46 protein-coding genes and 3 pseudogenes (2 of these 49 cut by a window edge) are annotated in these 57,671 nt (G+C 65.9%); 41 read left to right on the forward strand and 8 right to left on the reverse strand.

The window, feature by feature from the left end:
* Positions 1-1,846: the 3' portion of a MobH family relaxase gene (gene mobH, locus FLG15_RS11270; protein WP_150146162.1), read on the forward strand. 41 nt of this gene lie to the left of the window's left edge; the window shows 1,846 of its 1,887 coding nt (coding positions 42-1,887); its start codon lies off the left edge, out of view; its stop codon occupies positions 1,844-1,846.
* A 27-nt stretch (positions 1,847-1,873) separates the two neighbouring features.
* Here the strand turns inward: mobH and FLG15_RS11275 are convergent, their stop codons facing one another.
* The 5 genes from FLG15_RS11275 to FLG15_RS11295 form a co-directional block, all read right to left on the reverse strand.
* On the reverse strand, positions 1,874-8,662 hold the full coding sequence (locus FLG15_RS11275; RefSeq protein ID WP_209228161.1) for a putative Ig domain-containing protein: 6,789 nt from the start codon (positions 8,660-8,662) through the stop codon (positions 1,874-1,876).
* 4 nt (positions 8,663-8,666) lie between these two features.
* A complete protein-coding gene (locus FLG15_RS11280) occupies positions 8,667-9,620 on the reverse strand; it encodes a hypothetical protein (RefSeq protein ID WP_150146165.1) in 954 nt (317 codons plus the stop codon).
* Between the two features lie 78 nt (positions 9,621-9,698).
* Positions 9,699-10,328 carry a hypothetical protein gene (locus FLG15_RS11285; protein WP_150146168.1) on the reverse strand — a complete coding sequence of 210 codons (630 nt, stop codon included), beginning with the start codon at positions 10,326-10,328 and terminating at the stop codon, positions 9,699-9,701.
* Between the two features lie 92 nt (positions 10,329-10,420).
* Positions 10,421-11,986, reverse strand: a complete 1,566-nt coding sequence (locus tag FLG15_RS11290; RefSeq protein WP_244665531.1) for an HlyD family type I secretion periplasmic adaptor subunit — start codon at positions 11,984-11,986, stop codon at positions 10,421-10,423.
* Positions 11,983-14,271, reverse strand: coding sequence for a type I secretion system permease/ATPase (locus FLG15_RS11295; RefSeq protein WP_150146171.1), 2,289 nt, complete (start codon positions 14,269-14,271; stop codon positions 11,983-11,985). Before FLG15_RS11295 ends, FLG15_RS11290 begins: the two co-directional genes overlap by 4 nt.
* Before the next feature lie 1,386 nt (positions 14,272-15,657).
* Between FLG15_RS11295 and FLG15_RS11300 the strand changes: the two genes are divergently transcribed.
* From FLG15_RS11300 to FLG15_RS11350, 11 genes are all read left to right on the forward strand, one after another.
* On the forward strand, positions 15,658-15,885 hold the full coding sequence (locus tag FLG15_RS11300; RefSeq protein ID WP_150146174.1) for an AlpA family transcriptional regulator: 228 nt from the start codon (positions 15,658-15,660) through the stop codon (positions 15,883-15,885).
* Positions 15,882-16,766, forward strand: a complete 885-nt coding sequence (locus tag FLG15_RS11305; RefSeq protein WP_150146177.1) for a ParA family protein — start codon at positions 15,882-15,884, stop codon at positions 16,764-16,766. The genes FLG15_RS11300 and FLG15_RS11305 overlap by 4 nt, the downstream gene beginning before the upstream one ends.
* Complete coding sequence (locus FLG15_RS11310) at positions 16,750-16,980, forward strand: hypothetical protein (RefSeq protein WP_150146181.1); 231 nt, start codon at positions 16,750-16,752, stop codon at positions 16,978-16,980. The genes FLG15_RS11305 and FLG15_RS11310 overlap by 17 nt, the downstream gene beginning before the upstream one ends.
* Complete coding sequence (locus FLG15_RS11315) at positions 16,980-18,656, forward strand: ParB family protein (protein ID WP_150146183.1); 1,677 nt, start codon at positions 16,980-16,982, stop codon at positions 18,654-18,656. Before FLG15_RS11310 ends, FLG15_RS11315 begins: the two co-directional genes overlap by 1 nt.
* Positions 18,653-19,213 (forward strand): DUF2857 domain-containing protein, encoded by a 561-nt coding sequence (locus FLG15_RS11320; RefSeq protein ID WP_150146187.1) that lies wholly within the window; start codon positions 18,653-18,655, stop codon positions 19,211-19,213. Before FLG15_RS11315 ends, FLG15_RS11320 begins: the two co-directional genes overlap by 4 nt.
* Positions 19,214-19,217: 4 nt before the next feature.
* Positions 19,218-20,447, forward strand: coding sequence for an STY4528 family pathogenicity island replication protein (locus tag FLG15_RS11325; protein WP_150146190.1), 1,230 nt, complete (start codon positions 19,218-19,220; stop codon positions 20,445-20,447).
* A 313-nt stretch (positions 20,448-20,760) separates the two neighbouring features.
* Complete coding sequence (locus tag FLG15_RS11330; protein ID WP_209228162.1) at positions 20,761-21,612, forward strand: PFL_4669 family integrating conjugative element protein; 852 nt, start codon at positions 20,761-20,763, stop codon at positions 21,610-21,612.
* Positions 21,609-22,145 carry a DUF3158 family protein gene (locus tag FLG15_RS11335; protein WP_150146192.1) on the forward strand — a complete coding sequence of 179 codons (537 nt, stop codon included), beginning with the start codon at positions 21,609-21,611 and terminating at the stop codon, positions 22,143-22,145. The genes FLG15_RS11330 and FLG15_RS11335 overlap by 4 nt, the downstream gene beginning before the upstream one ends.
* A 94-nt stretch (positions 22,146-22,239) precedes the next feature.
* Positions 22,240-22,626, forward strand: coding sequence for a single-stranded DNA-binding protein (locus tag FLG15_RS11340; protein ID WP_150146197.1), 387 nt, complete (start codon positions 22,240-22,242; stop codon positions 22,624-22,626).
* Between the two features lie 173 nt (positions 22,627-22,799).
* A complete protein-coding gene (locus tag FLG15_RS11345) occupies positions 22,800-24,842 on the forward strand; it encodes a DNA topoisomerase III (protein WP_150146200.1) in 2,043 nt (680 codons plus the stop codon).
* A 499-nt stretch (positions 24,843-25,341) separates the two neighbouring features.
* Positions 25,342-26,805: a DNA cytosine methyltransferase gene (locus tag FLG15_RS11350; protein ID WP_150146203.1), complete on the forward strand. Its 1,464-nt coding sequence runs from the start codon at positions 25,342-25,344 to the stop codon at positions 26,803-26,805.
* Between the two features lie 378 nt (positions 26,806-27,183).
* Here FLG15_RS11350 and FLG15_RS11355 read toward each other — a convergent pair whose 3' ends face one another.
* Positions 27,184-28,581, reverse strand: coding sequence for a hypothetical protein (locus FLG15_RS11355; RefSeq protein ID WP_150146206.1), 1,398 nt, complete (start codon positions 28,579-28,581; stop codon positions 27,184-27,186).
* Positions 28,582-29,041: 460 nt separating this feature from the next.
* On the opposite strand from FLG15_RS11355, the gene FLG15_RS11360 reads away from it, so the two are divergent.
* The 22 genes and pseudogenes from FLG15_RS11360 (at position 29,042) to FLG15_RS23460 (ending at position 48,982) form a co-directional block, all read left to right on the forward strand.
* On the forward strand, positions 29,042-30,613 hold the full coding sequence (locus FLG15_RS11360) for an ATP-binding protein (protein ID WP_150146209.1): 1,572 nt from the start codon (positions 29,042-29,044) through the stop codon (positions 30,611-30,613).
* A 335-nt stretch (positions 30,614-30,948) separates the two neighbouring features.
* The gene (locus FLG15_RS11365; protein WP_150146212.1) at positions 30,949-31,161 is read left to right on the forward strand and encodes a hypothetical protein; all 213 of its coding nucleotides are present in this window, start codon (positions 30,949-30,951) and stop codon (positions 31,159-31,161) included.
* A gap of 19 nt (positions 31,162-31,180) precedes the next feature.
* A complete protein-coding gene (locus FLG15_RS11370) occupies positions 31,181-31,573 on the forward strand; it encodes a hypothetical protein (protein WP_150146214.1) in 393 nt (130 codons plus the stop codon).
* A gap of 327 nt (positions 31,574-31,900) precedes the next feature.
* Entirely contained in the window at positions 31,901-32,677 is a 777-nt protein-coding gene (locus FLG15_RS11375) for a GTPase (protein WP_150146217.1), read from the forward strand.
* 55 nt (positions 32,678-32,732) lie between these two features.
* A complete protein-coding gene (locus FLG15_RS11380) occupies positions 32,733-33,098 on the forward strand; it encodes a DUF3085 domain-containing protein (RefSeq protein ID WP_150146220.1) in 366 nt (121 codons plus the stop codon).
* A gap of 405 nt (positions 33,099-33,503) precedes the next feature.
* The gene (locus FLG15_RS11385) at positions 33,504-34,418 is read left to right on the forward strand and encodes a DUF3577 domain-containing protein (RefSeq protein ID WP_150146222.1); all 915 of its coding nucleotides are present in this window, start codon (positions 33,504-33,506) and stop codon (positions 34,416-34,418) included.
* Positions 34,419-34,477: 59 nt separating this feature from the next.
* A complete protein-coding gene (locus FLG15_RS11390; protein WP_150146225.1) occupies positions 34,478-35,176 on the forward strand; it encodes a DUF3275 family protein in 699 nt (232 codons plus the stop codon).
* Positions 35,177-35,277: 101 nt separating this feature from the next.
* Positions 35,278-35,622: a hypothetical protein gene (locus FLG15_RS11395; protein WP_150146228.1), complete on the forward strand. Its 345-nt coding sequence runs from the start codon at positions 35,278-35,280 to the stop codon at positions 35,620-35,622.
* Positions 35,623-35,728: 106 nt separating this feature from the next.
* Entirely contained in the window at positions 35,729-36,136 is a 408-nt protein-coding gene (locus tag FLG15_RS11400; protein ID WP_150146231.1) for a hypothetical protein, read from the forward strand.
* 14 nt (positions 36,137-36,150) lie between these two features.
* Positions 36,151-36,411 (forward strand): hypothetical protein, encoded by a 261-nt coding sequence (locus tag FLG15_RS11405; protein WP_150146233.1) that lies wholly within the window; start codon positions 36,151-36,153, stop codon positions 36,409-36,411.
* A 78-nt stretch (positions 36,412-36,489) separates the two neighbouring features.
* The gene (locus tag FLG15_RS11410) at positions 36,490-37,143 is read left to right on the forward strand and encodes a hypothetical protein (protein WP_150146236.1); all 654 of its coding nucleotides are present in this window, start codon (positions 36,490-36,492) and stop codon (positions 37,141-37,143) included.
* 64 nt (positions 37,144-37,207) lie between these two features.
* Positions 37,208-38,317: a DUF6094 domain-containing protein gene (locus tag FLG15_RS11415; RefSeq protein ID WP_150146239.1), complete on the forward strand. Its 1,110-nt coding sequence runs from the start codon at positions 37,208-37,210 to the stop codon at positions 38,315-38,317.
* A 168-nt stretch (positions 38,318-38,485) separates the two neighbouring features.
* Positions 38,486-40,759, forward strand: a complete 2,274-nt coding sequence (locus FLG15_RS11420; protein ID WP_150146243.1) for a helicase-related protein — start codon at positions 38,486-38,488, stop codon at positions 40,757-40,759.
* A gap of 130 nt (positions 40,760-40,889) precedes the next feature.
* Complete coding sequence (locus FLG15_RS11425; protein ID WP_150146246.1) at positions 40,890-41,468, forward strand: hypothetical protein; 579 nt, start codon at positions 40,890-40,892, stop codon at positions 41,466-41,468.
* 68 nt (positions 41,469-41,536) lie between these two features.
* On the forward strand, positions 41,537-41,860 hold the full coding sequence (locus FLG15_RS11430; protein WP_150146249.1) for a hypothetical protein: 324 nt from the start codon (positions 41,537-41,539) through the stop codon (positions 41,858-41,860).
* Between the two features lie 492 nt (positions 41,861-42,352).
* Positions 42,353-42,982 (forward strand): imm11 family protein, encoded by a 630-nt coding sequence (locus FLG15_RS11440; protein ID WP_150146255.1) that lies wholly within the window; start codon positions 42,353-42,355, stop codon positions 42,980-42,982.
* Between the two features lie 37 nt (positions 42,983-43,019).
* Positions 43,020-43,208: pseudogene (locus FLG15_RS23760) on the forward strand (hypothetical protein); the annotation flags it as partial.
* Between the two features lie 96 nt (positions 43,209-43,304).
* Positions 43,305-45,732 (forward strand): annotated as a pseudogene (locus tag FLG15_RS23450) (hypothetical protein); the annotation flags it as partial.
* 599 nt (positions 45,733-46,331) lie between these two features.
* A pseudogene (locus FLG15_RS23455) lies at positions 46,332-46,988 on the forward strand (hypothetical protein); the annotation flags it as partial.
* Positions 46,918-47,664: a hypothetical protein gene (locus FLG15_RS11450; protein WP_150147661.1), complete on the forward strand. Its 747-nt coding sequence runs from the start codon at positions 46,918-46,920 to the stop codon at positions 47,662-47,664. The pseudogene FLG15_RS23455 and the gene FLG15_RS11450, both read left to right, overlap by 71 nt.
* Positions 47,665-47,821: 157 nt before the next feature.
* Positions 47,822-48,442: a hypothetical protein gene (locus FLG15_RS11455; RefSeq protein ID WP_150146261.1), complete on the forward strand. Its 621-nt coding sequence runs from the start codon at positions 47,822-47,824 to the stop codon at positions 48,440-48,442.
* A 198-nt stretch (positions 48,443-48,640) separates the two neighbouring features.
* Complete coding sequence (locus tag FLG15_RS23460) at positions 48,641-48,982, forward strand: hypothetical protein (RefSeq protein ID WP_209228170.1); 342 nt, start codon at positions 48,641-48,643, stop codon at positions 48,980-48,982.
* A 100-nt stretch (positions 48,983-49,082) separates the two neighbouring features.
* On the opposite strand, the gene FLG15_RS11465 is transcribed toward FLG15_RS23460, so the two are convergent.
* Positions 49,083-49,598, reverse strand: a complete 516-nt coding sequence (locus FLG15_RS11465; RefSeq protein WP_150146267.1) for a GIY-YIG nuclease family protein — start codon at positions 49,596-49,598, stop codon at positions 49,083-49,085.
* Positions 49,599-49,834: 236 nt separating this feature from the next.
* On the opposite strand from FLG15_RS11465, the gene pilL2 reads away from it, so the two are divergent.
* Genes pilL2 through FLG15_RS11500 form a run of 7 tightly spaced genes read left to right on the forward strand, consistent with a single transcriptional unit; the run spans position 49,835 to position 55,945 of the window.
* Complete coding sequence (gene pilL2, locus FLG15_RS11470) at positions 49,835-50,437, forward strand: PFGI-1 class ICE element type IV pilus protein PilL2 (RefSeq protein ID WP_150146270.1); 603 nt, start codon at positions 49,835-49,837, stop codon at positions 50,435-50,437.
* Positions 50,434-51,084 carry a hypothetical protein gene (locus tag FLG15_RS11475; protein ID WP_244665530.1) on the forward strand — a complete coding sequence of 217 codons (651 nt, stop codon included), beginning with the start codon at positions 50,434-50,436 and terminating at the stop codon, positions 51,082-51,084. The genes pilL2 and FLG15_RS11475 overlap by 4 nt, the downstream gene beginning before the upstream one ends.
* A 6-nt stretch (positions 51,085-51,090) precedes the next feature.
* Positions 51,091-51,849 carry a TIGR03759 family integrating conjugative element protein gene (locus tag FLG15_RS11480; RefSeq protein ID WP_150146273.1) on the forward strand — a complete coding sequence of 253 codons (759 nt, stop codon included), beginning with the start codon at positions 51,091-51,093 and terminating at the stop codon, positions 51,847-51,849.
* Positions 51,834-52,445, forward strand: coding sequence for a lysozyme family protein (locus FLG15_RS11485; protein ID WP_150146276.1), 612 nt, complete (start codon positions 51,834-51,836; stop codon positions 52,443-52,445). Before FLG15_RS11480 ends, FLG15_RS11485 begins: the two co-directional genes overlap by 16 nt.
* On the forward strand, positions 52,442-53,014 hold the full coding sequence (locus FLG15_RS11490; protein ID WP_150146279.1) for an integrating conjugative element protein: 573 nt from the start codon (positions 52,442-52,444) through the stop codon (positions 53,012-53,014). Before FLG15_RS11485 ends, FLG15_RS11490 begins: the two co-directional genes overlap by 4 nt.
* A gap of 1 nt (position 53,015) precedes the next feature.
* The gene (gene traD, locus FLG15_RS11495) at positions 53,016-55,199 is read left to right on the forward strand and encodes a type IV conjugative transfer system coupling protein TraD (protein ID WP_150146282.1); all 2,184 of its coding nucleotides are present in this window, start codon (positions 53,016-53,018) and stop codon (positions 55,197-55,199) included.
* On the forward strand, positions 55,196-55,945 hold the full coding sequence (locus FLG15_RS11500) for a TIGR03747 family integrating conjugative element membrane protein (RefSeq protein WP_150146285.1): 750 nt from the start codon (positions 55,196-55,198) through the stop codon (positions 55,943-55,945). Before traD ends, FLG15_RS11500 begins: the two co-directional genes overlap by 4 nt.
* Positions 55,946-56,249: 304 nt before the next feature.
* Here the strand turns inward: FLG15_RS11500 and FLG15_RS11505 are convergent, their stop codons facing one another.
* Positions 56,250-57,671, reverse strand: the 3' portion of a protein-coding gene (locus FLG15_RS11505) for a DUF3732 domain-containing protein (RefSeq protein WP_150146288.1). The gene runs 684 nt beyond the window's last position; 1,422 of the gene's 2,106 nt are visible here — the last part of the coding sequence; the start codon falls outside the window, past its right edge — the gene reads right to left on this strand; it ends in the stop codon at positions 56,250-56,252.

The following is a 57,671-nucleotide window of genomic DNA, read 5'->3' on the forward strand; positions in this document are numbered from 1 at the left end:
GGCGCCCACAGCCGACACGACGACCCGCTCCTCAGAGACGGGGGCGGGCCGTGGCTCCGCTCCGGGCTGGAGGACGCCGCTCTCGGCCTCCGAATTGTTGGCGCCCGCGCGCCGGCAACAGCTCATCGAGCACATCTGGCAGCGCACGTCGCTGTCGCGAGCGCAGTTCGAGGCCCTGTACCTCGCCCCGATCCGGCGCTACGCCGAACTGGTGCAATTGTTTCCGGCGTCCGAGAGCCACCACCACGCACACCCGGGCGGCATGCTCGACCACGGGCTGGAGATCGTCGCCTACGCTCTCAAGCTGCGGCAGTCGCACCTCTTGCCGGCGGGTGCGACACCCGAATCGCAGGCCGCGCAGGCGGAGGCCTGGACCGCGGGCGTGGCCTATGCGGCGCTCCTGCACGACATCGGCAAGATCGCCGTCGACATCGACGTGGAGCAGGAGGACGGCAGCACCTGGCGCGCATGGCATGGGGTGCTGCGGCAACCCTATCGCTTCCGCTACCGCTCCGGACGCGAGTACCGGCTGCACGGCGCCTCGGGCGGCCTGCTGTATGCGCGGGTGCTGGACACGGGGATCCTGGATTGGTTGAGCGGCTTCCCCGACCTGTGGACTCCCTTGCTCTTCGTGCTGGCGGGACAGCACGAACACGCGGGCGTGCTCGGTGAGCTGGTCGTCCAGGCGGACCAGGCCTCGGTGGCGCAGTCGCTGGGCGGCGACCCCGTCAAGGCCCTGGCCGCGCCGCGTCATGCGCTGCAGCGAAAACTGCTGGACGGCCTGCGCTACCTGCTGCGCGAACAGCTGCAGCTCAACCAGCCCCAGGCTTCGGACGGATGGCTGACCCAGGATGCGCTGTGGCTCGTGAGCAAGACGGTCTCGGACAAGCTCAGGGCACACCTGCTCGGCCAGGGCATGGACGGCATTCCGTCAAGCAATACGGCGGTGTTCGATGTGCTGCAGGACCATGGCATCGCCCTGCCCACACCGGACGGCAAGGCCATCTGGCGGGCCTGTGTGGCGAGCGAAAGCGGATGGTCGAACACCTTCACCTTTCTGCGCCTATCGCCCGCGTTGATCTGGGATGCAGGAGAGCGTCCCGCACCGTTCGCGGGAACCGTGCAGGTGCTGCAGGACGCGGAGTCGGCTCCGCCATCACCGGCCACCCCGCCCCCCGACAGCGTCGAGGGCACCCAGGCCGATGCCACGCCAACGCCGTCTGCGCGACAGGATGGTGTCGACGCGCTGCTCTCATTGCTGCAGCCGGATTGGCCCGCTCCCCCCTCGGAACACCACGCTGACACCGCGCCTGCGGAAGTACCTGCGCCGCGGAATCCGCCACGCGAAACCGTGCAGGAGGAGGCCGCGACCGCGACGCGTCCGCGCTCCGGCGCTCCGTCCGGGCAGGACTTCATCGCATGGCTCAGGCAGGGCCTGCAGCAGCGCCGCCTCATCCTCAACGACGCGAAGGCACTGGTGCACACGGTGGCCGGTACCGCTTATCTCGTGAGCCCGGGCGTGTTCCAGCGCTACGCGCAGGAGCACCCGGCGGTCAGGGCGCTGGCGAAAGGCGAAGACCTTGCCGAGTGGCAATGGGTGCAGCGGCAATTCGAGCGGCTGCGCCTGCACCGCAAGCAGGACAACGGACTGAACATCTGGACCTGCGAGGTGGCGGGTCCCCGAAAAACCCGCCGTCTCCATGGCTATCTGCTGCGCGACCCTCTCTCGGTGCTGTCGGAACCACCGGCCAACAATCCGTATTTGCGCCTGAAGGACGCCCCGCAGAGCGCGCAGGCGCCACCTGGCGGCGCCCGCGGGGATGCACCCGACGCCTCCGGCTCCTGAAGCCAGGAGGCGTCGGGTCACCTCAACTCACTTCCAGTTCGCGGCCAACGTGGTCTCCAGGCTGTTCTGATAGTTCGCCGGGAGGCTGGTCTGCCCCGCGGCTGGCGGTGAGAACGACGCCATCGCCTGCACGAGGCTCTGCACCTGGTTGGCCTGCAGCGCCTTGCCGTCGCCGGCCTGGAAGCGTTCCACTTGGTACTGCGATCCCGCATACCAGTTGCTCATCACCAGCTTGTCGCTCGTACCGATGATGCTCACCTCCAGGTTGTTCCCGCTCTTGCGGAACCAGAGCTGCCGCGATGACACATCGCCCGCGAACTTGGCGATATCGAGGTTGCCGCTGGTGGTGTCGTTCTCCTGCACCGTGTCGGTGCCGTACCCGCGAGCGAGCCAGTAGGTGTCGTTGCCCAACCCGCCGGCCAAGGTATCGGCGCCAGCGCCTCCATCCAGGTAGTCAGCCCCCGCGCCCCCCGTGAGGACATTGGCGCCCGCATTGCCCGTCAGCCGGTTGTTCAGCTCATTGCCGGTGCCGTTGATCGCTCCCGAGCCCGTGAGCACGAGGTTCTCCACGTTGGCCCCCAGCGTGAAAGTCACGCTGGACATCACCGTGTCGGTCCCGGCATTCGCCGCTTCCACCGCCTTGTCGCCCGTGTTGTCCACCATGTAGGTATCGTCGCCCGCGAGACCGGTCATGGTGTCGGCGCCCGCCAGGCCATCGATCGTGTCGCTGCCGGCCGTGCCCGTGATGGTGTCGTTGCGGGAGGTACCCGTGATGGTGGACGACTGCACGGTGACGGCGAACTTCTGGGCCGCCTGCGCTCCCCAGGGATCCTTGGCGCTCACCGAGATCTCGTAGGTGCCCAGGGGCGCGTTCGCGGCGGCCTTGAACGTCTGCGACTGCGCATCGAAAGTCAGCCACGCCGGGAGCGCCGCGCCATTGGCGAGCGTCGCGCCGTAGACCAACGCGTCCTTGTCATCGTCCACGAAAACCGTCGTCGGCACCTTGAAATTCCAGGCACCGCCCTGCTTGAACGATTGGGCCGCGATCGTCTGCCGCGCCTCGGGCGCCTGATTGACGACCAGCGCGAAGCCGACGTCCATCGATGCGCCGGAGGTATCGGTGGCCACGACCTCGAAGTTGAAGAGCTGTCCGCCCACACTGCTCGGCGGCGTGCCCGTGAACGTGCGGGTGGCCGCATCGAAGGAAATCCAGGCCGGCAGCTTCCGGTCCGCGCTGGCGGGATAGCGCACGCTGTACTGCAGCGCATCGCCGTCCGGATCGGAGAACAACCCGTCGGGTAAGGTGAGCCGGAACGCGGTCTGCTCCGTGAAATAGTGCGTGCCGATCCAGCCCTCCGCGACCGGCGCTCGGTTGCCATTGTCGACCACCAGCGAGAACGTGTCCGACACGACAGCACCCACCGCGTCGGTGGCCGAAACCTGCACGTCGATGGCTCCGACGTCGCCCTGTGCCGGCGTGCCGCTGAACGTCCGCGTGCCCGCGTCGAAGCCGAGCCACGACGGCAGTGCGCTGCCATCGGCACGCGTGGCGCGGTAGGTCAGCGTGTCGCCAGCGTCCTCGTCCTTGAACGCATCCACGGGCACCGTGAGGCTGAACGCCGCGCCGGCCGAAGCGCGGGCATCGGCCAGCGGCATCGCCAGCACTGGCGCATGGTTCCTGTCGGCGGCGCGCACCATGGCCTGGAGCGTCGCATCGGTCCAAACGGTGCCATCCGTGAAGTTGAAACTCGGCAGCGTCTTGTAGAAATCGCCCCCGTTCTGGTACCTGACGCCTTGGAGAACGATGGACTCGTTGCCGGAAAAAGCGATCGTCACGTCTTCTCCCGACGAGGTCACTCTCGCGCGGGATGCCTGCAAGCCTTCTTTCAGATCGATCCGGACCGAGGCGCTCTGGTTCAGCCAAAGCCGATCGTGACCGAAGCCGGACTCCAGGCTCAGCCTGCCGCTACCCTGAAACCAGTACACGTCGTCACCGGCCCCCCCCCTCACGGTGTCCGCGCTGCCGTTGACCCAGATTTCATCGTTGCCGTCTCCACCGTCCAGCGTGTTGCGGCCCGCACCGCCATCGAGGTAGTCGTCGCCAGCTCCACCCGTCAACGTGTCATTGCCGTCGTTGCCCCACAGCTTGTCATTGCCGTTGCCTCCATCGACGGTTTCGTCGCCATCGAACGCCACCATGACATCGTCGCCGCTAGTGGAGAGCAGGGAACGGCGGCGTATCTCTTCCAGATTCCAGACGGTGCCATCGGCGAAACGCAGATATTCGATCGCATTGTCCGGACGGATCTGTCCGTTCGAATTGGAGAAGTTCCGGACCAGCAGGTAGGCGTCACCGGTCTCGACACTCAGCGTTCGGACACCGCCTCTGACGAGGACATCGCCCGGTGCAATTCCCGCATCGAACTCGATGGAATCGGTACCGCCCGCATCCGAGACGATATCCATTCCACTGTTCTTGCCGAAGCGGTACACGGTGTCGTCCGTGCCGCCCTCCAAGATATCCCGTCCCGCGCCTCCCACGATGATGGATCGACCAGTTGCGCCGGAAGAGATTTGGTCATCACCGTCCCCTCCATCCAGGATGTCGTTGCCACCGAGCCCGGTCAGGCGATCGTTGCCAAGCCCGCCATACAGGATGTCGTCCCATGCGTTGCCCGCCAGGGCATCGTTTCCTGCCTGACCATCGATGGTGGAACCCGCCTCCACGGCCTGGATGACATCGTCGCCCGACGTCGTCTTGACGGCGATCTTCTTGAGATCGTCGGGCGTGTAAACAGCGCCGTTCCCGAACTCCACGGATTCGATGTTCTCGAACCCCCCTTTGTAGCCGATGCCGCCCGACTCGTCGCGCAGTCGCAGGTGGACCTCACCGCCTTGCAGGACAACCTTGAAGTCATCCATAGCCGCACCCGCGATCACGATCCGGTCAACGCCGGCATCATCGGCGATGATTTCGGTTTCGCCGTCGTAGTCACCCTTGTCGAAGTAATAGACGTCGTTGCCCTGGCCACCATCCAGCCGGTCCGTGCCCGCGCCGCCAGCGATCCAGTCGTCTCCGTTTCCGCCGAAGATCCGGTCATCGCCGCCGCCACCCATCAGGACATCGGCGCCTGCTTCTCCATAGAGTTGGTCGCCGCCATCGCCACCATCGAGTCGGTCGTCCGCCTCCCCGCCAAACATACGGTCGTCGCCCGCGCCGCCCGCCAGCACGTCGTTGCCGCCGTCGCCATACAACTGGTCGTTACCGTCGCCGCCGTCGATGCGGTCGGCACCCTGATACTTCGCATCGAGAGGGATGGCGTCGTACTGATCTCCGCGAATGGTGTCGTCGCCAGCCCCCCCTGACAGTACGTCGGCCCCGCCGCCGCCCAAGATGAAGTCGTTGCCGCGACCTCCATCGATGGTGTCCGCTGCCTGGTAATCGCCCGGAATCCACAGCATGTTGTTGACGCCCTCGCCAGGAGCGCCATCGCCATCACCGAAGAGATTGTCATTGCCGTCACCGCCGAAGAGCTGGTCCTCGCCCACTCCGCCCACGAGCCGGTCGTTCCCCGCGTCGCCAAGCAGTGTGTCGTTGCCACGATGGTCGTAGGCTCGGATCGTCTCGTCCACCAACTGCGAATCCACGGAATACACGCCGTCGCCGTACAGCCGGTCGTCGCCCAGCCCCCCGACCAGCAGATCGTCACCCTCCATGCCGAAAACCGTGTCATTGCCCGAGCCGGCGAGCAGCACATCGCCGCCCATCCCGCCACGGATCCAATCGTCCCCTCCGCCGCCATCGACCACGTCGGTACTGCCCGCATCCGCCACGTCGTGGTTTTGCGCAATGCGGCCTGCCGAGGCTTGTAGCGTGTCCGGAGTGACACTGTCGAAATAACCTACCACTCCCGAATACAGCCGGTCATTACCATCACCGCCCTCGATGGTGTCGCTGCCGTAGCCCGTCAGCACCACATCATCCCCCGCGGCCGCCACCACATGGTCTTCGTCTTCGCCCGCCCTGGGCGCCCAGTTCTCAGGTCCGCTGTACTCGACTGATTCGTAGTACCGGCCCACGAAGATGCGGTCGTCGCCTGCGCCGGTTTTCACGATCTGCCCGCCGTCAGAATCGTTCGCAAAGACCCACTTGGCAGCAGCGTCCGTGCCCTCATAGCGCAACGATGTTTTGGAACTGAAGAGCCGGGGTACATCCCATCCTGCCGGTTGAGACGGATCGGTCGTGCTCCCGGCCAACACCACCAGGGAAGTCTTCTCGCCCCCAGCCTCCTGCACCGCCTCCTCGGCTTCTCCCAGCGTGAGCCCGAAGTCACCCGATTGGAAGTCCCGGATGGTCACGCTGCCCTGCACCGTCTTGTTCGTGGCCGAGGTGTACTTGGTGATGCGCACATCCATGCGCTTGCCGTCGGCATCGCCTTCCTTCGGTATGCGCGTGAAAACGAACAGGCCGCTCTCGTCCTCCCACACGTCGTCCGAGCCCTGCCGCCGCTGGACCGCCAGCGGCATCGCGGCGCCGTCGAACTCCAGTACGCCCGCGCCTCCGTCGTCACGCACCACGTCGTTTCCGAATCGGCCTTTGAATCGATACACGTCGCGGCCTGCGCCGCCTTCCAAATAATCGTCGCCGGCCTGCCCATCCAGCGTATCGGCGCCGTCTCCGCCATAGAGCCGATCCGCCACGCCTTTGCCGGTCAGAACGTTGTCCGCGTCGTTTCCGAACAGGACATGGCGCGTGGCATTGGTCACCCCGCCCTGCTGGATCTTGTAGCCGCTGTCCATGTCCTCGTAGACGCTGTCCTCCAGTTGGTACGCCGAGGCGCCCTGGCCACCTTTCCGGGGAACGTAGGAAGGGTTCAGCGGATTCTTGTCGGCCGTGTTGAACCAATTCTTGCGGGCCAGCATGTCCGAGCGGTCCGACAGCCATTGATCGGAAACATGCAGCGCGCTGCCCGAGCTGCCCTGCGCGAGCGACGCACGGTCCGCCTTCCAATCGGCGTAGGCGCCTGCCCACTTTTCTCCGATGGCTTCCTGCGCGGCCTGCAGTGCCCCGGCTGTGCGCAACGCGAACGGGCTCAAGGTCCGCAATGCGAGGTAGTCACCGAAGTCCTCACGGGCGCTGCTCGCCAGTTGACGGCCATCGGTGGCCACCAACCCGAACTGGCCCTTGAGCTTCTCCATGCCTTTCTGCAGCGCATCGAGCACCTCGAAGAATCGAATACGACCCGTGTATCCATCCTCGTTGTTCGTTCGCGCCCATGTGCCGCCCGAGGGATTGCCCTTGAGGTCGTCCTGCGCCTTCGGGCCCAGCACCATGTCCGCCAGTACGTTCACCAGTTCTTCCAGCAGATCTCCTTCCGCCTTGCCTTGCCCGCCGCCCACCAGCGCAGCGCCGTTTTCCTTCTCGCGCCACGTGGCGGCTGCGTAGACGGTCTTGAGCAGGGCGCGCACTTCGCTCGTGTTTTGCTGACCCTCAGGCAGGAGCGACAGCAACGCGCTCTGCACCGACAGCGAATCGACCAGCAGCACCAGGCTGTGCGTATCGCCGAAGTCCCGCACGGCGTACTGGTCCACCAGCAGATCGGGGCCCTTGAGCGGAATCATGCTGAGCATGGCGGAAGTCACGATGCCTCCGCGGTACAGCGGCTGGTCCTCGATGCCGATGCGCACGTCCTGCCCGGAATGCCACTGGCTGTTGGCCACCACCGAGGGGCTGGTGTCTCCGACCACGTCGTACTGGTTGTCCAGGCGCTCGCCGTACTCCTTGTTGCCATAGCCGCGCGCAGCCCCTGCCGTGAGCGAGGCCGATTCCGTGTGCTTGCCCGCGTACTGCATCGCCAGCCGGTAGTTCAGGTCCATGCCCGCGATTTCGGCCGGCAGCACCTGCTTCGGGGTCGCATTTGCCCCCTCCCCTGTGCCCCCGGCCACCAGAGTCGTCACCCGCACCGCCTCGTCACCGATCGCCTGGATCTCCTGCAGCGCCTTCATCAGCATCGCGCCCTGCTTGGGCAGCGCCGTCTGGCCCGTGTTCGCATCGGTGTGGAACTCCTTCACCTGCGCCTGGGCCTGCGCCGCCGTGATCCTGCCTGCCGCAAGATCGCCCTGGATGCGCCGGTACAGTCCCGCCAGCCCCGCCTCCGTGAAGCGCGCCGCCAGTTCGTCGGTGCTGCCGCGCAGCGTGTTGAATTCCGCCAGCGCCGACTGCAGCGTGCCGTCCAGCACCTTGCCCACCCCCGCTCCGTTGAACGTCACCACCCGCTGCGCCGCGCCCGCGTTCATCAGGTTGAACGCCGTCGCCAGGTGCCCGCCCAGGCTGTAGCCGGTGACGCTGAACGCTTGGCCCCCTCCCAACTTGGCGGGGTCCGCTTTCAGTTCCGCGTACCACGCCTGCATGTCCGCGAGCTGGCCCCACGCGTAACCCGTGTTCTTGATCTCCAGCTCGTTCGTCGCCTTGTTGTCCCGCGCTGCGTCGTCGATGAATTCTGTCGAGCGAAAAGAAAGAACTGTCTCTCCTGCCTTGGCGCCGGTCGAAGGGTCATCGCGGACCCTGCGGAACAGCGTGCCGCTGAAGCCGGTTTTGGTGTTGGCCTTCTGGTCGATGACCTGCCATTCGTCGGCAAATTTGGTGGCTTGGCTTTCGACAAAACGGCTGGCGTGGAGATTACCTGCGGTCAAAGCATCTGTGTACAAGACTCCTGAATTTTTCAATTGACCAGTTTTTTCATCTCGAACAAAGGCTTCAGCCGCCATTTGCAGATTGGCATAGGACAGGTACTCTGAAATCGTCGGTGCAGTCATTTTATTATTCCCCCTTAGGCTTCAAAGATTTATTGATAAAGCGGAGTGTTTGAGTTGGCTGAACCGTCGCGCCACGCTGGGGAGCAAATTCAGGACAAGCATTGTTAGCAGCCAGCAACCAAGGGGAACGTCCTCCTACGCGAATGCCCTGCGCCCAGTCCACCATGTAACCAACGCGCTCAGCGATCACTTCGTTGGTTTCCAGGTCGATCACCTTCAGAGAGCTTCCTGCAATCCAGTAGTCTCGCTCTTCACGAGTCGATATGTCGTCGTACGTCACGCCATAACGCGGCCGCTGACCAGTGGCCGGAGATTTTTTCATAACGAATTTTGTGTAACCCTTCAAATAGCTCTTGTCTGTTTGCCAAGGCTCCACCACCGAGCCGGTAAATCGATACCTCACGCCATCCTTTGGATCGATGGCTTCAACAAATTTATATCCAACAGGATCAGGCGGCGCATCGACCGGACGATTTGGCCCAGGCTTTGTTCCATTTTCAAAACTCCCCTTCAATAATATTTCCAGATATCCATCGCCTCCCACATCTCGACCATAAGGATCATCCAATGCATATTGATCCTCGTAGTTAATATCTTTTGGACGCGGTTTCATCACAAAAACCCCCTCAACGTCCTCCACCGTTCGGTGAATGAACACCCCCGCCTTCTTGCACCGTTCCCTAAACATCTCCGCCGCGATGCGCTGGCGTTCCTTCAAGGGCTGCTGTTGCACCTTGGCAGCCGGCGTACCATCGGCTGCGGCCGTGCCTGCCGTTCCTGCGTTCCCCACGCAGCCCGCAAGCACCAGCGTCAGGCAGGCCAAAGGAACGCGGAGCCACTTGCTGGAACGCTCTTGCCGCTGAGCGCACACCGGCGCCCTGCTGCCGCGGCTTTGATTCCGCCGCTCGAATTGCGCCCCTGACCCCGCGCCCTCTGCATTCATTGCTTCTCTGTCCATAGCAAACTCCCTCCGATTCAAAAAATTCTCCAAGCCGCTCGCCACCTTGCTTCGTCTCGCTCAGAAACTCTCCACAGCTCATCCCAGTGGATTCACCGCCACCACGCCGAGTGCATCCCGGAAGGCGCCGGAGGCCATCAGCGACTCACCCGCGGCCTGCGGCGCAAACCCCGCCATCGCCTGCACCAGTTGCTGCGCACTGATTTCGAGTGCGGCGGTGCCCCCACCCATGCGGGCCGCTTCCTGGGTGGAGCCCGTGAGAGACAGGCTTCCATTGCCGCCGATGCCGGCCACCGTCGCCGTCAACACCGCCGCGAGATCGACGTTCACGCTCAACGCTTGGGCGGCGGCAGCAACGGCATCGCTGCCTTCTTCCACCCTCCAGGGTTTGGCGTCGACCACGACCGGTTGCCCGTCATCTCCGTCTTGCTGGAACAACTCGGGCACCGCATTGCCCCATCCGTCCGTGATCTCGGACATCGCCATGGGCTTGGCGTAACCGATGTCCACCGCATCCGGCGCGGGCAGGCTGGACGCCTGCGGCAGTGCCGCCATCGCCGCGGCGAACGCGCTCCGCAGCGAGCCGTGCAGCCCGTTCGGGTCGGTGGTCCCAAGTGCCGATGTCTCATCGCCGTTTCCGGAGACCTCGCCGATTCCGGCCGCGCGCAGCGCGGAAGCGAGGGTGGTTTGTGCGTTGCTGTCCTTCATGCTCTTCTTCCATTCCTTGGTGTTTGAAACTCGTGTGCTCGTGTGCTCGTGTGTCCTGCCGGACCATCGCGCGGCGCGATCCACCCCTTGCCTCAGCGCTCGCGCAGGCTCTCGCTGCCGGCCTTCTGGATGGGGCTCAGCAGGTAGTCGATCACCCGGCGCTGGCCGGTCTTGATCTCGGCCGTCAGGTTCATGCCGGGGGCGAGGCGGATGTCCTTGCCGTCCACGGCGATCTGGTCGGTCTCGAGCCGCAGGAGCGCCGGGAAGATGGCCCCGCGCTTCTCGTCGTTGACCGCATCGCGGGTGACCGTCTCCACGCGCGCGGGCACCGTGCCGTACCGCGTGAACGGAAACGTCTCCAGCTTGATCGTCACGTCCTGCCCCGGCTCGACGAAGCCGATGTCCTTGTTCTCCAGCGTGACCTCGGCGCTGACCTGGGCCCCATCGGGCACGATGACCATGAGCACCTGGGCTTCCGTGACGACGCCGCCCTCGGTGTGCGCGGCCAGCTGCTGCACGGTGCCGCTCACGGGCGCGGCGAGGGTCGCCAGGCGCTCGCGCCGCTCCGCCTTGGAGAGTTCCTGGGCGTTCTGCTCGCGCTTGAGGTCCGCCTGCGCCTGCCGCTCGCTCAATGCGCGGCGGGTCTCGGCGAGGTAGGACATGCGCGCCTGCCGGGCCTCGGCCAGCGTGGCGATGGCCTCCTGCAGGCGGGCCTGCTGGGTGGCCAGGTCGCGTTCCATTTCGATGCGTTCGCGCGTGCGGTCCTGGGTGGCGTGGCCGGAGATGAATCCCTGCCCGGCCAGGGTCTGGAAATCCCGCTCGCGCTGGCGCACCACCGGTAGCGTGGCGTCCAGCTTGCCGACCATGGCGCGCACGGTGGCGATCTCGGCCTCGCGGCGCTGGCGCTCGGCGTCCAGGCGCGCGATGCGCGCGGTGATGTCGCTCCATTCGGCGAGCAGCTGCGCCTGGGCGTCGGCGCGCTCGCGGGCACTCCATGCGGCGGGGATGTCCTGCGGTGCCCAGCGGGGCAGTTTCGCGCCGGGGCCCGCCTCGCCCGCGAGCGCTTGCTGCAGCGCCCGCACGCGCAGCGATTCCGATTCGGCCGCCCGGTGCGCCTCGCCGAAGCTGGTGCGGTCGGCGTGCGCGGCGGTGGGATCGAGTTCGAGCAGCGGCTGGCCCGCTGCCACGTGGTCGCCCTCGCGCACCAGCACGCGCCGCACGACGCTGTTCTCCAGCGGCTGGACGAGCTTGGTGCGGTCGCTGACGATGATGCGGCCGGGCGCCACGGCGACGATGTCGATCCTGCCGAAGATGGACCAGGCCAGCGCGATCGCGAAGAGCGCCATGAGCAGCCAGGCGAGGCGCCGCGGCGCGGGGTGGACGGGGGTTTCCTGCAGGCTCAGTGCCGCCGGCAGGAAGGCGCGCTCGTCGGCGAGCAGCGGTGGACCGGCCAAGGCGCCGCGCTGCGCCCAGGCCGCCCGGAAGATGTCTGCATAGCGCTGCAGCAGCAGCCGAACGGGGTGGCGCGGTGCGGCCGCGGCGTGGGCCTGAGTGGTGGGAGCCTGAGTGGTGGGAGCCTGAGTGGTGGGAGCCTGAGTGGTGGGAGCCTGAGTGGTGGGAGCCTGGGCGGTGGGGGCATGCGAGGTGGGGGCGTTCATGCCACGACCTCCTCGGTGCGCTGTCCGGTGCGCGTTGGCAGGGCGCTGGCGCCGCCGCCGTCCTGCATGCGCCACAGGTGGGCGTAGAGTCCCTGCGGGCGCTGGATGAGCGCGTCGTGCGGACCGGCCTCCACGATGCGCCCCTTGTCCATCACGATGATGCGGTGGGCCTGGCGCACGGCCGAGAGGCGGTGGGCGATGATGAGCACCGTGCGGCCCTCGCAGATGTGCGCCATGTTGCGCTGGATGATGGCTTCGCTCTCGTAGTCGAGCGCGCTGGTCGCCTCGTCGAGGATGAGGATGCGCGGGTTGGTGAAAAGCGCCCGCGCGATGGCGATGCGCTGGCGCTGGCCGCCCGAGAGGCTGCCGCCCTGCTCGCCCACGAGCGTGTCGTAGCCCTCGGGCAGCTCGCTCACGAAATCGTGCGCGCCGGCCAGCCGCGCCGCATGCACCACGGCTTCGATGGGGGCGGCCGGATCGGCGATGGCGATGTTCTCGCGCACGCTGCGGTTGAACAGCAGGTTCTCCTGTAGCACGACGCCCACCTGCCGCCGTAGCTGCGCGGCATCGATCAGGCTGATGTCGATGCCGTCCACCAGGAGGCGCCCCTGCTCGGGCACGTAGAGGCGCTGCACGAGCTTGGTGAGCGTGCTCTTGCCGGAGCCGGATCGGCCCACGATGCCGATGACCTCGCCGGGGCGGATGTCCAGTTGCACGCCGCAGAGCACCGGTGCGGCCTCGGGCCGGTAGCGGAAATGCACGCCGTCGAGCGTGACGCGGCCGCGCAAGGCGGGCAGCTGCGCCGCGCTGCTGGCCGGCGCTTCGGTGCGGGTGTTGAGGATGTCGCCCAGCCGCGCCATGGAGATGCCGGTCTGCTGGAAATCCGTCCACAGCTGCGCCATACGCATGATGGGCTGCGCCACGCGCTGCGCGAACATGTTGAAGGCGACGAACTGGCCCACGCTGAGCTGGCCGTCCATGACCAGGCGTGCGCCCCACCACAGGGTGGCGGCATTCACGAGCTTGCCGATCAGGTTGACGCCTTCGTGCGCCCAGGCGGCCAGGTTCTGGGTCTGGAAGCTGGCGCTGACGTAGGCCGCGAGCTGGTTGTCCCAGCGCCGCGCGAACGAGGGCTCCAGCGCGCTGGCCTTGACGGTCTGGATGCCGGTGACGGTCTCCACGAGCATGGCTTGGTTTTCCGCGCCGCGCGCGAACTTCTGGTCCAGGCGCCGGCGCAGCACCGGCACCACGGCCAGGCTCAGCCCGAAATACAGCGGCAGGCTCGCGAGCACGATGAGGGTGAGCGGCACGCTGTAGACCAGCATCACCGCGATGAAGACCCCGGAGAACAGCACGTCCAGCACCACGGTGAGCGCGTTGCCGGTGAGAAAACCCCGGATGTTCTCCAGCTCGCGCATGCGCGCAACCGAATCGCCCACGCGGCGCGACTGGAAGTACGCGAGCGGCAACTGCACTAGGTGGCGAAAGAGCTTCGCCCCAAGCTCCACGTCGATGCGGCTGGTGGTGTGGCTGAAGACGTAACCGCGAAGGCCGTTCAGCAGGCTCTCGAAGACGACGACCACCACGAGCCCGCCGACCAGCACATCGAGCGTGGTGAGCCCGCGGTGCACCAGCACCTTGTCCATGACCACCTGGAAGAAGAGCGGGCTCACCAGCGCGAAGAGCTGCAGCATGAAGGAGATGAACAGTACTTCCCCCAGCAGGCGCCGGTGCTTGATGAGGCTCGGGATGAACCACGAAAAATCGAAGCGGGCCAGCTCGCCCGCCAGGCTCGCGCGGCTGCTCACGAGGATGAGGTCTCCCGTCCAGCGCCGGGCGAACTCTTCGACGGGCTCGATCACCGGACGGCCGGCCGACGCGCCCTCCCCGGGCTCGTGCAGCAGCACGCGCTGGCCATCGCACTGCGCCAGCACGGCGGCGCGCACGCCATGCCGAGGTGCGTCGCCGCCCTCGCTCTCTCCCGCCACCCCGGGCACAGGCACCGGCACCGGCACGGACTCTCGCACCAGGGCCAGCGCGGGCAGCGGCGTCAGCGCCAGCCGCTCCACGCCGCACGACACCTTGCGCGCTTTCAGGCCCAGGCTCTTCGCGGCCCGCAACAGATCCGGCACGTCCACCGGCTCGCTCGGCGAAAGACCGAGCTGGTGCGCCAGCGCCGCCGGATCCGCTGCCACCTGGTGCAGCCTGGCGATCAGGCAGAGCGATTGCAGTGCCTGCAGCCCCGACCTACCCTGGGTCTGAGGCACGAATTTCCCTTCCGACATGCGGATTTCCCCTATTTTCCTGCTCCGCACGCCATTGGCGGTGTGCTGCTGTGTTAGGGGCGCGATGGTACGGGGCCCCATACACGGGCCACCGTGCCAGTTGCAGTTACCGGACAGAAATATTGTGTTTTTTTGTAACCAGCCCGTAGGGGCCTGGAGAACTAAAAAAACTCGAAGGCCAGCTCCGTGATGCCTTCCGACAAGGAAAGTCGGAACCACGGAGTGAGCCATCCAGCGGCGCCATTTCGGTGCCCTCCATGAAAGACGAGCGAGCGACCGGATTCCCCCATGCCGTTTGAGGCCGCATGGATTCGAATCCGGAAAGCCTTTGGGGCCCTCCGCCCGAGTGCCACCTCGCCCTGGGTGGATGGGTCGAGTGCGGGATCCCCGGTATGACCGAGAGGACTCCGAAGACCCCGCTTCGAGCCGTCCCGGCAGGAAAGAACGGTTGCCACGCCGGCACACCGAACAAGCCTCGAACGCCAAACTCGTTTTAAACGCGTCTTCCAGCGCACGGCCTTTCAAGGCAGATATCCGAACGCGTGTGGGTCATCGATTCTGTACAAATCTCCCGCGCGAAACGAAACGGTGGATTCATTCACGCCACTTCATCCGCGCCGAGGATGGACCTGTGCTCCATGACAGGGTGCCCACTCCCGGGGAAAAACCGGTCCCAAAACAGGATCGCTGCAGGAAATCAGCGGGGGAATTTCCGCGCCCGTCCGTCTTCATGGGAAGAGCACGTTCGGACGGAACAACATGCGCTGCAAGCCCATCGATCGCTCGCCACGCAGGCGAAGCAACTCGACAGCAAGCCGTTACAACGCTCCCACCGCCGTGGGGTGTTCGGTGCTTCCAAATTTTACAATTCTATCTGACGGAATTAGCGACACCGATGTGCTAGCAGTGTCGAGATTCGCGCAGCCAGAATCATCAGAATTATTATAAATAATACTTATCGATTAGATAAAAGAAGCTTGGCGTGGATCGCCACGCCTTACCGGACGGAGTACGTCTCCCACACGCCTGTTTTCGGGTTTCGAATATCGGGCGGCAGAGAGGCGCAGGGGGAAAGTCTGGAGTTCGCATCGCATAGGAGTTGCGGATGCTCCCGGAAACACGCGCATTGCAAGAAATACCGTGCAAAAACCAAGACCTCACCCTCCATGTAGTCCTCCGGTCCCACGCGCCGAATAGCGTAGCGGCTGCTCGCGGAGTCCATGCGCTGCCGGCCCAGGCGCCCATGCCTGCCCGCGCTTTCCACGACCTTGTGTGCAAAGCATCTTTGCGTTGTTGCGCGAACCGGATTGCCGGTGTCCGCCGCGCACCGCGGCGGGTTCACTGTCGCTGTCCATACAGCGCCAGCGAGCGTCAGGAATGACCACCATGTCGTCACCGGCCACCCCGCCCACCGCCACCGAAAAAGAGGCGCCTGCCAACCGCCGCGTCCTGCGGCGCGCTTCGGTCGAGCAACGCACCGGCTTCAAGCGCGCGCACATCTACAGCCTGATGAAGGAGAAGAAGTTTCCGCAGCGCGTGCGCCTGGGTGTGCGCGCGGTCGGCTGGTACGAGGACGAGATCGACCAGTGGCTGGCGGATCGGGAGCGGGCATGAGCGATACGTCAGCGCGCCGCACTGAGCCCCCCATCGTGGTGTCCATCATCTCGACCAAGGGCGGAGTCGGCAAGACCACGACGGCGGCCAACCTGGGCGGATTCCTCGCGGATGCCGGCATGCGCGTGCTGCTGTTGGACCTGGACATCCAGCCGACGCTGTCGAGCTATTTTCCGCTGGAGCGCCGCGCGCCGGGTGGCATCTACGAGATGCTCGCCTTCAACGAACAGGATCGCGGCCAGCTCATCTCCACGACGGCCATCGGCGGATTGGATCTGCTGCTGTCCAACGATGCCCATGGCCAGTTGAACACGCTGCTGCTGCACGCGGCCGATGGCCGCCTCCGGCTGCGCAATCTGCTCGGCATGTTCCAGACGCACTATGACCTGCTGCTGATCGACACCCAGGGCGCCCGAAGCGTGCTGCTGGAGATGGCGGTCCTCGCCTCCGATGTTTCGCTCTCGCCGGTCACGCCGGAGATCCTGGCGGCTCGGGAATTGCGGCGCGGCACGCTGAGTCTGATGGAGGAGATCGCCCCGTACCGGCGCCTGGGCATCGAGCCCCCGCCCTTGCGCCTACTCATCAATCGGGTCCACACGGTGTCGGTCAATGCCCGGCAGGTCCAGCAGGCGCTGCGCAGCATGTTCCAGCCGGCCGCGGACGTGCGGGTGCTCGACACCACGATCCCGGCGATCGAGGCCTACCCCACCGCGGCGCTGCGCCGCCTGCCCGTGCATCGCGTCGAGTACCGGCAGCCCCCTGGCCGGCTCGCTCCGGCCGCGCTGGAGAGCCAGCGCGCGCTCGCGATCGAATTGTTTCCGCAGTGGCGCGACCGCCTCGACCTCGTGACCGGGAGGGCCACGCATGCCGACCCGCACTGAAACGCCCGCCGCGTTGCGGCGCCTGATCGCCTTCGCGCGCCGCGAAGGCTGGCGGATCGTCGTCGCGAACGGGCAACTGCGCAGCCTGCGCAAGCCTGGATTGCCTGCCATCCACCTCGGCGCGCCCGATCCGTCCGGCCCCCTGGCCACGGATGCGGCATCGCTGCCCGTGCCGCGGGTGGACAAGCGACACGGACACCACGGGAGCATGTGATGCCCAGGGGCAGCGATCCGGACATCGCCCGCGAGTTGCTGGCGGACACCTTCCAGCGCAGCGGCCCCGACGCCGGGGCACTGAGCGATCCGATCGCCGACACGCCGATGGTGGTGACGCTGGAGCAGCTGCGTCCTTACGAGCTCAATCCCCGCGTCACCGTCAATCCGCTGTACGCAGAGATCAAGGCATCCATCCGCGAGCGCGGGCTCGATACCGCCCCGGCGATCACGCGGCGCCCGGGCGAGCCGCACTACATCATCCGCAACGGCGGCAACACGCGGCTCGCGATCCTGCGCGAGCTCTGGGCGGAGACGAAGGACGAGCGCTTCTTCCGCATTCCCTGCCTGTTCCGTCCCTGGCCCACGCAAGGCGGCATGCGCGGCGAACTCATCGCCCTCACCGGCCATCTCGCAGAAAACGAGTTGCATGGCACCCTGACGTTCATCGAGCGGGCGCTCGGCGTCGAGAAGGCCCGGGAGCTGTACGAGCAGGAAAGCGGCGGCAAACCGATGACGCAGGTCGAGCTGGCGCGGCGGCTGGCGGCCGACGGCTATCCGGTGCCCCAGCCGCACATCAGCCGGATGCGCGACGCGGTGCAGTACCTGCTGCCCGCGATTCCCTCGGTGCTCTATGCGGGCATGGGCCGCCATCAGGTGGAGCGCCTGTCGATGTTGCGCCGGGGGGCCGAGCAGGTCTGGTCGCAGCGCGCGTCCGCGGAGGCGGCGCCGTTCGCGGACCTGTTCCAGGACGTGCTCGCGGGATTCGACACGGCGCCCGCGGAATTTTCCTTCGAGCGGGTGCGCGACGAGCTGGTCGGCCAGATGGCGCAGGCGCTGGGCGCCGACTACGACGTGCTGGCGCTGGACATCGCGGGCCTGGAAGGCCGGCAACGTGTACTGCACAGCACGCCCACGCATCCGGGACCAGCGGCGCCCCCCTCGATGCCGGCACACATCGCAGCGGCCGACCGGCCAACGGTCCCGCCTGCGGCCGCGGGCACGCCCGCCGCTAATCAAGCCGCTATCCCTGCATCTCTTCCGGGCGACGCGCAGCCCTTATCCATGCGTGCCAGCGGCAGCGAAGCCACCGCTTCGCAAGTCTCGCTGCCGCCCGCATCCGACCCGGTCAAACAACACACCGCCTCGCCGGCCGCGACCACGGAGCGCCTGCAATCCATCCAGAGGCTGGTGGCGGACCACCACGGCGAGCCCCTGCATTCCTTCGCTGACAACGTGGTGCGGGCCATCCCCGTCCAGGCGGGCGGGCTCTACCCCATCTCCGACGTCTGGCACATCGAACCGGGACTGGACACACCCGACCGGTTGCGCGCCCACATCGTGCAATTCGCCCGCGAGATCGCGAGCGAGGTGGGCGCAGCCGATCGCATCGCCGCCACGGACCATGGCGGCGTGGGCTACGCCTGCGACGCGCCTTCGGCAACGGGCGGCGAAGAGCCGCGCTCCCCCGCCCTGCTCGCGCTGCTCAACGCACTGGGAGACACGGCAGATGCCGGACCACTCGCCGAAGCGCTCGAGCCTCTGCTGCGCAACCAGGGCAGCATTCCGCGGCTCAGCGACAGCGGGCTGGTGAAGCTGTTTCGCCTGCTGCGCCTGGCGCGGCGTCTCTTCGAACTGCAGGCCGGCCCCGGCTCCGGCTCCGGCGCGATGCCATGACCACGCCGCACCCGCTCAACCAGGCAGTGATCGCCCAGGCGCTGCACGATCTGCGCAACGGGCAGCTGCGCCGCGCGCGTTCCATGGGCTTCGGCGATGCGGAGCTTGCGGCGCTCAAGCGACCGGACCTGGTCAGCGTGCTGCTCAACGCCTCCGTGTCGTGGTGCTCCGTGACCGTGAACGGCGAGGTCGTGCGACGGCTGCTGGGGCAGACGCAGGACGTGGAGCGAGAAATCTCCACCGTCGATCGCATGCTGCGCCTGGGAGCGAGCACCGAGATGGTGAGCACGTTCTACGGCCTGTCGCACCAGGAGGTCGCGCTGCGCCGCGAGATCCTGGCGCTGCCCAAACGCAAGGGCCGCCACCCCGTGCTGAGCGAAGCCCAGGACGCCGAGCTCTGGGAACGATGGAAGCCCGCTGCACGCGAGCGCGGCATCGATCTGCAGGACGACATGGCGATGCTGGACCTCGCGATGGACCTGGCCGAGGAGATGTCCCTCCCCCTGTCGGTCGTCTGGGCCGCTATTCAAGGCTGGATTGCGCAGGGACTGGTGTAGTCCCATGGCAACCTCGGGGGCGCAGCGGCCGCACGGTCCACGGTCGCTGGCGGAGGTGCTCGATGCCACGTGGGAGCAGGCACCGCCACCCGCGCGGCCCGCGCCGCGGCCCACGGCTCCCGCACCCGGCAAACCGGCGGTCCACGACGGCTTCCTCTACAGCGGCAATCGGCACGAGAGCGTTCCGCGGGCACTGTTCCTGGACCGCCGGCTGACGCCCCTGGAGCGCAATGCCTGGCAGGTCATCCGGATGCAGCTGCATGCCGACGGGCTCACCGCGCTGCCGACCTACGAGCAACTGCGCCCCTTGTTGGCGGGCATGCCCTGCGGTCCCGTAGCTTCCACCGAGACGATCGCGCGCGCCCTGACGCTGCTGCGGCTCACGCGCTGGCTGAGCCTCGTGCGCAGGCGCCGCGATCCGCAAAGCGGCCGCATCCTCGGCAATCTCTACGTCCTGCACGACGCGCCGCTCACCCCCTTCGAGGCGATGCAGCTCGACCCCGACTATCTGGGGCTGGTCAGCCAGGCGCTGAGCCATGCGAGCAAGGCGGTGCAGCACGTCGGCCAGCACACGCTGCGGGAGATTGCCGAAGATCCGTTGCTGCGCGGCGGGGTGTTGCCCACGCGGCTGCAGGTGCTCTCGGAGCAACTGGCCCGCGGAGTGCCGCAGCCTGCGCAGGAGGAAGCAAGTTATGCACAGGATGCGCACATCGGCGATTCCGAAGGCGGCCCCGACGACCGTCTTCGGATTCCTTCGGCGCTGGCTTCGGATTCCGAATCGGGCCGCAAACCCGAGCCAAACCACAGTCTTCGGAATCCGATGCAGGACCGTACCGTACGTAGTTCTTCTGTAGAAGAACGTACGGTACCGCGCGCAAGCGCGCACAGAGGCATGCGCCTGCCTGCGCAGTTCGTGGGCTTGAAGGACGAGCAGCAGGCGGGGGCCTTGGTCGCTCTGCAGCAGGTCGCGCAGGAACAGCGGCAAGCCGTGCTCGACGAGTGGGCCGCGCGCTGCCGCGACCGCGGCGTGCGCAATCCAGCGGGTTACCTTTTTGGGATCATCCAGAAAGCCATCCGCGGCGAATTCAAGGCCACGGCAGGCCAGGCGCCCGCACCCCATCCACCGCCATCCCCTGCACCGGCACCGGTACCGGTACCGCCGCCGAAGCCCGCGAGCAAGGAAGTGGCGCGAGCGCATCTGGAGCGGCTGCGCGCCATCTTGCGAGGTGCCTGAGCAACCAATGGGCACTCGTCGGGTGCGGCAGAGCGCCAACGTCAGGAGACGACAGCGCTGTGCGGATCTTTATACCCAGGGTATAGCGCTCGGTCGCTCAGCGCTCCTCCCCCATGCGAGCGCGCGCGCGGTTGCCCAGCGCGGCGAGCCGCGATGGATGGATCCGCGATCCAGCCAGCCAACGCCAACGTTTATACCCAGGGTATAGGCGCCAGCCGGTCAATCAGGCGGCTTCCCGCTGCGTGTTGTTGACGGACAGCCTTCCCTTCGCGCGGCGACGCTCGCGTTTCGTACAGCCCCTTGCGAGTCGTCCATGGTCGAAGATCCCAATCCGCCCGCCCTGCAGCTCAATCTCGGATCGCTGCGCAGCGCGATGTCGCTGACCCTGCACACCCACCACGCCTCCCGCATCTGGCACGGGCGCGCGCCCGCCGATGGGCGACCCGGCATCGTCGGCCTCAACGGCTATATCGCCGTGATGAACAAGATGAAGCGCGGCGCCGAGCAGGACGATCCCTACTCCGACTGGTGGATGCTGCGCATCGAAGAAAAGCTCTCGCAGGTCGACACCACCCTGCGGCAGTTGCGCGAGCAGGTAGACCGCGCGCTCACCGACGTGCCCACCGCCCTGTCGTTGGGCGACAACCTCAATGTGCAGCCCATTCGCCTGCCGCTCTTCGTCAATGCGCAGCTGGGCTTCATGGCGGTCTACCTGCTCGCGGACTACGACGAACTGGCTCGCAAGCTGATCCTGGCCCACCACACCGCGCTCATCGATCGCTCCACGCTGGAGCGCTGGCTCAACGATGGCGCCCACGCGCTACGCAGCCTGTTCTCGCTGGCGCAGCAGTACCGCTATTCGGGCTGCACGCGGGACGACTTCGCGGCCAGGAACGCGGCGGCCCGCGCGGCACTGGAGAAGTTCGGCGAGCTGCCGCAGGACGTGCTGGAAGGTACGCGCCGCTCGCGCTATGCGCCGCCCGTGGTGCGGCGCTCGGCCCTCGGCCGGCCGGCGAGGGCCAGCGACGTTGTCAGTGATGCAGCCGCGCAGGCACCCGATGCCACCGACGCTGCGAGCCGTGCATCCGGTTCGGACCCCGTGGACGAAACACGCTCACCCGCGCCCGGCGCGGACGACGACACGGGCGGGATCGACGCGCCATGAGGGAGACCGCACCACCGCCCGGCTTCGAAGACAGGCGCTTCGTGCCGCTGGAACAGGCGGACTTCCGCGGCCTGCGACAGGCGGCCTCTCTAAAAGGCCTTTTACAGCCTTTTAAAGGTAAGGGGCCTCTGGAGGCCTGGGCCAGCGAATGCCACGCGCTGCGGGACGACCTCATCGCCATGGCGCAGCGCCGCGTGCTGGCGCAGGCCAACCGGTACCCGTTCCTGCTGCTGGACGTGCAACTGGCCCTGCAGAACACCGGCGCTGGGACACGGTTTCTGCGCTGGCGCAGGCACGACCGCTCCGCCATGGGCGTGGCGCTGTGGCAGGAGCTCATGGAGAGCGCCGCCACGCCGCAAGGCCTTCTGGGCGATCTGCACGCCATGGAGGTCCAGCGCGTAGTGATCAACATGCAGGTGAGCCTGCTGCACACGCTGGGGCGGCAGGCCCAGGAATGCGCCGACAAGCTGGCTTCCGCCGACGCCTGCCTCCTACGCCGGCACGCACCGCCCCCCTCCAGGTCGCCTCCATGACGCCGCGCACCGGGAACCGGGCACGCAAGCGCGGCGCACGGGCGCTCGCCCGACGCAGTTTTCCTCCCCCCGAAACGCAACAAGGAGATTCCGCATGAGCACCCACTTCCACGGCGAAGGCAACATCGGCTCGCCACCGAAGTTCGACGAGTATCCGAACGGAAACGAAGAGCCAAGGCGCGTGCTGCGCCTGAACGTGTACTTCGACAATCCCGTGCCGAACAAGGACGGCGCCTATGACGACCGCGGAGGCTTCTGGGCTCCCGTGGACTGGTGGCACCGCGACGCGGAGCATTGGGCGACGCTGTTCGCCAAGGGCATGCGCGTGGTTGTGCGCGGACACCTGGAACGCGACGACTGGACCGACGCCGAGGGCGAGCCGCACACGACGTACAAGGTGGACGCGCGCAGCGTGGGCATCCTCCCGTACCGCCTGGACGCGGTGCATCTCAGTCCCAAACCGGGAAGCACCGGCGAATAGCCGATTCGTGACGCCACCGCATGCGATGGATATCAACATGCGATGGGTATCGATCGGCGGCGCGGCAAACCGGAGCGTGCGGTGCGCGCGTTGTGGGCAGCCATGCCGCGCCGCACCCGCGATGCTGACGGCCATTCGATAGAAGTCATGCATTTTCTGCGGGAGGCCGCTTCATGCGCGTGGTGCTCTGCGAGAAGCCTTCCCAGGGCAAGGACATCGCCCGGGTCCTGGGCGCACACCAGCGCGAAGCCGGTTGCCTCGGTGGGCTGGGCATCAAGGTCACCTGGGGCATCGGCCACCTGATCGAGGCCGCGCCCCCGGAGGCCTACGGCGAGCACTTCCAGCGCTGGACGCTGGAGACGCTGCCGATCGTTCCTGCGCAGTGGCGCTGGGTCGTCAAGGCACGCAGCGCCGCGCAGTTCAAGGTCGTTCAACGACTGCTGGCACAGGCGTCCGAGCTCATCATCGCCACGGACGCCGATCGCGAAGGCGAGATGATCGCCCGCGAACTGATCGACTACTGCGGCTACCGCGGACCGATCCAGCGCCTGTGGCTGTCGGCGCTCAACGATGCGTCGATCCGCAAGGCATTCGGCGCGCTGCGGGCCTCGGAAGACACGCTTTCCCTCTACCACTGCGCGCTCGCGCGCTCCCGCGCCGACTGGCTCATCGGCATCAATCTCACCCGCCTTTTCACGCTGCTCGGGCGCCAAGCCGGCCACGACGGTGTGCTGTCGGTGGGGCGTGTGCAGACGCCCACCCTCAAACTGGTCGTGGACCGCGACCGCGAGATCGCGGCATTCGTGCCCGTTCCGTTCTGGTCCATCGACGTTTCTCTTTCTGCGGCGGGCTCAGCGCTCTCGGCGCACTGGCTTGCGCCACGCGCCGCAACGGACGACGCGGGGCGCTGTCTGCACCAGACCATCGCGCGCCAGGCGGCCGAGGCCCTTCGCGCCGCGGGCACGGCGCAGGTCGCGCACGTCGATACCGAGCGCGTGCGCGAAGGCCCTCCCCTTCCCTTCGATCTGAGCACGCTGCAGGAAGTCTGTTCACGGCGCCTCGGCCTGGAAGTGCAGGAGACCCTGGACATCGCGCAGGCCCTCTACGAGACGCACAAGGCGACGACCTATCCGCGCACCGACGCGGGCTACCTGCCCGAGAGCATGCTCGCCGAGGTCCCCACGGTCATCGGCAGCCTCCTGAAGACCGATCCCGCCCTGCACCCGCTGATCGCCCATCTCGATCTGCACCAACGCTCCCGCGCCTGGAACGATGCGAAGCTCTCCGCGCACCACGCCATCATCCCCACGCTGGAGCCCGCCGATCTCTCCGCGATGTCCACCAAGGAGCTCGCGGTGTACCGGCTCATCCGCGCCCACTACCTCGCACAGTTCCTTCCCCACCATGAGTTCGACCGGACGAGCGTGCGCCTGGCCTGCGGCGGCGAGACGCTACTGGCGGTCGGCAAGCGGATCGTCGCCCCCGGCTGGCAACAGGCATTCTCGCCACCGTCTTTGCCTGCGCCCGCGGTCGATGCAGAGGCCGAAGGCAGCGAAGAGGCTCCACGCGAGCAGGTGCTCCCGGCGCTGCGGGAAGGAATGTCCTGCCAGGTCGGCGCAGTGGATCTGAAATCGCTGCGCACCCAGCCACCCCGGCCCTATACCCAGGGCGAGCTCGTCAAGGCGATGAAGACGGTCGCCAGGCTCGTGACCGATCCGCGCCTGAAGCAAAAGCTCAAGGACACCACCGGCATCGGCACGGAGGCCACGCGCGCGAGCATCATCAGCGGCCTGATCGCCCGGGCATTCCTGGTTCGCAAGGGCCGCTCGGTCCGGGCATCGGATACCGCGATGACGCTCATCGACGCGGTTCCCGCAGCCATCGCGGACCCGGGCACCACGGCGATTTGGGAGCAGGCGCTGGACATGATCGAAGCGCGGCAGATGGGGCTGGAATCCTTCGTCGAGAAGCAGTCCGCCTGGGCCTCGCAACTGGTGCAGCAGCATCGCGGCACGACCCTCGCCCTGCGCGTGCTCGCCGGCCCGCCCTGTCCGCTGTGCGGCGCGGCGACGCGCCAGCGCACCGGCAAGAGCGGAGCGTTCTGGTCCTGCTGCCGCTACCCCGATTGCAAGGGCACGGCCCCGGTCGCATCCGCGCAAGCGGGCAAGGACGGGCGGGCACGATCCAAGGCCCGATCCGCTCGCGCACACCGCTAGTTCCGGCTGACGTTCATCTCCCGTCCTCTCCTGTTTCTCGTTCCCCGCCCGCACCGAGGGTGCGGCGTTCTCGCGCCACCCGCGAGGTCCCCAGCATGCACAGCCTTCTGCGAAGCGTGCCCGCCGGCAGGGCGTCGTCCCCGCCAGCGGGAAGGCGGATTTCTTCGCACGCCGCCACGGCGCGTTCCAGTCCTTGTTTCCGTTGCCGACGGGCCTCCAGGCGATCCGCCATCCATGCGGGTCGCCTGGAGGCCCGTCGGGTCAACGGCAGTCCCTGCCGGCGCCTACCGGCGAAACCACAGGCACCCTTTGTGCGCGGATGCGTGCCAGGGATTTGCGGCCCAAGCCACGACACGGGCCGGGTGATATGCGGGCAGCGCGAGGTTCCTACCGCGACCGCGTGATCTGTTCGCCACAGGTGGCCCCTTTCTCGCCAGCCGAGGACCGCACGGTCCTTGGCGCCTTTCTCCTGACGTCCCCCCATGAACAGGAGCCCCCGATGAACCCCTCACCCCAAACGAACAACGACATCGCGTACGGCAGCGTCTGCAGCGGCATCGAGGCGGTGAGCCTTGCCTGGGAGCCGCTCGGGCTCAAACCGGCCTGGTTCTCCGAGACCGATGCGTTCGCGAGCGCGGTGCTCGCGCACCGCTACCCGCACGTGCCGAACCTCGGCGACATGGTGCAACTGGCGCGGCGCATCCGCGCCCGCGAAATCGCGGCACCCGACATCCTGGTGGGCGGCACGCCCTGCCAGTCCTTCAGCGTCGCGGGCGCCCGCCAAGGTCTGTCCGATCCGCGCGGCGCGCTCACCCTAGCCTACGTGGAGATTGCCAATGCCATCGACCAAGTCCGCACCCGTTCCCGCCGCCCGCCGGCCACGCTCGTCTGGGAAAACGTCCCAGGCGTCCTCAGCGATCGCGGCAATGCCTTCGGCTGCCTGCTGGGCGCACTGGCCGGCGAGGACCATCCGCTCGAACCGCCAGGGCCAAGATGGACGAACGCAGGTTGTGTGTCTGGACCCCGGCGCCGCATCGCCTGGCGTGTACTCGACGCCCAATACTTCGGCGTCGCCCAGCGCCGCCGCCGTGTGTTTCTTGTGGCAAGTGGTGGAGACCACATCGATCCCGCAGAAATACTTTTTGAGCAGGAGGGCGTGCGTGGGGATCCTTCGCCGGGCTACGCGCCGTGGCAAGGCGCTGCCCGCGCTGCTGGAGCAGGCGCTCCGAAAGCAAGCCGATCGCCCGGCCTGACGTCCCCCTACGGCAAGGTCTCCATCTCCATGGGATTCGGCAACGCCCAGGGGCCCGCCGACGTTGCTGCCTGCCTGCTGGGTGCGCCGCCGCGCTTCGATCTCTCAACCGAGACGATGCTTGTCCAGTCGGTGGCCAGTGCCATCAGCCATACGCTGGACACGGCGAACGGCGGCAAGGGCTCCGGCGAGGACGGCACCGGCAAGGGGGTGCCCATCATCGCGTTCACCGCCCAGGGCTGCGGTGCCGATGCGGACGCGGAACGTTCCCCGACGCTGCGTGCAGGTGCACACCGGACGAGCCACGCCAATGCCGGCGTCGTCCCGGCCATCGCCTTCGCGCAGAATTCGCGCAGCGAAGTGCGCTGGGAGTCCGGCCATGGCCAGATCGCCGGCGCCCTGTCGACCGGCGGTGGCAAGGCAGGACAAGGACGGCCGATGGTGCTGCAGGCCGCCGCCCACGAAGACCACTACGTCTGTGCGCTGGAGGACGGCGACACGGCATGGGGACTGCGCTGGCGCGTGCGCCGCCTGATGCCGCGGGAATGCGAACGCCTGCAAAGCATGCCCGACGACCACACGCTGGTGCCGTACCGGGGAAAACCGGCCACCGACGCGCCGCGCTACCGCGCCATCGGCAACTCGATGGCCGTCCCCTGCGTCGCCTGGCTCGGCGCACGCCTCAGACGCAGCCTGGTAGGGAAGTCCTGACGCGTCGACGGGAAATTCCGCGACGCGCGGCGTGCGGATTTCCGATGGCGCCTGCACTGCAGGCGCGCGAGGATAGCCATGCCGACCCGGGGCCATAAGGCCGCTCGACCCGGGGGCGCCCGAGCAGCGCCTATGCGGCATCCATCGATACGACCGGCATCTCAGCCCGGGAGATGCCGGTCGGTAGCATGCCCGCATGGCGCTTCCGGACGACTTCGCGTGGGACATGGACCACTGGGGTACGACCTGGCTGAAGTGTCGCGGCTCCATCCTCGCGAGCGTTGCGGGCAGAGTATTCCCGACGACTAATGAATGGCCTGCGTCAATCGCCACGTCAATCGCCACGTCAAGCGAACGTTCCGGAACGTTACGCGAAGCTTACTTTTCAGGCTCCGTCTCAGCCATGAAATCCTGCAAAGTGGGCACCGTGTCATCAGCGTTCAAGATCATCGTTCTTGACCACAGAATCGAGTGTTCGTACATCGTCGAACAAATCAATTCGCCGTCTTGCTCGAACCAATGCGTTGCCTCGGGCAATAGATCAAAATTTACCGGGTGCCGAGCAAAGGGGTTGTGGAAGACTTCAAGCTCGGCCGACCATGGTTCATGCCCGCCGGGCCACAGGCTTTTGTACTCGTCACTGGTCACGTCGAGACAGAACGGAATACCTTCCAAAGCGCCCGGCGTCCGGTCGAAGAACTTGCCAATCCGCATATAGCGCAGCCCCGGGGGCGCGCCCAACGTTGTGATAGCGACTCGATTGAACTTGCCGAGCGAGCATGCGTTCGAGAAGATCACAGCAGACAGCTCACTGTGCTGGTCGTTGGCAAAGAGTCCTGCCGCAAATGCCGATGGTCCCTTCAGAAGGGAGGCCGACAAAGTTCGCGCCTGCTTTCTACCATCGCTCTCCGCAATCTCCGCGCCAATGCCGTAGAGGTATCCGATGAGACCTTCCCTGCTCCATGTCATCGAACCCGGCGCTTGGAAATCGGCAACTGCAATCATGAAAGGCTGTCCAGCGACATGCGGCAGACCGGCATATCGCCGCTGCAGCTTGTTTCCGAGGGTCTTTGCGAACCGAAGAGCGGCGGGGCCGAAAAATATGTCCTCGCCTAATGGTGGTGGACTGCTTGGCGGTGCGTTAACGTGGTTGTAGGCGATTTCGGGGTTGGCGGTCACCGCTTCGACCCATGCAGCGCCGCCATGCCGGTTCTCGATCCGGAAATCTGGCGAATCGAACGGCTGTGTGACGATCAGGCCTTGCTCTCGGAAGCTGCCGAGCAACTGCGCTTCCCAAAGTCGTGTATGGAAGTTGTTGGTCTGGCAATCGGCAGCCCAGTTTGCATCAGGATTCGGTAGCGACAGGTAGAGCTGGTTAAGCATCCAAGCCGCTGGATGATGGGTCTTGGAGCCAAGCAGCTTGAAGATGTCGCTGGCGGAGCGGTGCTGCAGATCGTTGAGTGCGGCTCGCTTTCGAACCCCTGCTGGCAACGGCTCGGCTGGCTCTCCCTCGCGCAGCAACTCGGCAATCCGCGTCTTCGCCACATCCTCGTCCGGAAATCCCCACTCATCCGCTGTGACCGTCCATACATGGTCTACACGTCGCCTCATGACCAGCACTCCAAGGCCCATGTCTATTTCGTCGCGACGGAGCACGCCGCAGGCAAGATGGTCTGACGTGGTCCAAGCACCTGTCGGCGGGCGCGAGCCAAACCCATGACCACGCGGCAAAGCCAGAGCGTAGACACCAAAAAGACTTTCGGGCAGTGATTGCAATTTTTCCTCCAGCAGGGCTTTGCCGCGTTCTTACAGACGGTTGGTTTGATTTGACTTCGCAAGCATCTGCATTGGAGCCACCACTACACCATGCTGCTCTGCCCAGATTAGATGCAGCTAATTTTCTTGCCGTCAATGTGAACAATGCGGAGATCACATTCACTGCCCATGCCGAGACAGACCTGCGAGACGCTGCGCGCATGAGCCGCTGACGTCGTCAGCGCCATGCCAGCAGCCAGGATCCCCGGGCTGCCGCGGGCAACCTCCCGCGCGATCCGCCAGTCCGCACCGCATCAAGTCCGCGGACGCGCGCCCTTCCCCAGGTTGTTGATGCCACTTCCTCCGCCGGGCTCTCAAGGTCCATTTCGTCCCCCTGGCAAACGTCACACCCACGCTCGCATGCGAGCAGGCGGACGTGCGCCCGCGTGCGCCATCGCGCGCCTCATCCAAGGAGCCATCCATGCACACCATCCGACTTCAAACCAATCAGCACCGCCTCATCGCCAACCTGCGGCATGCGTTCAACCAGAGCTCCATGCTGGGCGAACTGCTGCAGAACGCCCGCCGCGCCCAGGCGAGCGAAATCCGGTTCTCCGTCACCGAGGACAGCCTCACCATCCAGGACAACGGCATCGGTATCGCCAACCTGCAGTCGTTGATCCACATCGCCGAATCCGGCTGGGACGAGTCCATCAAATCACGCGAAACTGCCTTCGGCATGGGTGCGCTCGCCACGCTGTACTTCGCAGAGCAGCTGACGGTCCGCTCGCGCGGCATCATGTTTTCCACGCCGACCGCGCGCATATTCTCTGGTGAGCCGATCTACGTCGTCCCATCGGACGTCGAAGTCCATGGCACGCAAATCCGACTGGACGGAGTAAGGTCGCCGCACCAGCGCGTGTCGTTGCCGGACTGGGTCAGGACCGAGATGCAGCGCCTTTGCGAGGCATTTCCCGTCAGGGTCTGGGTCAACGACACAGAGGTTCCCAGACCCCTGACAAGCCCGGACCTTGCCTGGCACCAGACATCCATGGGCCGTGTGTTGATCGACCTGCTCGGTGCCAGAACGCAGTGGCGCTGCTTCCTCCAGGGCCTGCCCATCCACGTCGGATCTCCGCGCTCCCGGGCGCAGATTGTCTTGCTGCCCGACGATACGGTCGCCAGGCTGCCTGATCGGCAGCATCTGCTGAACGAAGCGGAAGATTCCGTTCGCATCCAGGCCGCGGTGGACCAGGCCTACCGACAGGCCTTGGTGGACAAGAAGTCCGAGCTGCCAGCGAGCGAGTTCGCCGAGCGGTATGCGGACGCATGTGTCATTTCCTACAACGCAGACCTCCTCAACGACGTTCCATACGTGCCTCTTGCCTGGTTCCGGTCCTGGGATCAGCAACCTGCCGGCGTTCACCGGCTTTGGGAGGGGTACGGCGCTGACGGCGTGGTTTCCGCTGAGGCGCTGTCGGAGCGTGGCGTCTGGACGATCGATGCCGACGACAGTGATGTGCTGGTGACCGAGGTGTATCTGCAGGCGGCGGATGCCTATCTGCTGGAGCAGCCCAACCTCCATGAGGAGCATTGGCTCCGCAGCCTTGCGATCCCCATCTGCGCGGAACAGATCGCGGTCAGCATCGGAGCCCCCCTGCACCAGCAGGAAAATCCAGGCCTGGACGACTACGAGATCAGGCTGGAACTCGTGAGCACCCTGCAGGTCCGCGCTCTCGGAGGCACCACAGCCTACGATGTCCCGGCCCTCCGCAAGGGAAGCAAGCTGTTCGTCACCGCGCAAGCATGCAAGGTGACGAGGCTCATCAGCGACTACATCATCGACGATCGCTACGACGAAAACCGCGAAGACGAAGACGCGGAGACCATCAGGACTTTCATCGCCATTGGCAGCTCCTCATCGCCGGCCCCGGTGGTTGAAACGCTGCTGCCCCATGCCCTGCGCTATGGGAAGCAACCCAAGCTGGCCCACGCCAGCGTGACCTTGGCGTTCGATGCAGAAGGGAAGCTGGCGTCGGTCACATCCCCCTGATCGCCACCAGCTACAGCTGGCCTGCCACGGCCCCCACTTCGGTGCGGGGCCTTTTTTTTGCCCGCAATACGGATCGCGGCGACATCGGATTCACCGCCCACTCCGAGAACTGCCGGCGAGATGCTGCCCGCATGTGTTGCTGACGTCGTCAGCGCCATGCCAGCAGCCTGGATCGCAAGGCTGCCGCGGGATAAGTCCCGCGCGATCCACCAGTCCGCTTCGCATCGATTCGCGGACGAGCGCCTTCCTGGCGCCGATGCCATTTTCATCCACCGCCAGCGGGAACCGCCATCCCGCAAGGGCTGGCCTGCCTCGCGTTTTCAAGGAGTTTGTCCATGTCCCAGCCTTCGTGCTTTGGTCAGTTGGCCTTGGCCTATGCCGGCAAGTTGCTGCCGCTGCAGGTGCTGCACAGCGCCGCCGGTCACTACATCGGCACACGTGACCTCGACGGTCCGGTGTCTCGCGAATCGAATGAGTATTTCCGCAGCGAGGCCACTGCCCAGCGTGCGCTGGAGCGCGGTGGATGGTCCCAGATGTCCCACCCCTGATCCGCAGAAGGAGCCTGTCATGAATTCCACTCTCCCTCCGGAGATCGTCGAGCAGTTCGTTCAAGAACAGCGGCACTTCACCGCAGCGCCCGAAGCGTTCTTCCAGGCATGGAAGCGCGGTGCGGAAATCGCCGGTCACGAATGGTTCGGCGACGGCACGCCAGAGGGCCTGCAGCAGGCCACCAGCAAGTGGGATTTGCGTCCCAACCTGCTCGCCGTGGGCCATGCACTCGACGTCCTGAGCGGCGGCCAGCGCATGTTCCTCTCCGCGATGGTGAGCTTCTACAACGCCCGCGAAGGTGCCGCCATGCTGAGGCGCTGCAGGTTCGAGGGCCTGGCCGATTTCGGCGGCCTCGATCTGCCACGCCGGCAGGTCATTGCCGATCTGGTGCTGAACTACGTCGGCTGGTAGGGCCGCTCAGCTGCCCCATGGTTTTCTACTGCCACCCGAGCGCCATGTGTCCTGCCCAGGACCATGGCCCTCTTTTTTGAGCTCAACCTTCATCTCCTGACCGACGCCTGACAGCGCCGGTCGTTTCCTTGCGGATGCCATGTCCGCAAGGGCTGGCCTCCGATTCGCCAGCGGCAATTTCCCAGCAGCCACGACCTACCAGGCTCGGTGCGGCTCGCTGCACAGGTCATCCCTCACCGGGCGCGTCCTGCGTCCTTCCACGCCAACCCACAAGGGATATTCCTCCCTTGCGGATGGAAGTCCCTTGGATTTCTCAAGGAGTCTTCCATGGATACCCAAGCCATCCGCGCACAGATGCCGACACTGGTGCGCGGCCACGTGCCCTCCAACGTCCGTCGCTTCAAGTTCCAGATCTTCGACGGCGAACCCAAGGTCTCGATCCTGGGCCTTGCCGTCGATCCGAAGCCCTTCGACGGCAAGGTCATTGCCAGGACCGACGAGGCGATCGTCGTCAAGACGGGTCGTGCCGAGTTCGCGGTGCTCGACCGGACCCTGGTGACCGAAGTGCCCGATGAAGGCACCAAGGTGCGCGTCGAGCCCTATGCCAGGCGCCGCTTCGATGGCCTTCGGGCGGACACGCCGCAAAAGCGGATCGAGCAGACTTCCGACGGACACGCCTATTCGGTGGAAACGACGGTACTGGGCTCCGCGCCGGCACCGTTGCCCATTCCGAAACCCCGCTGCCCCGAGTTGGCCGCGCTGATCGAACAGCTGGAGCAGTTGCCGGCACCGGACGGGTTTCGTCGCATCACGCACATGCTGGTCGATGCGGGTGCCCGGGAATTCACCTGGGTGGATCCAACGCCCGCCCACATCATCCAAACGCCGCCGGCCATCGGCTTCACCGTCTCCACGGACAAGTTCGCCGGCGACGTTCGGGTGCTATACGACCGCGCCGCGGACCAGTACGTGATCGAACTGCATCGTGATGGCGAATGCGTCGATCGCACCGAGGACGTGTTCTTCGACGACCTCGGCAGCGTATTGGAATCGCGCATCGACGATGGCAGCTGGCGCCGCATTCAAGTGCGGCGACTGCCTTGATCCCCAGCCCACCGGGCGGGGATGGCCTCCTCGCCTACGTTTTCAGGAGTTCAGCATGTCTCTTCGATTCCGGGGCACCGATCTGCGCCCTGTCCTTACCGAAGCCCTCGCTCAGCGCTGCAAGCTCGTTCTGGTGAAGGACCAGGGCGTGTATTGGCTCGCGGAGCACGGCGAACGCTGCGCCGATGGGCGCCAGAAGCTGCTCGCCTACGCGATCGGCTGCCACCCCGACGTCGATGACTTCGATACGTGGTGGAACCTGGCGCATGGTGAACTCGGCGGCGACGACTTCGCCGAGTTCTTCGATCCCGGCCATGCCGTGTTCAAGCAAGTCCTCCACGGCGAGTTCGATCTGTGGCTCTCGGCCACGGACCAACTGCTGTCCGTGCGGGCGGTCCCATCCACCGATCCCCACGGCTGACGCAGCCATTCACCCAGCCCCCGCCATGCGGGGGCTTTTTCTTGGGCGTGTTTCTTGGGCGCACATCTTGCGCGCATTTCCTGTGTGCAACGGGAGGCAATTGAGCGCAATGCGGTGCGCCAGCGAGCCACGTTGTGGCTGGCGCTCATGGCATGCACGCGGGACGCTCACCGCATGCCTGCCGAAAGACTTCGGCGACATGCCAGGCGACCTCCGGTCTTCGAGGTTGCGCGCAGCCCCCCGGCTGCGTGACCGAACCAGTTCGCTCCGCATCCTCGCCGCGAACGGCCGCCGGTTCCCCGGCGGCGGATGCTTTTTTTGCCCACTCAACCCACCGCGGGGTTACGCACTCTCCCCGCAGGCTGGGGTCGGTGTGTCTCCGCTTTCGTCCTATGGAGATTCACCATGAACACCCCATCCCCAGCGAAGTCGTACTTCGACCTCCACACCTCCGGCATCGGCTACCTGCAGGATGTCCGCGAAGTCCCTGTCCGGGGCGGCAGACGCGCCCAGCCGTTTTTGGCCTGCAAGATCGCAGCACTGGTTGGATCGGCGAATGATCCGAGCTACCGCTACTTCGACACGAGGGTCTCGGGTGCCGAGGCCAAGAAGCTGGTGGAACGCTACCTCGGCGTCAATGATCGACGGAACCGGCCGCTGGTGCGCTTTCGCATCGGCGACCTGTGGCCCGACGCATACCTGCGCACCGGCGGCGAACGCAAGGGCGAGGCCGCCGCGAGCATCAAAGGCCGTCTGCTCAAGGCCGAGCTGATCGACCGTGCAGAGTTCAATGCGATCGAGACGCACGAGATCATCACCCGGGGCATCGGCTACCTCAACCGCCCCGAGGACGTGCGTCCGAAGGACGGCGACCCGTTCCTGTCCTGCTCCATCGCCGCGCTTGCGGGCCCGGTCGACGAGCCCGCGTACCGGTACATCGAGACGAAAGTTGCCACGGAAGCCGCCTGTCATCTGGTGCGGCGTTGCATCCAGGCCGTCGAGTCCGACCGCAAGGTGCTGATCGCCTTCCGTCTGAACGACATGACGATCGATCCGTACATCCGCACCAAGGGCGAGCATGCAGGCGAGCCGGCCGCGGGTCTGGAGTCCAAGCTCGTCCATATCGGTCTCATCAAGATCGATGGGCAGAAGGTCTACCCGGCCGGGGAATCCGACCGCGGTGCATCGCCGGACCAGCAAACGCCAGGATCCGACAACGCGGACGCACCCACGACCGATGACCATACCTCCGAGCCCGCCACGCGCGAGCCGGACGACGAGGCACGGGAGCGGGAGCCGGCTCTGGCCGATTCGTATTGATCCCACAAGGGCCCCTCGCGGGGCCCTGTCTTCTATTCCCGATACCCAAGGAGAACCACATGGCAACCACCACGGCACCCGAGCCACCATCGGTGTCGCCCATCGTCGTCCCAGGCCAGCTCACGCTGCGCACCATCCGCGGCCGCAATGGCCCGTTCACCGTCGGCCGGCTCGCCACGCACCTCGGCGTGTTCGAGGTCAAGGATCCGGAGCTGGAGCAATACCCGGAGGGCAAGTACGACGGGGAATTCATCATCCGCTACATCTTCCCCAAGTCCTACCCGGTCGGCGGCGGCATGCGATTCGAGATCCGCGCCAGCCTGGATGGCATGACGCTGCACGGCATCGACAAGCTCAGTCGCGACGATGCCCGCAGCTTTGCGCCACAGGACGTCGATCCGCTGGACGAGGAACCGGGAGCACCGGCCACGGCCACGTCGGCACCCGCTCCCGAGCCGAGTCCCGCTCCCAAGCCCGCACCCGAGCAGGCATCGAGAAATCCATTGATCGATACCACGCCGTTCGGCGTAGAAGCGCCATCCGCTCCCGCGACCGAGGCCGCCACCGCCAGCGGTGCCGACGGCGAGGACGCTGCGTTGTTCGGCGTGCTGTGGCCCCTGGGTGAGTCCGTCAAGCTGGACTCGACCATCGACCGCCGCACGCTGCGCATGCAGATCGCTCGCCTGGGCGCGCTCGGCTATGTGCTGGATTTCAGGTCACAGGAATGGCAGCGCACGTCGGAACCCCAGGCGGCGTAGTTCCGTGCACCGCAACCGCGGTGATTTCTTTACCCGCTGGAGCGCCTTCCCACGCCTTCCCTTTCGCAAGCGCACTCCGGCTTCTTTTGGAGATCTTCACCATGTCCACGATCCAGTGCAGTTCTGACTCACCGCGCCCCCATGGCATGTCCGGCGCATTCGATGAGCCCGCATGGCGCACGGTGTGCGACGAAGTCGCCACACGCGCCAACCAGGGTTGCGGTCTGTCTCACGACTACTACGTCGAATGCTTCAGTTCGTCCATCGATGCGCGCGCCCGTCGGTTGCCCCCAGACCAGCGCGAACAGGCTCTGAAAATCGCCCGGGAATGGGGCTACGCCACGCCTGCCGAGCGGCAGGAATCCCGGATCTGGAATGCCGAGAACGGCTATTGCTCGCACGGCATCGAACTGGGTTGCTGTCCCGCCGGTTGCGGTTCGGTCTGACGACGGGCCCTTCGGCCCATCGCCGCACACGCGGCGTTTTAACCACCCGCCGGGGGCGCTTCCCCGCGGGGGAGACCTCCGGCTCTTTTCTCTCAGGAGGCCTCTCATGGGCTGGTATTTCTCTCCCCAATCGCGGTCCGAACTGATCGCGCAACTGATCGCACCGCAGGAGACCGAGCGCGCCAGCGTGAAGGTCATCGCCCATGCGCTGCGCGGCAATGTCCTGTGGTCCGTCACGGAGGTGACCGCCAAGGCCGAAGGTGTGCATCGCGATCTCGCGCCGGGCCAGTCCCTGCGCAGCATCCGTTGCGATCTTCTGGAGCGCAGCGGCGACCAATGGGGCCACAAGCCCCTGGAAGAATGCATGCACCCGTATTACTACTCGTGCCCTCTGTCCTACCTGGACCTCGCGCCAGAGCAGTCCGCCGACTGGCGTGCAGGCGTTCGCGCCTACCACGCGCGGCGTCGCGCGCCCACGGTGGCCACGGCATCCGCCGCGGCGCCGACCGCCTGAGCGATGGAGCCGACATGGACGCGATCCTGACGGCGCTTTCGCCCTCGCTGTTGGCACTCGTCGAAGGAAGCTTGTCCAACGACGAAGTCTCTGGCGATGAGGAAATGCAGGAGCACTTCATCCGCAACGGCCTCTCCGAGGAACAGGCACGGCAAGCCCTGACCTACCGCGACCGGTACCTCCACCACATCTACCTGGAAGGTTTCACGCCGATCACCTCGGCAAACCAGGTGTTTCGCTTCGATCCGCACACCCGGCGATTCTCGCCGGGCTGAGCGGTCCTCTTCCATCCCCTGGGGGCAGTGCTTGCCCCGGCGGGCGGTGCTGTTCCCGTTGCATCCAAGGACACCACCATGCCTGCCAATCCGCCATCCACCCCGCCGCTCTACCGCATCGACGAATGCACCGACCTGATGGCCGATGCCTGCGTCTGCGGGGCACAGGGCGAACTCGTCTTTCTGTCCGTCTGGGCACGCGACACCGCCATCCAGGAGTTTCTGGCGCGCCTGACATTGCCAGGCGACGCGCAGGGCCTGGACCAGTTCCATCTGGTCACCGGCGAGGGCGCGTCGCTTCCCGTGTTCATCGGCAACGCCGAGCAGTTGGAAAAGCGCATGACGCGCGCCTTCCGCCGCACCCTGTTCGGCTCCATGGTCCACCTGTGGCTGTTCGATCGCCGCTGCGTGCAGCCCGACAAAGCGAACGCCAGCGCGCTCGCCCTGATCCCGAAGGCCGACACCGCATCCACGGAACGGTTGTGGACGCTGTTGCGGCAGACCTGTCCGCTGCCCCTGCTCGACCACTGGCGCGACACCGTGCTGGAGCTGCTGTCCACCCAGGCGATGCTGAGTCGCCTTCCGCTGGCCCTCGGGCCGCTCGAAGGCTATCGGCTGGCCCTGGACGTGCCCGTGCTCACCCAAGCACTGGGCGCATTGATCCGCAGCAGCGTTCTGCGCACCTGCGCGCAGGACACCCTCCCGGCAGAGCCGATTCGGCGACGCGCCTGATGCCCTCGATGGGCCTGCGATGCAGGCCCCTCCCCTTTTTCTCTCACCGCAACAGGAGCATTCCATGGCACTCATGTTTCCGCGCATCGCGCGCAATTTCATCAAGGCCGGCTACTTCCCGACCGACGAACCGACGCTCGCACGGGTGCTGTCCGCCCTCGCGCCCGCCAGCGGTCCGATGTGCATCCTCGATCCCTGCGCCGGCGAAGGCGTGGCGATCGCCGAGGCGGCGCACGCCCTAGGGCGCGCGCAGGTCACCGCGTATGCGGTTGAGTACGACGGCGAGCGCGCGGCCCACGCGCGTTCGCTGGTGGACCACTGCCTGCACGGCGACCTGATGGACACGATGGTCTCCCGCCAGGCCTTCGGCCTGCTCTGGCTCAACCCGCCCTACGGCGATCTGTCCAAGGACGCCAACGGCAACGTCGGCTACCAGGGCCAGGGCCGGGCGCGCCTAGAAAAGCTCTTCTACCAGCGCACCCTGCCCTTGCTGCAGTACGGCGGCGTGCTCGTCTTCATCGTGCCCAGCTACGTGCTCGATGCCGAACTGGTCGGATGGCTCACGCGCCACTTCGACGGCCTGCGGGTCTACCGAGCGGTGGAGACGCAGTTCAAGCAAGTGGTGATCTTCGGGCGCCGGACACGCCAGCGCGAGCTGGCATCCGAGCCCGCGGCCACGGCGAGGGATCTGCTGCTGCGGATCGGGCATGGCGACGTGGAGGCCGACGAACTGCCGATCGACTGGCCGTTTCTTCCCTACAGCGTTCCCGCCAGTCCGTGCGCGCCGGAGCATTTCTACCGCGTGACGATGGAGCCCGGGCAGTTCGCCGAGGAAGTCGGCCGGCTGCGTGGGCTCTGGCCGATGCTGGACACGCACCTGGGTGCCGCGCAGCAGTCGCTGCGCCCGCCGGCCCGGGCATTGTCCGCATGGCATCTGGCGCTCGCGCTGGCTGCCGGCGCGATCTCCGGCGTGGTGCGCTCCCAGAGCGGCCGCGTGCTCGTCGTTCGAGGGGATACCCACAAGGACAAAACGCTCCAGCGGGAGTTCACCGAGCGCGAAGACGGCTCGGTGGCCGAAACCCGCATCCTCACCGACAAGTTCGTACCGGTCATCCGGGCCTGGGACATGACTCCAGGCTCCGCGACCTTGGGCGAAGTCCTCACCATCCGCTGATCGGTTTTTTGCAGGGCAGCGCACCGCCGCCTACCGCAGTCGTTCCACGGGGCACCACCGCCCCATCCATCCTCACCCTGTCGGCGGACCGCCGATCTTTCTTCCCACCCGGGGCATGCCATCGCCCCGCAGGGGAGGTGCATGCCCCATTTTTCATGGAGCATCACCATGTCCTTCGAAATCGACACCACCGCGGACAACGCACCCGTGCAGGGCGACCTGCTCGGCGCGGAGCCTTCTCCCCTGGAGCTGGGCCTCACGGAGTTCGTCGCCGAGTTCGGCGACGAACTGCTGGAGTCCCTTAACCGCGCCAACCCACCGGTCTACAGCGGCCGACCCAGGGCCCATCGCCAGCGCGTCGTCGCAGGCCTCAAGCGCACGCTGTTCCCCGCCCAGGCCGAGGTGGTCCATGCCGCCGCCGAGCTGCTGATCGACCGCGGCGAACGTGCCGCGATCGTCAATGGCGAAATGGGCTGCGGCAAGACGACTGTGGGCATCGCCACGGCCGCCGTGCTGCACGCCGAAGGCTACCGCCGCACGCTTGTGCTGTCGCCGCCGCACCTGGTCTACAAGTGGCGGCGCGAAATCCTCGAAACCGTCGCCGGTGCCAGGGTCTGGGTGCTCAACGGCCCGGACACCCTGGTCAAACTCATCAAGCTGCGCGAGCAGTTGGGCGAGCGTCCCACCGGCCAGGAGTTCTTCGTCTTGGGCCGGGTGCGGATGCGGATGGGGTTTCACTGGAAACCGGTCTGCGCGGTCCGGCGCACACGCCGCGGCGACGTGGCCACGTGTCCCGACTGCGGCCATGTCGTCACCGACTTCGACGGCGAGCCGGTCCATCCGGCCTCGCTGGACGATGACGAGCACCGCAGGAAGTGCGGCCATTGCGCCGCGCCCCTGTGGACGCTCATGCGGCCTGAAAGCCTGTCCGGCAGCGCCCAGTCCTCGGCCGTCGCCAAGGCGCTCAAGCGCATTCCCACGATCGGCGAAGCCACCGCGCAGAAGCTGATGCGAAAGTTCGGCGACGGCTTCCTGGCCTCGATGCTGGGCGACAACATCCATGAGTTCATCAACCTGATGGACGCCAATGGGGAACTGGTGTTCTCCGATCGCCAGGCTGCGCGCATGGAGCGCGCCATGGCCAACATGGAGTTCGGCTTCGGCGAGGGCGGCTACCAGCCCACGGAGTTCATCAAACGCTACCTGCCGCAAGGCACGTTCGACCTGCTGATCCCGGACGAAGCCCACGAGTACAAGAACGGAGGCAGTGCCCAGGGCCAGGCGATGGGCGTGCTGGCCGCGAAGTGCCGCAAGGCACTGCTGCTCACCGGCACGCTGATGGGCGGATACGGCGACGACCTGTTCTACCTGCTGTTCCGCGCCCTGCCCGGGCGGATGATCGAAGACGGCTACCGGCCGGCGAAGAGCGGCTCGATGACCTCGGCCGCGATGGCGTTCATGCGTGACCACGGGGTGCTCAAGGACATCTATTCCGAGGGCACCGGCACGGCGCACAAGACCGCCAAGGGCAGCAAGACCAGTGTCCGAACGGTCAAGGCACCGGGCTTCGGTCCCAAGGGCGTGCTGCGATGCGTGCTGCCGTTCACGGTTTTCCTCAAGCTGCGAGACCTCGGCCGCGACGTACTGCCCCCGTACGACGAGGAGTTCCGCGAAGTTCCGATGGCGCCCGCGCAGGCCAGCGCCTACAGCGCGCTATCGATAGCGCTCACCAGTGCATTGCGCCAGGCCCTGGCCCGTCGCGACACGACGCTGCTCGGCGTGGTCCTCAACGTGCTGCTGGCCTGGCCGGACACCTGCTTTCGCGCGGAGAACGTCGTGCATCCCCGCACACGCGACACGCTGGCGTTCGTGCCGCCCCAGTTCCAAGACATGGAGGTCATGCCCAAGGAGCGGGAACTGATCGACATCTGCCGCCAGGAGAAGGCGCAGGGCCGCAAGACGCTGGTCTACACGGTGTACACCGGAACGCGGGACACGACCTCGCGGCTCAAGCGGCTGCTCGAAGCCGCGGGCTTCAAGGTGGCCGTGCTCCGCGCGAACGTGGACGCGAGCCGCCGCGAGGACTGGATCGCCGAGCAGTTGGAGCGCGGCATCGATGTGCTCATCACCAATCCGGAGCTGGTCAAGACCGGGCTGGATCTGCTGGAGTTTCCCACGATCGTTTTCATGCAATCCGGCTACAACGTGTACTCGTTGCAACAGGCGGCACGGCGTTCTTGGCGCATCGGGCAGACGCAATGCATCAAGGTGATCTACCTCGGCTACGCGGCTTCGTCGCAAATGAGCTGCCTGAAGCTGATGGCCCAGAAGATCATGGTGGCGCAGAGCACGTCCGGCGACATTCCCGAGAGCGGGCTCGACGTGCTGAACCAGGATGGTGATTCCGTGGAAGTGGCTCTGGCACGGCAGCTCGTGCATTGATCCTTTGACGACCCTTGGCGGCTCCTTCGGGAGCCGCTTTTTTTGCGCGCATCTCCTTACCAGGGGTTACCTCGGCAATGGAGGCGGCCATACACACTGTCCGGCTTGTCGAACCCACTTGGAGAGCAGCATGACTTCATCTCGCACACCACCGGCCACCTCCGATCGGGACGCGCTGCCGAGCGCACGGCCCCCGACGCCCGGCCAGCCACTTCCCGATGATGAAATACCCTTCAAGGCCGATGTCTGGAGGGAGAACGGCCGCGTGATCGGGGCCACCTTCAGCGGCCAGATTTCCACCACGAGGTTCAACGGTCGGGTGAAGACCGGTGGCGCCGAGGTCAATGTCGAGAGGGGGAACGCCTTCGGCTCCGCCTCCACCAACGGAAGCTCGATGGACGGCCGCGTGGGTTTCAGGACCGGCATGGAGAACTTCGAGTTGAGCGCATCGTTCGCCCCTGGCGGAGAGCTCAGCGGATCGGGCAGGGTCACCGTGGGCGATGCATCGTTCTCGTTCTCGAACGACTCCATCGGCACCGAGTTCAAGTTCGCCAGCGGCGCCAGCGCCGCGCTCAGCAGGAACGCTGACGGGGCTTGGAACGCGAGTTGGAACTCCCCGACAGCGGGTAGCTTCCAGACGGCGCTGAGCTTCGGCAACAGCGGCGGCAGCTGGGCGATTAACGCCAACTTCACACTCAAAGTCGAGTGACCCCATAGCATCGGCCACGCGCGCATGTCGGCGCGCGCACTGGTCTTCGGAACCTGGGATGGGCGCAGATGCCGCAGCAATCCTTCTTCGCTCGGGCCTTCCTGGCCGCACTGACCCTGGCCTTGGCCGGTTGCGCTTCGGTGGACCGCGGCATGCATCGCTTCGACGACTGGCTGGGTTCCTTCAAGAGCCGCGATGACGGCAGCTACCTCGCCACGTGCAACGAGCCTGGTAACACGTTCGATGCGACGACCGCGCCTCCGTGCGAGAGCGATATTCGCCGTCACTGCCCGAACGGCTTCACCGTGGCAAGTGTCGGCGCCACGGAAAACCCCAATCCGCGCAGCTTTGCCGAGAAGTACCGGGTGACGGCGCTGGCTTACTGCAAGTGATTCACCGCAGACGTTTCGCTCGATGAGAACGTGATCGGGATCGCGCTCGACCCGGGCTCGGTGAGTACGCCGTTTCCCGACACGGGCAGACCTTTGCAACCACCGCGACTCGCATGGTCGAGCTTCCTGTGGGTTTGTGGCAATCTGGCCGAACAATCCGCATCCTGACCCAGGAAATGTCTCCCTGTACAAGGCTGCCGCCAAGGCTTGCTTGGCCAGCCATCGACTGCAGCGCCTGAATCATGAGCAGCCCACACCCCGAGAAAGGACGCTTCTGCCTCCTCGATCCGGATATCCGCGGAGGCGGCCCTGGGACCGATGTTGAAATTTCCAACGAGCAAGCTCTTCTGACACCTCCACGCCTGATCATTCGGCCCTTCCTAAGCTGGCGGAAACCAGCTTCCGGTGGCTTGTGGTGGACGGATGCCGCTGACTCCCGAGGCTAGGAATTGAGCGCAAAAATCGCTCAGGCCATTACAAAGGTCAACACCAATGAAGACGGAAAACAAACCGGAGAAGGGCGTGTTCTACATCCTTCAGCCAGACATGCGAGGCGGCGGTCGTGGGCATGGCGTGCAGTTCGTGAACGAAAAGTCCGTGCCGTTTCCTGCATATCTGAGCAGCCCCCCCGAAAGCGGCGGACTTGCCATGCTGCAGGAAGTACCGCGCTTACGCCACGACCATCGGGATGGCGACATGCCGCGCGACCTGGACAGTGGATTCAAGGACTACTGGCTGGTGTCAGAGCCGCTGAAGCATGTGTTCCAGACGGTGGATCCCGAAGGCTTTTCATTCGCGCCGTGTGAGTTCCTGTTGGAAGATGGTTCGCAAGCGCCGCCGCATTACCTGTGCGAGGTGGTCAGGATACTGGATGCCATCGACGAGACAGCATCAAGGGTCAAGGTGCTGACGGGATATCCGAACGGGAAGTACTACAGCATTGCTGGCGGCGCCGACTTGGCATTCGAGAAAGAAGTGGTTGGATCCGCGCACGTGTTCCGGACGCCCTACACGGCGGATGCCTTCTGCGACCACATCTTGCGCGATGCTTTGCGCGCCAGTGGTTTCGGCAAGTCGCCAAGGACGCGGGGCGTTCGGCTCATAGACGCCGCCGGTTGCTGAACCGTGGTGCCCGCCGAGTGCCTGGGAGTCGCAAGACGTGCCATCCACTAATGCCATCCTGCAAAGCCATCACGTCCTTGAGCAGAGTCTTTTCCGCCAGCATGTCTTACTCAAGACGTTGGTCGAACAAGGGCTCATCGACCAAGATGCATCAACCAACCGGCTGTATCTGCCAGTGGATGGTGAGCTAGCCGATGAACTCCAGACCTCGCCGCATCGAGGGAGGACGCGAAGCTCCTATACGGACGGGATCACCCGCACCTTGGACGACCTCCGGAATTCTCCAGACGGCCGTGCTGCACTGAACGGCGATCCTGCCGCGTTGAAACGCGCGGCCACCCAAGTCGCCGATCTGCAAGACACCCTGAAGGTCGCCCTGATCAACGGTGACGCGTTTACCACCACGCCCAACCGTTTGACCAAAGCCGAAGCCAACTTACAGAACAATAAAACTTTCTCCGACCTCGACCACTACCGCGCGACACACGCCGATCAATTAAAGGCACTGCGCTCGATGGGGGCGGTGGAATCCGAATGGGCCGCCATTACCCATTCGGAGCATCGCATCGTGCGGGTGATCGACGCTACGCGCGCTACCGGCAGCAATCTGGTGGCGGCCCCCTACGAGCCCGCAGTGCGGGAAATCGCTGGGCGGGAGGAGTTCCGCCTCGCGATCGCCCACGCGGAGGACGCCGGACGTGTGACGTTGTCCGAATCCAACGCGGTATTGGTCCAGCAGGTACTGGATGACACGCCGACGACCATCGGAGGTGCCGCACGCGGGATTCGCCAGGTAGCGGGCGCATCACCGCCCCCCTACACCCCTCTCTCGCAACGCGGCTTCGCCACCGCCGAGTTGTTGGCAGGCGACCTGTCGGCGGGCCAGGCGCTGCGCAGCGCCGGCCTGCTCGCGACCGCCGCCGACGCAGTAGCCTCCGGTCAACGCTCCATACACTTTCTCGGCCAGGACATCCCGCTGGCCGCGCAATCGGAGCTGGCGCATTTCACCGGGCGCAACGCGGGTGGCTGGGCCGGCGGTACCGCGGCCGCCTACGCGTTGGGCAGCTCCGGCGCCGGGCCGATGGTGTTGATCGCGGCCGACGCGTACTTCATGAGCGCCGCTGGCGAAAAAGCCGCCGCCCTGCTCGACAACCGTGCGATCTACCGGCAGACCGATGGCGATGGCACACATTGGTCCTTCGATGGCCGCGCCTGGACACGGGGCGGCATGGCCGATACGACCGGCGATGGGATCGACAACCCTGCCGCCACGCCGATCGTCGCCAGCTACGCCAAGGCCCGTGAACTCAACTACCAGGCCACCAATGCCGCCGCCGCGTTGGCGCTGAAAGACGCCCCCGCGCCCATCGATCCCTATCGGCAGCCGGCCAATGCCGGCGACCGCCCCAGCCTGAGCCCTGCCGACTGGAGGCGCGATCCCACGGACGGGCAATGGCACCGCCTGGTCAAGACCGAGATCTCCGGCGCGAACGATCGGGGCAGTTATGCGCAGGAGACCGCCTTGCCGCACCGCGCGGCGGAATTGGATGCGCAGGCGCAGGCCACCATCGCCCGCAACATCGCCAACAGTCCTGGTGCGATCGCGGCGCGCTATGAGTTGGCCTACCACCGCAGCGGCTGGGCCGCCGAGGGCTTGCCGATATCGCCCGCGGTCCAGCAGGCGTTGCCGGATCCGGATGCCCTGACCGCTTCGAACGGCCAGCGGTACTACCGCAACATGGAGGGCCAGTGGACCGGCCAAGGCGCTCCGCCCGATGCCAATCGCGTGCTGGAACTGGACACCACGCGCGCGATGCTGCAGCCGGCGCTCGCCGAGCAGGCCCAGGCGATTGCCGCCATCCAGCAATCGCCGCCCTCGCCGCAGGACGTGCAGCGCGAGCAGACGCTGTACCAGTACCGCATCGTCGGCACGGAATTGCAGCCGCAATGGCGCGAAGCGATCGAGCTGGCGACGCAGCGCACGCGCGAAGCGGAAGGACTCGCAGGTGATGGCGCCATGCAGCTGCAGCGCGGCCCGGGCGGTCAGTACGGCGCCGACAGCCCGATCGCGCATCTCCAGCGCGGCGCCGACGGAGTGGAGCGCATCGCAGCGATCACCACCACCGAGGACATTCGCGAAGCGCTGCGGGAGGTGCAGGCACAGCAACGACCCGCGGTGCCTTTGCAGCACGTGGTCTCCGTGCAGCGTCCCTCCGAAGGCTCGGCGGATACGGACACCTCGGACGCTTCTCCCTCCAACCAGCACGCGCTCGATGTCCAGGCCCGCGGCCAGGCGGCCAGTGCCGCGCAGGAACGCCAGGATCAGCAGCAGGAGGACCGACAGGCGCGGGAGCAGCACCTGGCGCAGGCTCGTGCGCATGCGCTGCAGGAGCAAGCATCCCATGACGATCGGGCCCAGGCTACTGCGGCGCTGCAAACGCATGCGGCATCGGAACTCCGCCAGCAAGAGTCGCAGCAGCTGCAACAGCAACAACGGCAGGCCCTCGACGCGCAGCAGGACGAACAACGTCAACAGCAGGTATCGCACGACGCCCGGCAGCAAGAAGCATTGGATCGGCACGCTCAGCAAACGCAGTTGCGAGAGGAGGAAGAACGCCGAACTGAGCACTCCGACCAGCAAACGCAAGAACGCCAGCAGGTGCACGACGCGCAGCATCCAGAGCAAGCCCCACCGCCCTACCAGGTGGCTCTACAGCGCCAGCAGGAGCCCAGGCAGGAGGTTCCATCGGCTCAGCAGCCCGCGCCTCATCATCAGGACGCTCAGCAACGCACTCATGAACAACAGCGCAGCCCGGACCGCCTCGCCCAGCGTTCCGCGGAGCCGCCGGTGGAACGCATGCCAGCCTCCGACAACGACGTCGCGCAGCGGCGGACACAGGGCCAACACGCACAAGAAGAGCTTGCCCGCAGCGCCCAACCACTGACGCCGCACAGTGCAGCGATCTCGCCCGCATCGCCGGAAGCAGCGCGGCCAGTGCCGGACCAGCAGGGATACCGATACCTGTCCACACCCCACATGGAGCAGCAGCCCGACGATTCGTTGCACGCGCGCACGGTGCCTGCATCCAACGCTCCAGCCGAGCGACTGCTGACAGAACATCCTGGCGAGCGGCACCCGGAGCCAACACCCGACACCCCGGTGCCGGAAGTCGGCGGCATCACTGCAGCGTTGCCGGTCGCTCCACACCTCGCGCCGGCGCCAGAACCTTCACTGTCGCCACTCACTGCCAGCCGCTCCGCCGGCATGCCCGAGAACGAAGGCGATGCGACCCACCCGCCGCCCGTGGCCAAGTCGGATGGGCAAGCACCTTCGGCCCCGGCTGTGCCGGACACGAACTCCTGGGAAGAAATCACGCGCTCGATGCGCGAGTTGCGCATAAGACTCGAACAGAAGCTCGAAACGGAAGATCGCATCGCACAGGCCCGGCAAGATCGCGTGGAGCGCGGCGAGCAGCCTTATACGGATCTGGAGCTGCGTGAGGGATACGACCCGAACGGCCCCTCCGCGCTGAGAAAGCCACCCTCCGTGCCTGCAGAGGCGGCACCGCAATGGCAGGTGAGTACACCATCCGCTGGCGAGCAGAGCGACGATCATCCGGTGACCGCGCGTAAGACCATTACCGGCGATCCTGATGTCGATGATCTGCTCTACGCCATCGACAGCAAGAACGATCTGGCCATCGAGCAGGCACTGAAGCGCGTCGCCAACAGCGCGCACAGTGCAGCTCTCGCGGAGCAAGGTCATGCGCACCTGGATGCCAAGGCAATGCAGGAAGCGCAGGATCAGGCGACCACGCGCCAGGCGCTCGGCATGGACGTCACGGCCGAGATACAGACCAGCCGTGGTCCGGTCATGGTCATGACACTGCCCCAGTTTGCCCACGGGCCCGCGATGCAGGGTGGGCCGCAAGGCGATGGAGGAGGTGGGGGGGGCGACGGCGGTGGTGGTGGCGCCGGAGGAGGCGGTGGTGGTGGTGGCGGATAACGGGAACCCGGAAGGCGAATTGAATCCTCAAGAGACCACGATGGACATGCACAACACCTCAGCGATGCCAGAAGACGAAGGTGCGGAACAGGCAATGAAGGAATCGATCCAGGCCATGGCGGCGCTGATCGGACAGCTGCAGCGGCGGGAGCAGGCCCTGGAGGACCAGGTGCGCCAGCAGATGCAGTTGCTGCAGAACGCAGTCAACAACGCCGATCAGCGCGTCCATCGCGTCGTGGAGAACGCACTTCCGCGGCTGACGCAACTGACGCAAAAGGCGCTCTCGGTCGCGCTGGATCCCGCCGCCGAGCGGTTCGACCGCACGCTGACCGCGACGAACCAGCAATTGCAGCAGGCGACCCAGCGCTACGCGAAAGCGCAGCAATCGCAGGAAACCATGGTGATGCGCCGGATGTGGATGGCAACCATCGCGATGGTGGTGGCGGCCATCCTGGGGCTGTGCGCCGTGGCATACGCATTCCATGGCGCCAACGCGACCATCGCGGAGGCAAAACAGCGACGGGCGGAAATCGTCTATCTGGATCGCGTGGCGCGGTCCAACCTCGTCGCCTGCGGCAGCGATCGGCTCTGCGCGGACTTCGAGAAGAAAGGGCCGCGCTACGGCGACCGTGGCCAGTACCGCGTGGTCACCCTGCGCGAATCCCTGCCACGCTGATTCTCGTCATCACTGCTGGGTGCAATTACGGCCTCCTCGCAGTCCGCATTCTTGGACCCAGGCAACCGCGATGCACGTCAAATTTGCGGCGCACCGTGCTTGCATTCAAGCCTTTGCCAGCTTTAGAAAACGCTCACACCCCAAGGAAGGAGGAAGCATGAAGTTGTTCAGCGCGGCCGTCATCGCCATGTCGGCCTTGTGTGTTCATCAGGCCCACGCACAGCAGCAGCCCGTGAACACGGGACTTGGCGAGTGCGTGGATTTCGTGATATTCGGCTCCGGCACGCTCACGGGCCAGGTCAACGGCACCACGTTCCCCTTCGTGTACGGCCCAGCCACCTATCTGGACAAGCCGGGAAGCACCGTCTACATCCAGAACTATTCGTGTGCCTCCAACGACATCCCTGGGTTGTACTCCAGGGTGTCCATGGTCAGCCACGAGATGGGCCACCTGTACCTGGACCAGGGCTGGGTGCTCGGCACGCGGGAGGACTACATCGCCAAGGCCTGCACCAACGAAGGCCGGGCCGTGCTCAACAACTCCACGGCGCGCAACGAGATCCTGGACACCTCCCAGGGAGGCGCCGACATCAGCCTGATCGCGGCGAATGCCCCGGCACTGCTGTCCACGATCGCGGCCGGGGGGGCCGATCTGGCGCTACGTGTGGGTGATGCATTCTGCGAGGCCAATGTCACGTCCACTACCGGTGAGAACTACAAGGTGTACTACGGCAACGAGTACGACAAACTCAATCCCCCTTCGCAAGAGGAGCAATAAGCCATGAAGACTCTCGTTGCCGCCCTGGGCGCGGTCGTCCTCGCGACTGCTTTGCTCGTGCCTGCCGCAGCCGCACCGCGCGCCTCCGCCGCCGCTGAAAAGCAGCTTTGGGCTTTCTCGGAAAAAGTTGCACTGGCTCTTCCAGGCGATGGAAAAGACGTACTGACGCTCGTCTCCCCCCGCCCCGACTCGGTCGCCATGACCAATGGGCAGGAGCCTCGCAAGACGTCGAAGCAAATCGCTCCGTCACTGTTCGCGTCGAATGCCGTCGTGGTCATGGGAACGGATAACCGCGCAGATTCGGCATCCTTCGAAGTGACAGGCAGCTGTGTCTCGATGGCAACGCTGCGGAAACAGTATCCGAGCCTCATCGTGATGGACTATGCGCGCGGCACCAATGAGCATGCCGTCTACACCTTAGGCGCGCAGATCGGCGATGCGATCGTCGCGTATTCTTTTCCTGCCAGCAGGCTCGATTGCATGAGCCGCGTGACCGTCACGCCGGCCAGCACCACGAAGATGAAGCTCGGAATCGGCTAAACCGGCGCCCCTTGGATCGCACCGGTCAGCGAGTCGACAACGAGTCATCGACAACCGCAGGCACTGCGCTGGCGGTTTTTACGCCAGGCAGCAGGCGACGTCAGTCGCGCTCCATATCGTCCTCTTCATCGCGTGGATCGAGCTCGGAAAAATCGGTCAGCTCGTCGCACTGCCGACAGTGGTACATCTGCGACGCTTCCTGGAAGTCCATCCCGCACAGGCAGCCGCAGAATGGACAACACTCCTCGATCTCCATATCTCCCCAAGGCCAGACGCCCAGATACTCGGGCATGGCGTCACGGTCGTAGCCGACGATCTGAAACGCATCCGCATTTTTGGCAACGAAGCCGTGCATGCCAGCTTCCTTCAATACCTCAAAAACGTCCGACGGCTCGATGGCGAACCATTCGCGCTTCAAACAATTGGCTTGAAATCTTCGATGGAGACGCTTCTCCAGAGGGAAATCGTCGTCGCCCGCGTTGATCCAGCCAAGCAGGTTCAGCTTCCGAAAATTCCCGGTCTGAAGATCTCTGATTCGCCTGTCGATGCATTTGGCGACCCCGATCTTTATCGTTTCGCAAGGAACTTCGTTCTCTCCAACGAAATACACCGGCATGGATCGCTCCTGTTCGTCGCCCCGATACGTCATCGACTGCGGTTTTCCACCTGACTAATCCTACCCGCGGGACGCCTTCAGGTGGCTGCGGATGGCACCTCGGTGCGTGCCCAGGCGGGATGTCGCGACGCAGCCGCCCCGTTCGACGAAAGCGCATCGCCGCAGTCCCGTTTGTTGCCTGACCGCAGAGGCGCATTCCCGCATCGTCCGGCCATCCACATGCCAGGACGCACTGTATGCAGCCTCCTACCCTGCCCGAACCTCGCAGCCCTGCGCCTGCCGCCATCTTCTTCGCACTGGCTCTGCTGAGCGGGTGTGCCAGCTCGCCGCCGGGCAGAGACTCGATAGCGCCCACCGCCTCACCATCGCCAGAGACCAGCACCGCCGCCTTGGCTCCAGCAGCCCCTGTTACCCGGCAGGGACGCTACACGCTCGTGGAGATCGAGCCCGCGGCGGGACAGCGCGATCTGCTGATGCAGATAGTCGAAGTCACGCTGCCCGTTTCGGATCGCGCCACGGTAGGGGGCGGGCTGCAGTACCTGTTGCGGCACTCGGGCTACCGCCTCTGCGCGCCCAGCGGCGACAGCGCCATGCTGTATGCATTGCCCCTGCCGGCGGCCCACGTACACCTTGGGCCGACCACGCTGCTCTCGGCCCTCCTCGCGATGTCTGGCAACGCATGGCTTCTCGACGTGGACCACACCCACCGGGAGATGTGCTTCCGCCGCGCGGAGGCGGTCGGCGCCGACACCACAACGCTAGGCACCGACCAGACCGATGGGCGGATTGCGCCGATCGAGGCTGCGCTGGCCCATTCGCACTCGGAGAAATTGCCATGATTTCCCTCCCTCCGGGCGGACGCCCTCGCATGCGCTGGCCAGTGGTCGCCGGAACGGTGGCCGTCCTGGCGCTCGGGATCGCGACAGCGTTCAACACGGCCCGGCTCTCTCACATGGAGCAGGAAGCGCGGAGTGTCAACCTCGATGCAGAAATGCAGACTTTGGGGGACAGCGTGGCGCAACTGCGCGGCGCGTTGGAGGCGGCGCAGCGCCAACCGCCGTCCGTGAGCGAAGCGGCGTTCAGGGCGGCGCAGCAGGCCGTTGGTGAGCGCATCGCGCGCCTTGAACAGGCCCAGGCCGGGACAGTCCGGACGGAAGAACTTGCTGCGCTGTCCGCACGCACGGACGCGCTGCAGTCGCAGGTCGCGGCGCGTCCTTCCACAGTCTCCAAGCCCCGTGCCTTGGACGCATCGGTCCCGAAACCCCTTCCCCCGGGCCCGCCTCCGTTCAAGGTCCTCGGCACCGAACTGCGCGCGGGCGTGCCCTTCCTGGCGATCGCCCCGACCGACCGTGCGTCGCCTGCCGAGGTCCGGCTCCTGCGCGAGGGCGACCAGGAACGAGGATGGCGGCTGGAGGCGATTGAGCAGGACACCGCGCAGTTCACCGTGGGCGAGCAGGTGCGCCGCCTGCCGCTGCGCTCGCGGTAGGTCGGCATGCGAGAGCCCTGCCCTCCCCGTTTTGCCCTGTTGCTGGCCGGATCGGTATGCGCGCTGGGTGCCAGCCTAGCCGTCCATGCCCAGGCACTCCAAGGTGCGAGCCGCTTCGTCCCAACCGAAGTACAAACAGCCGCGGACAAGCGGGGCGACGAGGCCCGCGCCCGCGAGTGGAACCTGCGCGCCGAGGACTGGTCGCGCTACCGAACGCTCATGCAGGGACCGCTCGGCATCTATTCGCCCCACGTCGACCCGTTGACCGCGCTCGGCATCGAGGCGCGCAGCGACGAGGAACGTCGCCGTTTCGCAGAGCTGCAGGTGCAGGCCGAGGCGCGGCGGGTCCAGAAGACCCTCGACTATCAACGCGCCTACGACGCCGCGTGGCAGCGCCTGCATCCGGATCTGCAGCGCGTGGCCCTGCCGGGCGGCCAAGACGGCGGCGATGTACGCGGCGCTGGCGCCGGTGCAGCGGAGCCTGGGCGGCTCGCGGTGTTCGTGAAGGAATCTTGCGGCGCCTGCGATCAGCGGGTGCAGCAACTCCAGTCGGCCGGCACCACCATGGACGTGTACGTGGTCGGCAGCCGCGGCGATGACGAACGCATCCGGCGGTGGGCGCGTCAGGCGGCCATTGATCCCGCGAAAGTGCAGGCCAAAGACATCACGCTCAACCACGACGGTGGACGCTGGCTGTCGCTGGGCGTGCCCGGCGAGCTTCCTGCGGTGGTACGCGAGGTCGGCGGCCAATGGCAGCGCCAATGAAGCCGCCGCGCGTCCTGCGGCTGCCATCCATCCTGGCGATCGCAGCGCTCGCAGGCATCTGCACCGCCGACACGGCCTGGGGCCAGGAAACACCTCCCCCGGCCTACCAGATCGCTGCGGCGCAAGCCGGTGTGCCCTCTACCGTGCTGTACGCGATCGCATTGCAGGAAAGCGGCACGCGGCTGCGCGGCCGGCTGATTCCGTGGCCCTGGACCCTCAACGTAGCAGGAGCCTCGCAGCGGCATGCCACCCGGTCGGAGGCCTGCCTCGCTCTGCGCCAGGCACTGCGGAACACGCCCGCGCAGCGCATCGACGTCGGCCTGGGACAGATCAACGCCGGTTACCACGCGCAGCGGGCGCCGCAACCCTGCGCGCTGCTGGACCCCTACCGGAATCTGGCCATCGCCGCGGAGATCCTGCGCGAGCAGCACACGCCCGGAGAGGACTGGCTCACGGCGATCGGTCGCTACCACCGCCCTGCCGGTGGCCTGCCAGCACTGCGCTACCGCGGAAGGGTGCAACACCACCTCGTGCGCGTGCTGGGCCGCCCGCAGGCCATCGCCACGTTGAACGGACATCGAGATTCCCGGCCATGAACACATTTGCCCATCGCCGCCCTGCCGCCGTGCTGGTGCTCGCCGCGCTCTGCCTGCCTTCCGCCGCCGTGCTCGCGGAGACCGTTCCGCGCGCCGTACCGCAGCGCCACACGCTGATCGTCGTCGAGGACCGCGGCGGCGTCCCCGCGCAGCCGTACTACGACGACCTGGGCCTGCCGCCGCAACGCACGGAGGGTGGCCTTCCGCTTTCGGCCACGCCGCCGCCACCCATGCAGCATGGGGAAGCGGCATTGCTGCCGGTGCGCTCCACGCGGCTCTCGCCCGGCGCTGTCGATGCCCGCCCGCTGGATGCGCAGGGCCTTACGCCGTTCTTCCTCGTCGGCGACGATCCGCGCTCACGCACTTGGTTGCGGCAACGCCAGGACCAGTTGCGCAGCCTCCGTGCCGCCGGGCTCGTGGTGAATGTGGAGTCGCAGCAGGCACTGGATGCGCTGCGCAGCCTCGCTCCCGGCCTGGCGCTCTTTCCGGCGTCCGGGGACGACCTCGCACGCCGCCTGGGCCTTCGCCACTATCCGGCCTTGCTGACGGCCACGCGTATCGAGCAGTGACATGGCCCAGGCGCACGCGGTGGAGGTGCTGCTGCGCCCCGCGGTGGAGCTATACACCGTCGCGGTATGCGCAGCGGCCGCGCTGGCGTGCGTGGCGGCACCGTGGGCGTTGGCGCTCAACCCGCAGCTGGGATTCGCGAGCGCACTCGGCTTCGCGGTCTTCGCCGGGGTCAGGCTCCGGCAGGCGTGCGCGATCCTGCGCTACCGCCGCAATATCCGTCGCCTGCCCCGTTATGTGATGACCAGCCGCGATGTGCCCGTGAGCCAGCAACGGCTGTTCCTGGGGCGCGGCTTCCGTTGGGACCAGCGCCATACCCACCGGCTGATGCAGACCTACCGGCCCGAGTTTCGCCGGTACGTCGAGCCGACAGCGCTCTACCGGCTCGCGCGGCGCTGCGAAGAACGCCTGGAGTTCGCACCGCCGCCGTTCGCGCGGCTGGCGCGCTGGTCCGCCTGGGACCATGCCCTGAACCCGGTGCGGCCTTTGCCTCCGGTCGGCGGGCTGCCGCGTCTGCATGGCATCGAGCCAAAGGAGGTGGATGTCACCCTCCCCCTGGGCGAGCGGGTCGGACACACCCTGGTGCTCGGCACGACGCGCGTCGGCAAGACGCGCTTGGCCGAACTGTTCATCACGCAGGACATCCGCCGCCGCGCGACGGATGGCGGACACGAGGTGGTGATCGTGTTCGATCCCAAGGGCGATGCGGATCTGCTCAAGCGCATGTACGTGGAGGCGCGGCGCGCCGGGCGCGAGGGCGAGTTCTACGTCTTCCACCTGGGCTGGCCCGACCTCAGCGCCCGCTACAACGCCGTGGGCCGCTTCGGCCGCATCTCCGAGGTCGCCACGCGCATCGCGGGACAGCTCTCGGGCGAAGGCAACAGCGCGGCCTTCCGCGAGTTCGCTTGGAGGTTCGTGAACATCATCGCGCGGGCGCTCGTGGAGTTGGGTCAGCGCCCGGACTACCTGCTGATCCAGCGCCACGTCATCAACATCGATGCGCTGTTCATGGAGTACGCGGCGCAGTTCTTCGCCAAGACCGAGCCCAAGGCCTGGGAGGTCATCGTCCAGCTCGAAGGCCGGCTCAACGAGAAGACCATCCCGCGCAACATGATCGGCCGCGAGAAGCGCGTAGTCGCCATCGAGCAATACCTCTCGCAGGTCCGCGTCTACGACCCGGTGCTGGACGGCCTGCGCAGCGCGGTGCGCTACGACCGCACCTATTTTGACAAGATCGTCGCCAGCCTGCTGCCGCTGCTCGAAAAGCTCACCACCGGCAAGATCGCCCAGCTGCTTGCGCCCAACTATTCGGACCTGACCGATCCGCGGCCGATCTTCGACTGGATGCAGATCATCCGTAAGCGCGCGATCGTGTATGTCGGGCTCGACGCGCTGTCCGACGCAGAAGTGGCCGCCGCGGTGGGCAACTCGATGTTCTCGGACCTGGTTTCGGTCGCGGGCCACATCTACAAGTTCGGCGTGGATGACGGCCTGCCCGGCGCCAATCCAAACGCCAAGATTCCGATCAACGTCCACGCGGACGAGTTCAACGAGCTCATGGGCGACGAGTTCATTCCCATGGTCAACAAGGGCGGCGGTGCCGGCATCCAGGTCACGGCGTACACCCAGACGCTCTCCGACATCGAGGCGCGCATCGGCAACCGCGCGAAGGCAGGACAGGTCGTGGGCAACTTCAACAACCTGGTCATGCTGCGGGTGCGCGAGACGATCACAGCCGAACTGCTAACGCGCCAATTGCCCAAGGTCGAGGTCTTCGCGACCTCGGTGATGAGCGGCGCCACCGACAGCTCCGATCCCACGGGCAACACGGCGTTCACCTCGAACACCCAGGACCGTATCGCCAGCACCAGCGTGCCGATGATCGAACCCGCGCACGTAGTCGCGCTTCCCAAGGGCCAGGCTTTCGCGCTGATGGAGGGCGGCAACATCTGGAAGGTGCGCATGCCGCTGCCCGCGCCCGATCCCGATGAGGCCATGCCGCACGATCTGCAGGAGCTCGCTGCCGGCATGCGGCTGCACTACGTGATGGATGCCGGAGACTGGTGGGACGGCCACGCGACTCCAGGTCTGGACACTGGCCTGCCGGACGATCTGCTGCAGGACAGCGTCGCGGCATCCGATGAAGTACACCGCGCCGACTCCGGTGAAGAGGCCGGGCGACCATGAGCGACATCGCTGCTACCGCCCAGCGCCAGCAGGTAAGCCAGCAGGGTTTTATCGTCGGCCTTGTCACGCTTCCGTTCCGCTGCTTCGGGGTGTTGTGCGGCTCGCTCCTGCTGTGCATTGTGGTGGAGTGCATCGGGATGGCCTTGTTCTGGCCGGACCAGGGCTGGCGCCATGCGCAGGCCATGCTCGGGCATGAGCTGGACCAGCTGTCCGACTACTTCGTGCGCAGCGCCTTCGTGCAGGAGCCTGGCCGCACCGCGCACCATTGGGTCCAACAGGGGTACGAATGGGTGTTCGTGCGCAGCGGTCTGCTCGAATGGATGCAGGACGCCTCGCGCCAGGCGAGGACCAACGCAGGCGGCCACGCGTGGACCCTGCAGAAGGCCCTGGGAACGGTCGCCACGCATGCGCAGGACTACCTCATCGCGGCGGGGTATACGGTGCTGGTGTTTCTCGTAAGGCTGCTGGTGCTGTGCCTGACGCTGCCGCTTTTCTTGCTGGCCGCTTTCGCCGGGTTCGTGGACGGGCTGGTGCGCCGGGACATCCGCCGATTCGGCGCGGGACGCGAATCGGGTTTCCTCTATCACCGGGCACGGGCCAGCCTAGTGCCGCTGGCGTTACTGCCCTGGGTGACCTACCTGGCGCTGCCGGTGAGCGTGCACCCGGTGGCGATCCTGCTGCCCGCAGCCGCACTGCTGGGGGTGGCTGTGGATATCGCGGTGGGAAGTTTTAAGAAATACCTCTGATTGCTTGAATTTTTCCAATTCACACATCCGGGAGCATCTCAAAACCTCCAACTTTGCAAGCTCGATTCCTCAGTGCCTCCAACGTCTGCATCGAATGCGAAACCCGACACCCGAGTTCTTGGTGACCTGCTCAGACCTGCCCAAGTGTTCACGCAGCCGAAATGAAAGCTCGCCAGTTGATTGGGCCGTTGCGGCTGGGTGTTGATTTCCAGCTGGAACTGACCCAGTAAGCACCAGGACAAAGCCCGCCAGGTCCATCCAGGCGATGCGGGCGGGTCGATGTAGGCCTGGGCCTGCTGCAGGGTCACGTCGCGATGAAGCCACGGTCACGCCAGCGGTCGGCGACGAAGTCCTCGAAGTCGTAGCCCTCGCCGAGCTCCAGTCTGTCGGCATGGTCGCAGACGATGATTTGCGGCTTGTTGCCGACCTCGTCTGCCGTGTCATCACAGAACTTGGCCAGGAAGGTGAACATCTTGGCGACGGTATTCAAGTCGTCATCGGCCGTCGAGATGCGTGTGTGCGTGTCCACAGGCGAGTTCGCGGCGCGTGTCGCGGGCTCGTCTGCAGTCTCTTCGGACTTCGGGCTGCCGGGCGCGCTGGCTGATGTGTCATCTTGGTTTGCGCGCAATTGGGCTGCATTGAATTCCTTGCCGTAATCGGCGGAGGGGAAGTAGACCTGCGTCGGTTGGTCGAGAAACAGCACGGGCGGCAGCTTGCAGTCTGCGTAGGCCGCAAACTGGTAGTGCAGGGACAGGAACAGCGTCAGGTGCGAATACAGCCAGTTAGCTCCACTGCCCATCGACCGCAGGAAAACTTTCTTCTCCGGCGCGCCGTTTACCCCCGGTGTCTCATGCCATAGGTCGAAGGAATCGATATCGAACTTCAGGGATCCATTCTTGTAGGAGTCCTCGAAGTCGAAATGTGTGCCGACGATTTCCAGGCGCCGGTTGATGTCGCGTTGCAAAGCCAGCAGCCTGGGCGCGACATCGAGCAAAGCCTTCTTCGATTTCAGATCCGCCACCCGGTCCTGGAGCAACTTCACCAACTCAGTGGTTTCCGTGAGCGGACTCTCGATGCGGCGCTCAATGGCGAGTTCTAGCTTGATCTTGGCTTTCTGCGCTGCCGCATCGACAGACTTCGAGCGCTGCAGCCGGTCGGCCTCCTGGTCTAGTGGACGCAGTGTGCTTTCGACCTGCCGCAAGGCCTGGCGCGCCTTTTTGAGCTGCTCGTCGATGTCCCGACGCTCCTGGCCAAAGCCCTCGCGGGCATAGGCCGAGACCTTCAGCTCACCGTTGAGCCAGTGGATGGCCGCCGAGAGTCTGTTAGCCTCATCTTCGGCGGCTTCCGAGGGTGACGCGCAGATCGGGCACACGGCATGATCCAGATGGGTCGCCTTCGGGATAGGCAGATCCGTCATGGCACCGGCGAATCCCTCGACTTGCTGTGTCGAGACGTCGAGCAGGTAGCGCGTGTTCAGGGCCTTCTGGATCTCGGCCATGAGTTCAGCCTTGCGTGTGCGCAGTTCCTTGCGGGTCGCGTCGAAGGTATCGGACTGTCCATCGACCGTGACGGCGATACCGGTCAAGCGTTCCAGGGCCTGCGCCGGCCGCATCCAGATCTCTTCGGCGGTCAACTCTGTCAGCGGCGTGCCCGCCAGGGCGTGGAACTCACGCAGGTAACCCGCCATCTCCCCGATGCCGGCCGATTTGATCTGCTCCTGCTTGGG

Origin of the sequence: Xanthomonas phaseoli pv. dieffenbachiae (genome assembly GCF_008639345.1) — a bacterium.
GTDB lineage: Bacteria > Pseudomonadota > Gammaproteobacteria > Xanthomonadales > Xanthomonadaceae > Xanthomonas > Xanthomonas phaseoli.

What these genes read in the sequence shown, in the direction of transcription:
- FLG15_RS11285 (WP_150146168.1), bottom strand. Translation starts at nt 10,328, where the DNA reads ATGAAGGACAGCAACGCACAAACCACCCTCGCTTCCGCGCTGCGCGCG.
- FLG15_RS11380 (WP_150146220.1), top strand. Translation starts at nt 32,733, where the DNA reads ATGTCTCTTCGATTCCGGGGCACCGATCTGCGCCCTGTCCTTACCGAA.
- FLG15_RS11365 (WP_150146212.1), top strand. Translation starts at nt 30,949, where the DNA reads ATGTCCCAGCCTTCGTGCTTTGGTCAGTTGGCCTTGGCCTATGCCGGC.
- FLG15_RS11400 (WP_150146231.1), top strand. Translation starts at nt 35,729, where the DNA reads ATGGGCTGGTATTTCTCTCCCCAATCGCGGTCCGAACTGATCGCGCAA.
- FLG15_RS11295 (WP_150146171.1), bottom strand. Translation starts at nt 14,271, where the DNA reads ATGTCGGAAGGGAAATTCGTGCCTCAGACCCAGGGTAGGTCGGGGCTG.
- FLG15_RS11280 (WP_150146165.1), bottom strand. Translation starts at nt 9,620, where the DNA reads ATGGACAGAGAAGCAATGAATGCAGAGGGCGCGGGGTCAGGGGCGCAA.
- FLG15_RS23460 (WP_209228170.1), top strand. Translation starts at nt 48,641, where the DNA reads ATGACCAATGGGCAGGAGCCTCGCAAGACGTCGAAGCAAATCGCTCCG.
- FLG15_RS11300 (WP_150146174.1), top strand. Translation starts at nt 15,658, where the DNA reads ATGTCGTCACCGGCCACCCCGCCCACCGCCACCGAAAAAGAGGCGCCT.
- FLG15_RS11310 (WP_150146181.1), top strand. Translation starts at nt 16,750, where the DNA reads ATGCCGACCCGCACTGAAACGCCCGCCGCGTTGCGGCGCCTGATCGCC.
- FLG15_RS11405 (WP_150146233.1), top strand. Translation starts at nt 36,151, where the DNA reads ATGGACGCGATCCTGACGGCGCTTTCGCCCTCGCTGTTGGCACTCGTC.
- FLG15_RS11455 (WP_150146261.1), top strand. Translation starts at nt 47,822, where the DNA reads ATGAAGTTGTTCAGCGCGGCCGTCATCGCCATGTCGGCCTTGTGTGTT.
- FLG15_RS11375 (WP_150146217.1), top strand. Translation starts at nt 31,901, where the DNA reads ATGGATACCCAAGCCATCCGCGCACAGATGCCGACACTGGTGCGCGGC.
- FLG15_RS11325 (WP_150146190.1), top strand. Translation starts at nt 19,218, where the DNA reads ATGGCAACCTCGGGGGCGCAGCGGCCGCACGGTCCACGGTCGCTGGCG.
- FLG15_RS11345 (WP_150146200.1), top strand. Translation starts at nt 22,800, where the DNA reads ATGCGCGTGGTGCTCTGCGAGAAGCCTTCCCAGGGCAAGGACATCGCC.
- FLG15_RS11275 (WP_209228161.1), bottom strand. Translation starts at nt 8,662, where the DNA reads ATGACTGCACCGACGATTTCAGAGTACCTGTCCTATGCCAATCTGCAA.
- FLG15_RS11490 (WP_150146279.1), top strand. Translation starts at nt 52,442, where the DNA reads ATGAACACATTTGCCCATCGCCGCCCTGCCGCCGTGCTGGTGCTCGCC.
- FLG15_RS11475 (WP_244665530.1), top strand. Translation starts at nt 50,434, where the DNA reads ATGATTTCCCTCCCTCCGGGCGGACGCCCTCGCATGCGCTGGCCAGTG.
- FLG15_RS11500 (WP_150146285.1), top strand. Translation starts at nt 55,196, where the DNA reads ATGAGCGACATCGCTGCTACCGCCCAGCGCCAGCAGGTAAGCCAGCAG.
- FLG15_RS11370 (WP_150146214.1), top strand. Translation starts at nt 31,181, where the DNA reads ATGAATTCCACTCTCCCTCCGGAGATCGTCGAGCAGTTCGTTCAAGAA.
- FLG15_RS11440 (WP_150146255.1), top strand. Translation starts at nt 42,353, where the DNA reads ATGAAGACGGAAAACAAACCGGAGAAGGGCGTGTTCTACATCCTTCAG.
- FLG15_RS11425 (WP_150146246.1), top strand. Translation starts at nt 40,890, where the DNA reads ATGACTTCATCTCGCACACCACCGGCCACCTCCGATCGGGACGCGCTG.
- FLG15_RS11320 (WP_150146187.1), top strand. Translation starts at nt 18,653, where the DNA reads ATGACCACGCCGCACCCGCTCAACCAGGCAGTGATCGCCCAGGCGCTG.
- FLG15_RS11385 (WP_150146222.1), top strand. Translation starts at nt 33,504, where the DNA reads ATGAACACCCCATCCCCAGCGAAGTCGTACTTCGACCTCCACACCTCC.
- FLG15_RS11350 (WP_150146203.1), top strand. Translation starts at nt 25,342, where the DNA reads ATGAACCCCTCACCCCAAACGAACAACGACATCGCGTACGGCAGCGTC.
- FLG15_RS11420 (WP_150146243.1), top strand. Translation starts at nt 38,486, where the DNA reads ATGTCCTTCGAAATCGACACCACCGCGGACAACGCACCCGTGCAGGGC.
- FLG15_RS11340 (WP_150146197.1), top strand. Translation starts at nt 22,240, where the DNA reads ATGAGCACCCACTTCCACGGCGAAGGCAACATCGGCTCGCCACCGAAG.
- FLG15_RS11465 (WP_150146267.1), bottom strand. Translation starts at nt 49,598, where the DNA reads ATGCCGGTGTATTTCGTTGGAGAGAACGAAGTTCCTTGCGAAACGATA.
- pilL2 (WP_150146270.1), top strand. Translation starts at nt 49,835, where the DNA reads ATGCAGCCTCCTACCCTGCCCGAACCTCGCAGCCCTGCGCCTGCCGCC.
- FLG15_RS11410 (WP_150146236.1), top strand. Translation starts at nt 36,490, where the DNA reads ATGCCTGCCAATCCGCCATCCACCCCGCCGCTCTACCGCATCGACGAA.
- FLG15_RS11335 (WP_150146192.1), top strand. Translation starts at nt 21,609, where the DNA reads ATGAGGGAGACCGCACCACCGCCCGGCTTCGAAGACAGGCGCTTCGTG.
- FLG15_RS11450 (WP_150147661.1), top strand. Translation starts at nt 46,918, where the DNA reads ATGGAGGAGGTGGGGGGGGCGACGGCGGTGGTGGTGGCGCCGGAGGAG.
- FLG15_RS11395 (WP_150146228.1), top strand. Translation starts at nt 35,278, where the DNA reads ATGTCCACGATCCAGTGCAGTTCTGACTCACCGCGCCCCCATGGCATG.
- FLG15_RS11360 (WP_150146209.1), top strand. Translation starts at nt 29,042, where the DNA reads ATGCACACCATCCGACTTCAAACCAATCAGCACCGCCTCATCGCCAAC.
- FLG15_RS11305 (WP_150146177.1), top strand. Translation starts at nt 15,882, where the DNA reads ATGAGCGATACGTCAGCGCGCCGCACTGAGCCCCCCATCGTGGTGTCC.
- FLG15_RS11390 (WP_150146225.1), top strand. Translation starts at nt 34,478, where the DNA reads ATGGCAACCACCACGGCACCCGAGCCACCATCGGTGTCGCCCATCGTC.
- FLG15_RS11315 (WP_150146183.1), top strand. Translation starts at nt 16,980, where the DNA reads ATGCCCAGGGGCAGCGATCCGGACATCGCCCGCGAGTTGCTGGCGGAC.
- FLG15_RS11330 (WP_209228162.1), top strand. Translation starts at nt 20,761, where the DNA reads ATGGTCGAAGATCCCAATCCGCCCGCCCTGCAGCTCAATCTCGGATCG.
- FLG15_RS11480 (WP_150146273.1), top strand. Translation starts at nt 51,091, where the DNA reads ATGCGAGAGCCCTGCCCTCCCCGTTTTGCCCTGTTGCTGGCCGGATCG.
- FLG15_RS11290 (WP_244665531.1), bottom strand. Translation starts at nt 11,986, where the DNA reads ATGAACGCCCCCACCTCGCATGCCCCCACCGCCCAGGCTCCCACCACT.
- traD (WP_150146282.1), top strand. Translation starts at nt 53,016, where the DNA reads ATGGCCCAGGCGCACGCGGTGGAGGTGCTGCTGCGCCCCGCGGTGGAG.
- FLG15_RS11430 (WP_150146249.1), top strand. Translation starts at nt 41,537, where the DNA reads ATGCCGCAGCAATCCTTCTTCGCTCGGGCCTTCCTGGCCGCACTGACC.
- FLG15_RS11415 (WP_150146239.1), top strand. Translation starts at nt 37,208, where the DNA reads ATGGCACTCATGTTTCCGCGCATCGCGCGCAATTTCATCAAGGCCGGC.
- FLG15_RS11485 (WP_150146276.1), top strand. Translation starts at nt 51,834, where the DNA reads ATGGCAGCGCCAATGAAGCCGCCGCGCGTCCTGCGGCTGCCATCCATC.